39 protein-coding genes, 2 tRNA genes and 5 pseudogenes are annotated in these 51038 nt (G+C 74.0%); 27 read left to right on the top strand and 19 right to left on the bottom strand.

What is annotated here, in order from left to right:
- From ABD946_RS23805 to ABD946_RS23795, 3 genes and pseudogenes are all read left to right on the top strand, one after another.
- A pseudogene (locus ABD946_RS23805) lies at positions 1–217 on the top strand (hypothetical protein); the annotation flags it as partial.
- Positions 218–684: 467 nt separating this feature from the next.
- A complete protein-coding gene (locus ABD946_RS23800; protein ID WP_345286796.1) occupies positions 685–2001 on the top strand; it encodes a carbohydrate binding domain-containing protein in 1317 nt (438 codons plus the stop codon).
- Between the two features lie 104 nt (positions 2002–2105).
- Positions 2106–2795: a hypothetical protein gene (locus ABD946_RS23795; RefSeq protein ID WP_345286794.1), complete on the top strand. Its 690-nt coding sequence runs from the start codon at positions 2106–2108 to the stop codon at positions 2793–2795.
- Between the two features lie 36 nt (positions 2796–2831).
- On the opposite strand, the gene ABD946_RS23790 is transcribed toward ABD946_RS23795, so the two are convergent.
- From ABD946_RS23790 to ABD946_RS23780, 3 genes are all read right to left on the bottom strand, one after another.
- Positions 2832–3209, bottom strand: a complete 378-nt coding sequence (locus tag ABD946_RS23790; RefSeq protein WP_345286792.1) for a toxin Doc — start codon at positions 3207–3209, stop codon at positions 2832–2834.
- A complete protein-coding gene (locus ABD946_RS23785) occupies positions 3206–3463 on the bottom strand; it encodes a hypothetical protein (protein WP_345286790.1) in 258 nt (85 codons plus the stop codon). Before ABD946_RS23785 ends, ABD946_RS23790 begins: the two co-directional genes overlap by 4 nt.
- Positions 3464–3537: 74 nt before the next feature.
- Complete coding sequence (locus tag ABD946_RS23780; RefSeq protein WP_345286788.1) at positions 3538–5157, bottom strand: ABC-F family ATP-binding cassette domain-containing protein; 1620 nt, start codon at positions 5155–5157, stop codon at positions 3538–3540.
- Between the two features lie 280 nt (positions 5158–5437).
- On the opposite strand from ABD946_RS23780, the gene ABD946_RS23775 reads away from it, so the two are divergent.
- Entirely contained in the window at positions 5438–7075 is a 1638-nt protein-coding gene (locus ABD946_RS23775) for an ABC-F family ATP-binding cassette domain-containing protein (protein ID WP_345286786.1), read from the top strand.
- Between the two features lie 155 nt (positions 7076–7230).
- Here the strand turns inward: ABD946_RS23775 and ABD946_RS23770 are convergent, their stop codons facing one another.
- Positions 7231–8934 carry an FAD-dependent oxidoreductase gene (locus tag ABD946_RS23770; RefSeq protein ID WP_345286784.1) on the bottom strand — a complete coding sequence of 568 codons (1704 nt, stop codon included), beginning with the start codon at positions 8932–8934 and terminating at the stop codon, positions 7231–7233.
- A gap of 84 nt (positions 8935–9018) precedes the next feature.
- On the opposite strand from ABD946_RS23770, the gene ABD946_RS23765 reads away from it, so the two are divergent.
- The 4 genes from ABD946_RS23765 to ABD946_RS23750 all read left to right on the top strand — a co-directional run bounded on the left by ABD946_RS23765 (position 9019) and on the right by ABD946_RS23750 (position 13232).
- Positions 9019–9624: a helix-turn-helix domain-containing protein gene (locus tag ABD946_RS23765; RefSeq protein WP_345286782.1), complete on the top strand. Its 606-nt coding sequence runs from the start codon at positions 9019–9021 to the stop codon at positions 9622–9624.
- 66 nt (positions 9625–9690) lie between these two features.
- A complete protein-coding gene (locus ABD946_RS23760) occupies positions 9691–10362 on the top strand; it encodes a nitroreductase family protein (protein WP_345286780.1) in 672 nt (223 codons plus the stop codon).
- Between the two features lie 85 nt (positions 10363–10447).
- A complete protein-coding gene (locus ABD946_RS23755; protein WP_345286778.1) occupies positions 10448–11041 on the top strand; it encodes a GNAT family N-acetyltransferase in 594 nt (197 codons plus the stop codon).
- Positions 11042–11249: 208 nt separating this feature from the next.
- Positions 11250–13232 carry a TerD family protein gene (locus ABD946_RS23750; protein ID WP_345286776.1) on the top strand — a complete coding sequence of 661 codons (1983 nt, stop codon included), beginning with the start codon at positions 11250–11252 and terminating at the stop codon, positions 13230–13232.
- A gap of 50 nt (positions 13233–13282) precedes the next feature.
- Here ABD946_RS23750 and ABD946_RS23745 read toward each other — a convergent pair whose 3' ends face one another.
- From ABD946_RS23745 to ABD946_RS23735, 3 genes are all read right to left on the bottom strand, one after another.
- Positions 13283–13774 (bottom strand): peptidylprolyl isomerase, encoded by a 492-nt coding sequence (locus ABD946_RS23745; RefSeq protein ID WP_345286742.1) that lies wholly within the window; start codon positions 13772–13774, stop codon positions 13283–13285.
- Between the two features lie 60 nt (positions 13775–13834).
- Complete coding sequence (locus ABD946_RS23740; RefSeq protein WP_345286744.1) at positions 13835–14329, bottom strand: flavoprotein; 495 nt, start codon at positions 14327–14329, stop codon at positions 13835–13837.
- A gap of 84 nt (positions 14330–14413) precedes the next feature.
- Positions 14414–15370: an aldo/keto reductase gene (locus ABD946_RS23735; RefSeq protein WP_345286746.1), complete on the bottom strand. Its 957-nt coding sequence runs from the start codon at positions 15368–15370 to the stop codon at positions 14414–14416.
- Positions 15371–15531: 161 nt separating this feature from the next.
- Here ABD946_RS23735 and ABD946_RS23730 point away from each other — a divergent pair.
- Both ABD946_RS23730 and ABD946_RS23725 read left to right on the top strand, forming a co-directional pair.
- A tRNA-Ala gene (locus ABD946_RS23730) sits at positions 15532–15604 on the top strand.
- A gap of 24 nt (positions 15605–15628) precedes the next feature.
- Positions 15629–16984 (top strand): SDR family oxidoreductase, encoded by a 1356-nt coding sequence (locus tag ABD946_RS23725; RefSeq protein WP_345286748.1) that lies wholly within the window; start codon positions 15629–15631, stop codon positions 16982–16984.
- A 16-nt stretch (positions 16985–17000) separates the two neighbouring features.
- Here ABD946_RS23725 and ABD946_RS23720 read toward each other — a convergent pair whose 3' ends face one another.
- Complete coding sequence (locus ABD946_RS23720) at positions 17001–18011, bottom strand: hypothetical protein (RefSeq protein WP_345286750.1); 1011 nt, start codon at positions 18009–18011, stop codon at positions 17001–17003.
- The gene (locus tag ABD946_RS23715; RefSeq protein WP_345286752.1) at positions 18008–18658 is read right to left on the bottom strand and encodes a LysE family translocator; all 651 of its coding nucleotides are present in this window, start codon (positions 18656–18658) and stop codon (positions 18008–18010) included. Before ABD946_RS23715 ends, ABD946_RS23720 begins: the two co-directional genes overlap by 4 nt.
- Positions 18659–18793: 135 nt before the next feature.
- Between ABD946_RS23715 and ABD946_RS23710 the strand changes: the two genes are divergently transcribed.
- From ABD946_RS23710 to ABD946_RS23675, 8 genes and pseudogenes are all read left to right on the top strand, one after another.
- On the top strand, positions 18794–21091 hold the full coding sequence (locus tag ABD946_RS23710; protein ID WP_345286774.1) for a hypothetical protein: 2298 nt from the start codon (positions 18794–18796) through the stop codon (positions 21089–21091).
- Positions 21088–21975 carry a hypothetical protein gene (locus tag ABD946_RS23705; protein WP_345286772.1) on the top strand — a complete coding sequence of 296 codons (888 nt, stop codon included), beginning with the start codon at positions 21088–21090 and terminating at the stop codon, positions 21973–21975. The genes ABD946_RS23710 and ABD946_RS23705 overlap by 4 nt, the downstream gene beginning before the upstream one ends.
- Positions 21976–22385: 410 nt before the next feature.
- Positions 22386–22730 (top strand): annotated as a pseudogene (locus ABD946_RS23700) (Rossmann-fold NAD(P)-binding domain-containing protein); the annotation flags it as partial.
- 97 nt (positions 22731–22827) lie between these two features.
- Positions 22828–23181 carry a Rossmann-fold NAD(P)-binding domain-containing protein gene (locus ABD946_RS23695; RefSeq protein ID WP_345286800.1) on the top strand — a complete coding sequence of 118 codons (354 nt, stop codon included), beginning with the start codon at positions 22828–22830 and terminating at the stop codon, positions 23179–23181.
- A gap of 256 nt (positions 23182–23437) precedes the next feature.
- Positions 23438–24013, top strand: coding sequence for a GAF domain-containing protein (locus ABD946_RS23690; protein ID WP_345286770.1), 576 nt, complete (start codon positions 23438–23440; stop codon positions 24011–24013).
- Complete coding sequence (locus ABD946_RS23685; protein ID WP_345286768.1) at positions 23977–24222, top strand: PAS domain-containing protein; 246 nt, start codon at positions 23977–23979, stop codon at positions 24220–24222. The genes ABD946_RS23690 and ABD946_RS23685 overlap by 37 nt, the downstream gene beginning before the upstream one ends.
- 785 nt (positions 24223–25007) lie before the next feature.
- Positions 25008–25154, top strand: a pseudogene (locus ABD946_RS23680) (SpoIIE family protein phosphatase); the annotation flags it as partial.
- A gap of 70 nt (positions 25155–25224) precedes the next feature.
- Complete coding sequence (locus ABD946_RS23675; protein ID WP_345286798.1) at positions 25225–25614, top strand: SpoIIE family protein phosphatase; 390 nt, start codon at positions 25225–25227, stop codon at positions 25612–25614.
- A gap of 1 nt (position 25615) precedes the next feature.
- On the opposite strand, the pseudogene snpA (ABD946_RS23670) reads toward ABD946_RS23675, so the two are convergent.
- A pseudogene (gene snpA, locus ABD946_RS23670) lies at positions 25616–26230 on the bottom strand (snapalysin); the annotation flags it as partial.
- A gap of 203 nt (positions 26231–26433) precedes the next feature.
- Between snpA (ABD946_RS23670) and ABD946_RS23665 the strand changes: the two are divergent.
- Entirely contained in the window at positions 26434–27402 is a 969-nt protein-coding gene (locus ABD946_RS23665) for a LysR family transcriptional regulator (RefSeq protein WP_345286762.1), read from the top strand.
- Positions 27403–27409: 7 nt separating this feature from the next.
- Here ABD946_RS23665 and ABD946_RS23660 read toward each other — a convergent pair whose 3' ends face one another.
- Positions 27410–28240 (bottom strand): ATP-grasp domain-containing protein, encoded by an 831-nt coding sequence (locus tag ABD946_RS23660; RefSeq protein WP_345286764.1) that lies wholly within the window; start codon positions 28238–28240, stop codon positions 27410–27412.
- A 115-nt stretch (positions 28241–28355) separates the two neighbouring features.
- Between ABD946_RS23660 and ABD946_RS23655 the strand changes: the two genes are divergently transcribed.
- Positions 28356–28916 (top strand): NUDIX domain-containing protein, encoded by a 561-nt coding sequence (locus ABD946_RS23655; protein ID WP_345286766.1) that lies wholly within the window; start codon positions 28356–28358, stop codon positions 28914–28916.
- A 157-nt stretch (positions 28917–29073) separates the two neighbouring features.
- Here the strand turns inward: ABD946_RS23655 and ABD946_RS23650 are convergent, their stop codons facing one another.
- Entirely contained in the window at positions 29074–29634 is a 561-nt protein-coding gene (locus tag ABD946_RS23650) for an NUDIX domain-containing protein (protein ID WP_345286766.1), read from the bottom strand.
- A gap of 115 nt (positions 29635–29749) precedes the next feature.
- On the opposite strand from ABD946_RS23650, the gene ABD946_RS23645 reads away from it, so the two are divergent.
- Entirely contained in the window at positions 29750–30580 is an 831-nt protein-coding gene (locus tag ABD946_RS23645) for an ATP-grasp domain-containing protein (protein ID WP_345286764.1), read from the top strand.
- Positions 30581–30587: 7 nt separating this feature from the next.
- On the opposite strand, the gene ABD946_RS23640 is transcribed toward ABD946_RS23645, so the two are convergent.
- On the bottom strand, positions 30588–31556 hold the full coding sequence (locus tag ABD946_RS23640; RefSeq protein ID WP_345286762.1) for a LysR family transcriptional regulator: 969 nt from the start codon (positions 31554–31556) through the stop codon (positions 30588–30590).
- 201 nt (positions 31557–31757) lie between these two features.
- Between ABD946_RS23640 and snpA (ABD946_RS23635) the strand changes: the two genes are divergently transcribed.
- Positions 31758–32405 (top strand): snapalysin, encoded by a 648-nt coding sequence (gene snpA / locus ABD946_RS23635; protein ID WP_345286760.1) that lies wholly within the window; start codon positions 31758–31760, stop codon positions 32403–32405.
- A gap of 66 nt (positions 32406–32471) precedes the next feature.
- Here the strand turns inward: snpA (ABD946_RS23635) and ABD946_RS23630 are convergent, their stop codons facing one another.
- The 3 genes from ABD946_RS23630 to ABD946_RS23620 all read right to left on the bottom strand — a co-directional run bounded on the left by ABD946_RS23630 (position 32472) and on the right by ABD946_RS23620 (position 39162).
- Positions 32472–34538, bottom strand: coding sequence for a GAF domain-containing SpoIIE family protein phosphatase (locus tag ABD946_RS23630; RefSeq protein WP_345286758.1), 2067 nt, complete (start codon positions 34536–34538; stop codon positions 32472–32474).
- Positions 34539–34793: 255 nt separating this feature from the next.
- Positions 34794–35615 (bottom strand): SDR family NAD(P)-dependent oxidoreductase, encoded by an 822-nt coding sequence (locus tag ABD946_RS23625; protein ID WP_345286756.1) that lies wholly within the window; start codon positions 35613–35615, stop codon positions 34794–34796.
- 166 nt (positions 35616–35781) lie between these two features.
- The gene (locus tag ABD946_RS23620) at positions 35782–39162 is read right to left on the bottom strand and encodes a hypothetical protein (RefSeq protein ID WP_345286754.1); all 3381 of its coding nucleotides are present in this window, start codon (positions 39160–39162) and stop codon (positions 35782–35784) included.
- A gap of 135 nt (positions 39163–39297) precedes the next feature.
- Between ABD946_RS23620 and ABD946_RS23615 the strand changes: the two genes are divergently transcribed.
- The gene (locus tag ABD946_RS23615) at positions 39298–39948 is read left to right on the top strand and encodes a LysE family translocator (RefSeq protein WP_345286752.1); all 651 of its coding nucleotides are present in this window, start codon (positions 39298–39300) and stop codon (positions 39946–39948) included.
- Complete coding sequence (locus ABD946_RS23610) at positions 39945–40955, top strand: hypothetical protein (RefSeq protein ID WP_345286750.1); 1011 nt, start codon at positions 39945–39947, stop codon at positions 40953–40955. Before ABD946_RS23615 ends, ABD946_RS23610 begins: the two co-directional genes overlap by 4 nt.
- 16 nt (positions 40956–40971) lie before the next feature.
- On the opposite strand, the gene ABD946_RS23605 is transcribed toward ABD946_RS23610, so the two are convergent.
- Together ABD946_RS23605 and ABD946_RS23600 are read right to left on the bottom strand one after the other, a co-directional pair.
- Complete coding sequence (locus tag ABD946_RS23605; protein WP_345286748.1) at positions 40972–42327, bottom strand: SDR family oxidoreductase; 1356 nt, start codon at positions 42325–42327, stop codon at positions 40972–40974.
- 24 nt (positions 42328–42351) lie between these two features.
- Positions 42352–42424: transfer RNA gene (locus ABD946_RS23600), tRNA-Ala, on the bottom strand.
- A gap of 161 nt (positions 42425–42585) precedes the next feature.
- On the opposite strand from ABD946_RS23600, the gene ABD946_RS23595 reads away from it, so the two are divergent.
- The 3 genes from ABD946_RS23595 (at position 42586) to ABD946_RS23585 (ending at position 44673) form a co-directional block, all read left to right on the top strand.
- Positions 42586–43542, top strand: a complete 957-nt coding sequence (locus ABD946_RS23595; protein WP_345286746.1) for an aldo/keto reductase — start codon at positions 42586–42588, stop codon at positions 43540–43542.
- An 84-nt stretch (positions 43543–43626) separates the two neighbouring features.
- Positions 43627–44121: a flavoprotein gene (locus ABD946_RS23590; protein ID WP_345286744.1), complete on the top strand. Its 495-nt coding sequence runs from the start codon at positions 43627–43629 to the stop codon at positions 44119–44121.
- Between the two features lie 60 nt (positions 44122–44181).
- Entirely contained in the window at positions 44182–44673 is a 492-nt protein-coding gene (locus ABD946_RS23585) for a peptidylprolyl isomerase (protein WP_345286742.1), read from the top strand.
- A gap of 50 nt (positions 44674–44723) precedes the next feature.
- Here the strand turns inward: ABD946_RS23585 and ABD946_RS23580 are convergent.
- Positions 44724–46736: pseudogene (locus ABD946_RS23580) on the bottom strand (TerD family protein).
- Between the last annotated feature and the right edge of the window lie 4302 nt (positions 46737–51038).

The raw sequence follows: 51038 nt of genomic DNA, 5'->3' as shown, positions 1-51038 counted from the left end.
CCGCTCAAGGAGTCCACCCCACTCATGCTCCTGCCTCGCACAGCCCTCACCCTCCTCGCGGTCACCGCCGCCGTCCTCCCCCGCCGCTCCGGCGGCCGAGGCCGCCGCGGGAGCCCACTACCTCGACTGCTCCGCGCCCACCAACGGTACCGGCACGGCCGCCAGCCCCTGGAACAACCTGGCCGCCGCCAACGCCCCACCTCTTCGGGCCCGGTGACCAGCTCCTGCTCAGGCGCGGCGCGACCTGCCTGGGCACCCTCAAGCCCCAGGGCTCCGGCACCGCCGGCTCCCCCGTCACCCTGTCCGGCTACGGCACCTCCACCTCCCGTCCCGTGGTCCAGGGCGACCCGGCCTCCACCGAGAAGGCCGCCGTCCACCTCTACAACGTCGAGCAGTGGGAGCTGCGCGAGCTGGAGATCACCTTCCCCGACCCCGCCGCCACCAAGCGCGAACGCAACGGCCTGCTGGTGGAGATCGCCGACCTCCCCGACGGCGTCGGCACCCACTACCTCGCCGACGACCTCTACGTCCACGACGTCAACGGCGACGCCACCAAGTGGTCCAACGGCATCCAGTTCCGGGTCTCGGGCCTGGCCACCCCCACCAACTTCGACGACGTCCCTCGTCCAGAACACCCGCATCCACAAGGTCGACCGCGAAGGCCTCACCAACCGCTCCACCTGGATGTGCCGCCCCTCCTACGGCACCGGCGACGGCTGCGGAACCACCGTCAACTGGCGCCCCTCCACCCGGATCGTCTTCCGCGGCAACACCATCAGCGACACCGGCGGCGACGGCATCGTGGTCCGCGCCGCCGACCACGCGCTGGTCGAGCACAACACCGCCTACGACATCGCCATGCGCCCGATGGGATCCAACGCCGGCATCTGGACCATCAACTCCGACGCCACCACCGTCCAGTTCAACGAGGTGCACCACGTCCGCCGCCTCGCCGACAACAACGACGGGATGGCCTTCGACTCCGACTACGGCAACAACGACGCCCTCTTCCAGTACAACTACAGCCACCACAACGAGGGCGGCTTCATGCTGTTCTGCGGTGCCTGCGGTGCGGGCTCCAGCTCCACCGGCACCGTGGTCCGCCACAACCTGAGCGTGGACGACCGCAGCCGCTGGCTGTACGCGGTGGGCGAGAAGAACGCCCGCATGTACCAGAACACCGCCTACCTGCCCGCCGGTTCCACCGCCGCGATCATCCAGGACGGCTCGGGCTCCACCGTCACCCGGCTGACCAACAACGTCTTCCAGAACCTCGGCACCGGCGGCTTCACCAACTACACCGCCGCCGACTACACCTGGCAGGCCAACACCCTGCACGGCAACCACCCGGCCAACGAGCCCGCCGACCCGGAGAAGTCCACCGCCGACCCGCTCTTCGCCAACCCCGGCGGCGCCGCCCCCGAGGACTACCGGCTGTCCGCCAACTCCCCTGCTCTGCGCACCGGTTCGCCGATCGTCGGCAACGGCGGGCGGGACTACTTCGGCAGCGCCGTCCCCGCCGTCTGCCGCCCGGACCGGGGCTTCGCCCAGCTCTCCGCCTTCGACGACGCCGCCTGCACCCCGCCCACGCCGGTGAACGCCGTCCGCAACCCCGGCTTCGAGGACGCCACCCTCTCACCCTGGACCTCCTACGGCGGCGTCACCCTGGACACCGCCAACGCCCACTCGGGCGCACGCGCCGCCAAGGTCGGACCGGCCCAGGCCGCCGCGGAACAGGTCGTCACCCTCGCCCCGAACACCACCTACCGCCTCTCCGGCTGGGGCAAGGTCTCCGCCGCGGGCACCGAACTCTCCCTCGGCGTCAAGCAGTACGACACCGCCGGCTCCACCACGCGCGCCGCCTTCACCGGCACCACGTACACCCAGGGCACCACCACCTTCACCACCGGTCCGTCCGCCACCAGCGCCCGGATCTACTGCTACGCCCGCAGCGGCACCGGCTACGGCTGGTGCGACGACGTCACGGTCCTGCCGGCCTGAACCCCGCAGGCCTGAACCCGTGGGCCCGAACCACGCCGGCTCCGCCGGACGCGCGCCCCCCGAGCTCCCTTCCCCGCGGCACGGCACCGCTCTAACGTCGTGTCATGAAGACGGGAAGCATCGACCGTTCGGACCCCGAGGTGATCGACCTGGTGCTCGGGGAGGGTGACGGGTCGCTCCGGCACGCCGCCCGGGGATCCCTCCGGGCGGCGTGCGCCGTGCCGCTGCTGTTCGGGCTCGGCGCACTCCTCGCGTTCCCGGTCTCCGCGGTGATGCTGTTCGCGGGTACGGGGTGGGGGCCGGTGCTGGTCACCACCGGGATCGCCGGCGGGCTGGCGGTCGTCGTCATGACGGCGCTGTACCTGTACACGGTCCTCTTCCTGGAGGTGCACCGGCTCCGGCTCTCCCCCGCCCCCGCCCCGACCGCCTTCACCGTGGTCCGCGGCGTCCGCGCCGTCCGCAGGGCCCGGCCGCAGCCGCTCACCGGCCTGCGGCACGTCCGGATCGACCACACGATCGTCGAACCGTACGACGGGGACCCGTCCCCCGGGACCGTCACGAGGATCCTGACCGTCCTGCTGGAGCACGGCCGGATCGCACCCGTACACCTGCCCTGGGGCACGGACACCGCTGCCCTGCACCGGGAGTTGCAGGAGGTCCTGGCTCCCGCCGTCCCGGTGGACCTGTTCGTCCGGCGGCTCCGGCGGAAGCCGCTTCCGCCGGAGGACCACCATGCCGGGATCCCCTTCGGCGCGCTCGGGCACGGCGGCTCCACCGGTGGCGGCGGCAGCTGACGCGGTGTCACGGCCGGCCCCCGGGTGCGGGCCGGGTCAGATCCGCCAGGACCTGATCCGGTCGGCGGCGGCGAAGATGTCGGCACGGGATTCGGCGACGTCGCGGGCCAGTTCGACCAGGGCGCCGTAGGGCGGGTCGATGCCCTCCTCGGCGGCGTGCATGTAGGCCGCGGTGGTCATGCAGGCGTAGAGGTTGTTGCGCACCGGCAGCGGGCGCAGCTGCACGATGGTGTGCATCAGCGCGGCCGCCCGCCAGGCCGGGTCGGGGTCGTGGCCGAGCTGGGCGGTGTTGACCCGGTGGCGGGCCACCGCGGCCTGGAGCGCCGAGTAGTCACTCACCGTCAGGTCCTCGGGGTAGGCCTGCTCCTGGACGTCGAGCAGCCACCGGATGTCCACGAGCAGCACGGTCCTCACGCCACCGGGCTCCCCGCCACCGAACTGCCGGTCTCCGCACTGCCGGTCTCCGGCGCGTCCTCGGGGAAGGCCGCGTCGAACTCCTCGACGTGCTCGTTCCAGAACGCCACCGCGCGGTTCACGAAGATCCGGCGCTGCTGCTCCCGCACGCTCAGGTCGTGCACGTAGGCCTTCACGCTCTTTCCGTCGGCCGCCGCCGCCTCGCGGATGGCGGCGAGTTCGTGCTCCGTGTACTCGATGTTGAGCGCAGGCATGGCCCCGATGGTACCGAAGGGGTACCGGCGGCCGACAGGCCTCCGGTACCCCTTCCTCGCCGGGCGGCCGCCCGTCAGGCCGGGTCGACCGCGCGCAGCCCCCGTTCGTCCAGCTCCAGCCAGCGGGTGACGCCGATCCCGCGCAGGAACGGCACGTCGTGACTGGCGACCACGAGCGCCCCCTGGTACCCCGAGAGCGCCTGGGTGAGCTGACGCACGCTCGCCAGGTCGAGGTTGTTGGTCGGCTCGTCGAGCAGCAGCAGCTGCGGCGGCGGGTCGGCCAGCAGCAGCGCGGCCAGGGTGGCCCGGAAGCGCTCGCCGCCCGACAGCGTCCCGGCCGGCTGCTCCGCCCGGGCGCCGCGGAACCGGAACCTGGCCAGCCGGGCCCGGACCGCGCTGTCCCCCGCCCCGGGGGCGAAGGCCTTGACGTTGCCGACCACCGAGAGCGCGTCGTCCAGCAGGTCGAGCCGCTGCGGCAGGTGACGGACCGGCACCGGCGTGTCCAGCAGGCCCTCCACGAACGGGACCTCCCCCGCGATCGTGCGCAGCAGGGTGGACTTGCCGGCCCCGTTGGGGCCGAGCAGCGCGATCCGCTCGGGCCCGCGCAGCTCCAGCGAGACCGGCACGGCCGGCCCCCGGACCAGGCGCACCCGGTCCAGGCTGAGCACCGTCCGCCCGGCCGGGACGGCCGTGCGGGGCAGGTCGATCCGGATCTCGGCGTCGTCCCGGACGGCCTCCTCGGCCACCGTCAGCCGCTCCTTGGCCTCCGCCAGCCGCTCCTCGTGCAGGCCGGTGACCTTGCCCGCGGTCACCTCGGCCTTGCGCTTGAGCGCCCCTCGAATGATCTTCGGGTCGTTCCGCTCGAAGCTCTTCTTCCGCCCGTAGCTGGCGCTGCGGTCCAGCTTGGTCCGGGCCTCGACCAGGTCCCGCTTCTGCCGCTGCACATCGGCCTCGGCCACCCGCACCAGCCGCTCGGCGGTCTCCTGCTGGGCGGCCACCGTCCGCTCGTAGTCGGCGAAGTTGCCGCCGTACCAGGTGACGGAGCCGTCCCGCAGGTCGGCGATCTGGTCGACGTGCTGGAGCAGCTCCCGGTCGTGGCTGACCACCACCAGCACCCCGTGCCAGCGCTCCACCGCCTGGTACAGCAGTGAACGGGCGCGCCGGTCCAGGTTGTTGGTGGGTTCGTCGAGCAGCAGCACGTCCGGGCGGCGCAGCAGCAGCGCGGCCAGGTTCAGCAGCACCGCCTCGCCGCCGGAGAGCCCCTCGACGGTGCGGTCCAGGTCGAGCCGGCCGAGGCCGAGCCCGGCGAGGGTCGCCAGCGCGCGCTCCTCGACGTCCCAGTCGTCGCCGACGGTGGTGAAGTGGCGCTCCTCGACGGAGCCCGCCTCGATCGCGTGCAGCGCCTCGCGGGCCTCCCGGATGCCCAGGACCTGGTCCACCCGCTGGGTGGTGTCCAGGGTCAAGTCCTGTGGCAGGTAGCCGAGTTCGCCGCCGATGCGGACACTTCCGGAGGTCGGGGCGAGCTCGCCCGCGAGCAGCTTCAGCAGGGTGGACTTGCCGGCCCCGTTGAGGCCGATCAGCCCGGTGCGGCCAGGGCCGACCACGAGCTGGAAGTCGTGCAGCACGCTGCGGCCGTCGGGCCACTCGAAGGAGAGGTCGGTGCAGCGGATGGAAACGGTGGTGGGTTGCGCCATGGTTGGCCTCCCGGATGGTCGCCGTGGTGGATGGGCACACGGGAGACACCGATACGGGCACACGGCAGCGAGGGCAGGGCACTCCGCTGAGGTCGCGCACGCGCACCGCCGGAGGTGACGTCATCACGGCGGGAACGGTGTCTCAGGACCTCAGTAGTGCAACGGCCTTCTCCAGTCTTGGGATTGCTTGCGAGCCGGGGACCACCGTAGGAGCCGCCCGGCGGGGCCCGCAACGGATTATTCGGAAGGTGCCCGCAGGGCCCGTAAAATCGGCCGCATCATGAGTGCCACTCTCGTAGTCAAGGACCTGAGCGCCGGCCACGGCGACCGCATCCTCTTCTCCGGCCTGGACCTGGTCGTCGCCCCCGGCGACGTGATCGGGCTGGTCGGGGTCAACGGTGCGGGCAAGTCGACCCTGCTCAAGCTGCTGGCCGGGCTGACCGCCCCGGAGGGCGGCTCGCTCAAGCTGAGCCCGCCCACCGCCAACGTCGGCCACCTGCCGCAGGAGCCGGAGCGCCGCGAGGGCGAGTCGGTCCGCGGGTTCCTGGCCCGCCGCACCGGTGTGGCCGCCGCCCAGGCCGCGCTGGACGAGGCCACCGAGGGCCTGGTCGAGGGCCGCCCCGGCGCCGACGACGACTACGCCACCAGCCTGGACCGCTGGCTGGACCTCGGCGGCGCCGACCTGGAGGAGCGGGCCGAGGAGGTGGCCGACTCGCTCGGCCTCAAGATCAGCCTCGACCTGCCGATGACCGCCCTCTCCGGCGGCCAGGCCGCCCGGGCCGGGCTGGCCTCGCTGCTGCTCTCCCGCTACGACGTCTTCCTGCTCGACGAGCCCACCAACGACCTGGACCTGGACGGCCTGGAGCGGCTGGAGACCTTCGTCAAGGGCCTGCGCGCCGGCACCGTGCTGATCAGCCACGACCGCGAGTTCCTCACCCGCACCGTCACCCGGGTGCTGGAGCTGGACCTCGCCCAGCAGCAGGTCAACCACTTCGGCGGCGGCTACGAGTCCTACCTGGAGGAGCGGGCGGTGGCCCGTCGGCACGCCCGCGAGGAGTACGAGGAGTACTCCGACACCAGGGCCGGGCTGGAGGCCCGGGCCCGGATGCAGCGCGGCTGGATGGAGAACGGCGTCCGCAACGCCCGTCGCAAGTCGAGCGACAACGACAAGATCGGGCGCGCGATGCGCACCGAGTCCACCGAGAAGCAGGCCGCCAAGGCCCGCCAGACGCAGCGGATGATCGACCGCCTGGAGGTGGTCGAGGAGCCCCGCAAGGAGTGGGAGCTGCGGATGGAGATCGCCTCCGCCCCGCGCTCCGGCTCGGTGGTGGCCACCCTGCGCGGCGCCAAGGCCGTGCGCGGCGACTTCGCCTTCGGCCCGGTCGACCTCCAGATCGACTGGGCGGACCGGGTCGCCATCACCGGCGCCAACGGCGCGGGCAAGTCTACCCTGCTGGCGGCCCTGCTCGGTCGGCTCGAACTCACCGACGGCAGCGCGGTGTTGGGATCCGGCGTCCTGGTCGGCGAGGTGGACCAGGCGCGCGGGCTGTTCTTCGGCGGCGAGCCGCTGCTCGACGCCTTCCAGGCGGCGGTCCCGGACGCCAACCCCGAGGAGGTCCGCACCCTGCTGGCCAAGTTCGGCCTCAAGGCGGCCCACGTCCTGCGCCCCGCCGACACCCTCTCCCCCGGCGAACGCACCCGCGCGGCCCTGGCCCTCCTCCAGGGCCGCGGCGTCAACCTCCTGGTGCTGGACGAGCCCACCAACCACCTCGACCTGCCCGCCATCGAGCAGTTGGAGTCGGCCCTCGCCTCCTACACGGGCACGCTCCTGCTGGTCACCCACGACCGCCGCATGCTCGACGCCGTCACCGTCAACCGCCGCCTCCAGGTCGCCGACGGCCGCGTCGTGGAACTCTGAGGCCCGGGCTGCGCCCCGCAGGGGCGCGGGGCTCTGTTGATGTGCGGCTCCGCCGCGTGGGCGCGCAGGGGAACGGCGCACCTGCAACTGGCTGACGGTGGTTCAGTTGCAGGTGGGCCGCCTTCCGATTCGCGCAGTTCCCCGCGCCCCCGGCATTACCGATTGCGGCGGACCCTGAGCAGGTTGTCGGTCCGGGTGCCCGGGGTGCCGTCGGGGGCCGGGAAGTCCCGGGGCTCCAGCTGGCTGCGCTCCACCGTCCAGTCCCCGTCCGGCAGTCGAAGGGCCGCGAGCACCTCGTCCGTGGTCGGGAAGACCATCCCCGGGTGCCGGTCCTGCGCCCAGGACGGGTGCTCGTAGTGCCCGACGACCAGCAGAACGCCGCCGACGGCCACCGCGGCCGCCGCGGACCGCAGGATCGCGTCGCGGTCCAGCTCCACGTCGACCGGCGAGTGCAGGAAGTGCGCCGAGACCAGCTCGTACTCGCCCTCCGGGAACGAGACCCCGAAGTCGTGCCGCTGCCAGTCGATCCGCGCCGCGACCTCCGGCCCGGCCGCCGCCGCGTGCTCCGCGGCCCGCTCCAGCGCCACCTTCGAGACGTCGGTCGCCGTCACCGTCCACCCGCGCTCGGCCAGCCAGAGCGCGTCCGCACCCTCGCCGCAGCCCAGGTCCAGTGCCCGGCCGGGGGTCAGCTCCGCCGCCTCCCGGACCAGCGTCGGGTTCGGGTTCCCGCTCCAGATCCGCTCGCTCTCGCCGTAGCGGCCGTCCCAGAACTCCTCCACCGCCCCGCCGCCCTGCCCGTGCTGCTGCCCGTGCCCGTGCTGGTGACCGTGTCCGTGTCCGTGCTCGCCCATGCTGCGCTCTCCCTCTCGTCCCGCTCGGTACGCCGCGACCGCGCGGCGCGTCTCCTCGGCCGTCAGGTCGGCGTTGATCGCCGCCCCGGCCCGTACGCCGGCCGCCGCGGCGGCCACCACCTGGTCCATCAGCCCCGTCACGTTCCCCGCCAGCCAGACCCCGGGCACGGCGCTCGCGCCCACCGGGTCCGCCGCGAAGTGGGTGCCGAAGACGTGACCGTCCCGCTCCTGCTCCACCGCCTCCAGGCCGAGCGACTCCAGCAGCCCGCCACCGCGGGCGGCCAGCCGGGTGGTGACCGTCATCGCGCGGCACGGCACCACGTGCCCGTCCGCCAGGCGGAGCCCGGACATCCGCCCGTCCGCCCCGCTGACCACCTCGGTCACCTCTCCCTCGACCACCACCACGCCCCGCGCCGCCAGCTGCTCGCGCTGCTCCGCGTCGAGCTCGGGCCCGGTGTGCCGGAAGAAGGTGATCCGCTCGCTCCACTGACGCCACATCAGCGCCTGGTGCACCGCGAACGGACCGGTCGAGAGCACCCCGATCTCCTCGTCCCGGACCTCCCAGCCGTGGCAGTACGGGCAGTGCAGCACGCCCCGCCCCCACTGCGCGGCCAGCCCGGGCAGCTCCGGCAGCCCGTCGGCGAGGCCGGTGGTCACCAGCAGCCGGGCCGCCGCCACCTCCCCGCCGTCCGCCAGCCGGACCACGAAGCCGTCCGCCCGGCGCTCCGCCGCCACCGCCGTGCCCTGCCGGACCAGGCCGCCGTAGCCGCGCAGCTCCTCCCGGCCGGCCGCCACCAGCTCGCCGGGCGGCGTGCCCTCGCGGCCGAGGTAGCCGTGCACCCCGTCCGCCGGGGCGTTCCTCGGGCGGCCCTCGTCGATCACCAGGACCGAGCGCCGGGCCCGGGCCAGCGTCACCGCCCCGCTCAGGCCGGCCGCACCGCCGCCGACCACCACCACGTCGTACCGTTCCGTCCCCGGCTCCGTCTCCGACCTCGTCCCGTGTGCCATCTCCGGCCTCCCTTCCACGTCCCCGAGCCTGCACCCGGCCCCGTCCGATTGACAAAGAACCTTGCCGAAGCAGCAAATGGACGGATGGACTTCGAACCCGTGCTGACCGCCGTCGGCCCCCGCCTGCGGGCGCTGCGCCAGGCCCGCGACCTCACCCTGAGCCAGCTCTGCGATACCACCGGCATCTCGGTGAGCACCCTCTCCCGGCTGGAGTCCGGCCAGCGCAAGCCCACCCTGGAGCTGCTGCTCCCGCTGGCCCAGGCGTACGGGGTGCCGCTGGACGAGCTGGTCGGCGCCCCCGCCACCGGCGACCCGCGGATCCACGCCCGCCCGTTCACCCGGCACGGCCGCACCTTCATCCCGCTGACCAGGAACCTCGGCGGGATGCACGCCTACAAGATGGTCATCCCGCCCGACCGCACGCCCTCGCCCGCGGGGACCCCGGTCGAACAGGGCACCCACGAGGGCTACGAGTGGCTCTACGTGCTCTCCGGCCGCCTCCGGCTGCACCTCGGCGAGCACGACCTCGTCCTCAAGGCCGGCGAGGCCGCCGAGTTCGACACCCGCACCCCGCACGCCTTCGCCAACGCGGGCGACCAGCCGGTGGAGTTCCTCAGCCTGTTCGGCTCCCAGGGCGAGCGGATGCACGTCCGGGCCCGCCCAGCCCAGGGCGCCGGCCGCACCGACTGAACCGCTCCGGAACCACTGTGGTCCAGACCTTCCCCCGACACCCCGTCATGTGCTGTGCTGTGCGCCATGGTTGACAGCACCGAAGCGGCCACCCACCCCACCGTGCCGCTCCACCCCATGACCGTGCCCGCCCACGAGGCGGCCGCCCGCACCCAGGCCTTCCACGAGGTGATGGACCAGCGCCGCACCGTCCGCGACTACTCGACCCGGCCGATCCCCGAGGAGGTGATCGACTGGGCGATCCGGACCGCCTCCACCGCGCCCAGCGGCGCGCACGTCCAGCCCTGGCGCTTCGTCGTGATCACCGACCCCGAGCGCAAGCGGCGCCTGCGCGAGGCCGCCGAGGCCGAGGAGCGCGAGTTCTACGACCACCGCGCCTCCGAGGAGTGGCTCGCCGCGCTGGCCCCGATCGGCACCGACTGGCACAAGCCCTTCCTCGAGGACGCCCCGGCCGTGATCGTGGTCTTCGAGGTCCACAAGGGCCCGGACTCGCCCCGGCCCTACTACACCAAGGAGTCGGTCGGCATCGCGGTCGGCTTCCTGCTCGCCTCCCTCCACCAGGCCGGACTCGCCACCCTGACCCACACCCCGAGCCCGATGAAGTTCCTCAACGAGGTCTGCGACCGCCCCCAGGAGGAACGCGCCGCGTACGTCATCCCGGTCGGCTACCCGGCCGAGGGCGCGCGGGTGCCCGACCTCCACCGCAAGCCACTCGACGAGGTCCTGGTCCGACTCTGACAGTCCGTCCGGAATACCGGCACGGGAGTCCGTTGAGCGAGAAACCCCCTGGTCGGGGGCGGTAAAGGGAAGGCATAATCCGCGCATGAGCGAGACCACCCCCGAAGCCGCCCCCTCACCAGCCCCCCTCACCACCGGCCGCCCGCCGGAGCTGATCGCCCTCCCCGACGGCGTCCACCTGCGCCGCCGCACCCTCGCGGACTCGGACCGTCTCAACGAGGCCACCGTGGCCAACCTCGACCACCTGAGCCCCTGGATGGAGTGGGCGGTCTCCGCCCCCACCCCCGAGCACACCCGCGAGCTCGCCCTGGCCGGCATCACCGCCTGGGAGGACGGCACCGACTTCATGTACCTGGCCGGCCTCGACGAGGACCCGGGCAGCGTGGTCGGCGCCTTCGGCCTGCACGGCCGGATCGGCCCCGGCGCCCTGGAGATCGGCTACTGGGTCTCCGCCGCCCACACCGGCCGCCGCATCGCCACCAACGCCGCCGCCGCCCTCACCGAGGCCGCCCTCACCCTCCCGGGCATCACCCGCGTCGAGATCCGCTGCGACGAGGCCAACCACCTCAGCGCCGCCATCCCCCGCCGCCTCGGCTACCACCTCGACCGCACGGTGGACTACACCCCCACCGCCCCCGCCGAGACCGGCCGCAAGCTCATCTGGACCAAGGAATCCTGACCCCCCGCCAGGTGGGGGCGGCACCCCGCTCCCACCTGCGACGGATGGCGCACGCACGGATCCCGTCGATCCCCTCTTCACGGAAGCCGCACAAGAGTAGGCTCCAGCTGCCGATCAGTCACATGCCGTCGGCGCATCCCACTCTTCTCAGGCCACTCCCATGTCCAGAGGTGGCTCGGCTCCCCGGGGGGACCCAACCGTGCACGACATGCTCAAAGGCGCCAACGTCAGCCTGAGCGCCCTGACGACCGAACTCGACTCGTTCATCGTGAGTCTCGGTTGGAGCAGCCCCACCGGCGAGGGCGACGCCGACGTCTCCGTGCTGCTCCTCACGCCGGACGGCAAGGTCCGGGGCAACGGCGACTTCTTCTTCTACAACAATCCGGCGGCCGCGGACGGCAGCGTCCAGCTCCTCGGCCAGCACCTGACGGAGCGCGGCACCGAGGACCGCATCCAGCTCGACCTCTCCGTCCTGCCCGACGCCGTCGACCGGATCGTGATCGCGGCGAGCCGTCACCAGCGGGCCGCCTTCGGTCAGTTGGAGGACCTTCGCCTCGGGCTCGCCGACGCCTCCGGCGAGCAGCTGCTGGCCTTCGCGATCGACGACGCCGACACCGAGAGCGCCTTCGTCTTCGGCGAGATCTACCGCCGGGCCGGCGAGTGGAAGTTCCGCGCCATCGGCCAGGGCTACGACACCGGACTGGCCGGACTGGCCACCGACTTCGGCATCGACATCGAGGAGGACGACAGCGCCGCCGAGGAGCTGCCGCCGGCTCCGCTGGACGAGCCTGCGGCCACCCCTGCGGAGGAGCTGCCGCCCGCCGCCACCGCCACCGCCACCGCCACCGCCACCGAGGCACCGTCCGGCCCGGCCCCGGCCGCCAAGCGGCTGCGGACCGCCCGCAAGAAGGTGACGCTGCCCAAGGAGCCCAAGAAGTCCCTCGCCGAGAACGACTCCTGGCACGCGGCCCGTCTCTTCCCCGCGACCTCGCTCAAGAACGACCACGAGCGCGAGGTCCGGGCCACCTCCGTCCTGCTCTCCGTGATGGCCCAGGTGCCCGAGTTCGGCCGCCGCCTCACCGCGGCCTTCGGCGCTCCGTCCGGGCGGATGGAGACCTTCACCGAGGTCCAACTCCCGCACGGGGAGACCCCGAAGCGCCCCGACGGCGTGATCCGGGTCGAGCGCGCCGGGAAGCTGTGGACGGCCCTGGTCGAGTGCAAGACCAACGGCAATCCCCTGAAGCCCGAGCAGGTCCAGGACTACATGGACATCGCCGCCCGCCGGGGCTACGAAGCCGTCATCACGATCTCCAACGACGTCGCCCTGGAGGGCCGTCCGCTGGTCACCGTGAAGATAGACGGCCGCCGCAAGCACAAGGTCGGTCTCTGGCACCTCTCCTGGGCCGAGGTCACCCACCAGGCGAAGATGCTGATCCGCCACGAGGGCGTCAAGGACCAGGCGCACGCCTGGCTGCTCCAGGAGCTGCTGCACTACCTCCAGCACGAGAACTCGGGCTGCCACGGCTTCCAGAACATGGGCCCGGCCTGGGTGCCGGTGCGCAAGGAGATCGAGGCCGACCTCCTGACCCCCGGCGACCCGCGGGCCGTCCAGGTGGTCGAGAGCTGGGAGCGCCTCACCCGGCAGGTCTGCCTCGAACTCGGCGGCGAACTCGGTGTCCGCGTCCTCCCGGTGGTCAAGCGGGCCCGTCGCGGCGAGGACGCGCTCAGCCGTCTCACCGCCTCCGCCGACCGGCTGGCCGCCGAGGGGCGCCTGCAGGCCGAGATCCGGATCGACGAGGCCCCGGGGAACCTGACGATCGTCGCGGACCTGCGTGCCGGGAAGCTCCGCACCTCGGTCGAGATCCCCGCCCCCGACCAGGGCTACCCGCTCAGCCTCGCCAAGCGCTTGGTCAAGCAGCTCGCCGACGCCCCGGCCGACCTGCACGTCGAGACGCTCACCGACGGCGCGTCCCCCGGCCCGCGCGGCACCCTGGAGCGCCTGCGCCCCGAGCCCGGCGACCTCCTCCCGAAGGACGGCTCCCGTCCCACGGGCTTCCGCCTCTCCCTCGTGAAGAGCGTCGGCAACACCCGTGGCAACGCCGAGTCCGGCTTCATCCGCAGCGTGGACACCGCGGTCGAGAGGTTCCACTCCACCGTCGTCGCGGCCCTGGACTCCCGTCCGGGCCGGTGACGATCCCCGTCCCGGGGCCGTGCGGCCCCGGGACGTGGGTGTCATCGGGCTCAGACGGTGCCGGAGTCCTTGATGACGATCTTCTTGGAGGTGCGGCCGGACTGGCTGCCGAAGCCCTCGATCGCCTTGACGACGTCCATGCCCTCGACGACCTCGCCGAAGACGACGTGCTTGCCGTCGAGCCAGTCGGTCACGATGGTGGTGACGAAGAACTGCGAGCCGTTGGTGTTGCGGCCGGCGTTGGCCATCGAGAGCAGGCCCGGGCGGTCGTGCTTCTTGGTGAAGTTCTCGTCCGCGAACTTCTCGCCGTAGATGCTCTTGCCGCCGGTGCCGTCGCCCCGGGTGAAGTCGCCGCCCTGGAGCATGAAGGCCGGGATGACCCGGTGGAAGGTGGACTCCTTGTAGCCGAAGCCGTGCTGACCGGTCGCCAGCTCGCGGAAGTTCTTCGCGGTCTGCGGGACGACGTCGTCGTACAGCTTGAAGACGATGCGGCCAAGGTCCTCGCCGTCGGCGGTGACGTCGAAGTAGACGTTCTCGCTCATTGCTCTGCTCCTCGTGATGTGGATGTTGTTCCCCCGAGAGCATATGAGAGAACCGGCCCGTTACGGGCCACCGACCGCATCCAGGGCCTCGGACCATGGCAGGTCGCCACCGGAGGTGAGGATGCGGGCGCCGGCGGTGCGGAGGGTGGCGAGGCTGCGCGGGTACTGCGGGTGGGCGGCGAGGGCGTCGTTCACGCAGGGCAGGACGGTGACCGGGACGCCCTTGCCGAGGGCCTCGGCGGTGTAGCCGACGACCCAGGAGGAAGTGAGGCCGAGGGCGAGGGAGTTGAGCGAGTTGAAGCTGGCCGGGCCGAACAGGATGGCGTCGGGCGGGGGCAGCAGGTCGGGTTCGCCCGGGCGGCGGTAGCGGCTCTTGACCAGGTGTCCGGTGAGCTCGGTGAGGGCCGGGATCTCGGGCCGGAGCCAGTCGGCGGCGGTCGGGGTCAGACCGAGGCAGACGTCCCAGCCGCGGGCCTGGGCCTGCTCGATGACGGTGCGTACGCCGAGCACGGGGAAGGCGGCGGTGCCGAAGAGGTAGAGGACGCGTGGAGGCATCCGCCCATGCAAGCGTGCGGGGTGGAGCGGGGCAAGCCCGGCCGCCGCGAGGGCGGCCGGGCCTGAGGGCGGGTCAGCGGCCGGTCAGTACCGCGAGCCGACCGGCGCCGGGAGGGCGTCGAGCTCGGCGAGGTCCTCGGCGGTGAGCGCGAGGTCCGCGGAACCGGCGTTGTCGGCCAGGTACTTGGGCGTCTTGGTGCCGGGGATCGGGATGACCAGGCTGCCCTGCGCGACCACCCAGGCGAGGGCGACCTGGGCCGGGGTGGCGTCGTGCCGGGCGGCGATCCGGCGGACGGTCTCCACCAGTGCCTGGTTGGCGGCCAGCGCGTCGGCCTGGAAGCGCGGGAGGGTGGAGCGCCAGTCGTCGGCCGGGAGGTCGGCGGTGGAGCCGAAGCGGCCGGCCAGGAAGCCGCGGCCGAGCGGGGAGAAGGGCAGGAAGGCGATGCCGTTGGCCTCGGTGTACGGGAGCACCTCGGCCAGCGCGTCCCTGGTCCAGAGCGAGAGCTCGGACTGCACGGAGGTGACCGGGTGGACGGCCTGGGCGCGCTGGATCTGCTCCACCGTCACCTCGGACAGCCCGAGCCGCCGCACCTTGCCGGCCGCGACCTGCTCGGCCATCGCGCCCCAGGTCTCCTCGACCGGGACGGCCGGGTCGACCCTGTGCAGTTGGTAGAGGTCGACGTACTCGGTGCCGAGGCGGCGCAGGCTCTCGTCGATGGAGGCGCGGACGTGCTCGGGCCGCCCGTCGGTGCCGACCCGGGCCCCGCCGAGGCCGGTCACCAGGCCGACCTTGGTGGCCAGCACGGCCCGCTCGCGGTACTCCCCGGCCAGGCCCTTGCCCACCAACTCCTCGTTGTCGAACGGCCCGTAGACGTCCGCCGTGTCGATCAGGGTCACGCCCAGGTCCAGCGCCTCGCGCAGGACCCGCACCGAGGTCACGTCGTCCCGTCCGTTCGGGTCGTACGCCCAGGTCATGCCCATGCACCCGAGTCCGATCACGCCGACCTCGGGGCCCCCGGCTCCCAGCGTGGTGTTGCGCATGCTTGTCCTCTCCTTCGGTCACGGCTGATCGTGCGTCGCCTACCCTGCCCCTCGAAGTGCACTCCGGGTCAAGACCGCCTCGCCGGATCCGTCAGTTCGCACACTCACCAGGCATATTCGCGTGCACCCAGCCGCCCCCACCAGCTAGCATGCGCGGACCGCGGGGCGTAGCGCAGAGGCAGTCGCGCCTTCATGGCATGAAGGAGGAGGTCGGTTCGAATCCGGCCGCCTCGCGGGTTCCAGGAGGGGTACGGGGCTGTGCAGCAGGACGAGTTGACGGAGCAGGAGCTGGCCGCCTTCGAGCGGACCCTCGGCCGCCTGCGCGGGCTACCGGTGGACCACCCGGCGCGGCTGCGGGCCGAGCGGAACAGCGACTCCTTCCTCCGCGAGAGCCGCAAGCTCCGCCGCCGGGCCCGGACCGCCGCCGACGCCGTCCTGACCGCCAGCACCGCGACCGGCGGCCTGACCCGCCGTGAGGACGCCCCGCTGCCCGAGCGCACCGGCTCCCCCGCCGGGCGGCTGCACCGGGCGCGGCACTGCTACATCTGCAAGGGCACCTACCGGCAGCTGGACGGCTTCTACCACCTGCTCTGCCCGGACTGCGCGGCCGACAACACCGCCTTCCGCTCCCTGGCCACCGACTTGCGGGGCCGCCGCGCGCTGCTCACCGGGGGCCGGGTGAAGATCGGCTTCCAGCTGGCCCTGATGCTGCTGCGGGACGGCGCCGAACTGACCGTCACCAGCCGCTTCCCGCACGACACCCTGCGCCGCTTCCGGGCCGCCGAGGGCAGTGCGGACTGGCTGGACCGGCTCTCGGTGGTCGGCATCGACCTGCGTGACCCGCGCCAGGTGCTGGGCCTGTGCGAGGAGCTCCGCCGGGACGGGCGGCCGCTGGACATCCTGGTGAACAACGCCGCGCAGACCCTGCGCCGCCCGCCGGAGGCGTACGCGCTGCTGGCCGCCGGGGAGGCCGAGGCACTGCCGCCCGGGGCACCGGTCCGGCAGGCCCCCGGCTTCCGGCCGATGCCCGCGCTGACCGCCGCCTGGCCGGCCGCCGAACTGACCGCCGGTGAACGCACGGGCGTGGTGCTGCCCGAGGCGGACGAGGCCGGGCTGCTGCCGGACACCGCGCCCGCCAACTCCTGGTCGGCCCGGCTCGGCGAGCTCGACCCGGCCGAGGTGCTGGAGACCCAGCTGGTCAACTCGCTGGCCCCGGCCCTGCTCTGCGACCGCCTGCTGCCCCTGCTGCTGGCCTCGCCGCACCCGCACCGCTACGTGGTCAACGTCACCGCCGTGGAGGGCCGCTTCGCGGTCCGCAACAAGACCGGGGGCCATCCGCACACCAACATGGCCAAGGCCGCGCTCAACATGCTCACCCGCACCAGCGCGGCCGAACTCGCCGGGCAGGGCGTGCACATGTGCGCGGTGGACACCGGCTGGATCACCGACGAGAACCCGGCCCCGAAGAAGGCCCGGATGGCCGGCCACGGCTTCCGCACCCCACTGGACGTGGTGGACGGCGCGGCCCGGGTCTACCACCCGATCGTCCGGGGCGAGGCCGGGGAGCCGTACTCCGGGGTCTTCCTGAAGGACTACCAGGAAGCCGCCTGGTAGCCCTCCGGACGCTCCGTCACGCCGCCCCGAAGAGCCATCCCAGCAGACCACCACGCCTCGACGCGGCCGTCGCGGGCTCCTGAACCGGAACGGGCGGAACGGGCGGAACGGGCGGAACGGGCGGGGTCGCCACCACGGCCTCCCCCGGCCGGGCCGCTCCGGCGGTGGCCAGCAGGGCGCCCACCGTGCCGCGGTACACCGGCAGCAGCCGCGCCGCCGCGGCCCACGCCTCCGGCCGGTCCCCCAAGTGCCGCTCCACCAGCGGACGGAGCTCCCCCTCGGCCGGAGCCAGCTCGATCGGGAAGAGCCACCGTCCGGCACCGAGGACCCGCAGCGTGGTGTGCGCGGGCCCCTGACGCTCCACCAGCTCCGCGCAGGTGATGGTCACCCCGGTCTCGCGCAGCCGCCGCTCGTACACCGAGTGGGTGCCGAAGGCGGTCCGGAGCTCCGCCGGGCACTCGAACTGCTCGGCCAGCGCCCACCGGGCGCGACCGGGCAGCGGCTCGGCCGCGTGCGCTGCCACCACCAACGGCCAGTCGGCCCGCCGGAGTTCACCGGCCGCGACCCGAGCGCCGTTCAACGTCCGGGAGCCCCGGGCCGCCCGCAGTCGGGCGATCAGCTCCTCGGCCGGGCGCGGCACCGGCTCGCGCTCGAGGAACCGACCCCGCCTGGGGAGCACCGGCAGCGGTGCGGTGCGGCCCGGACCGAACGGCAGTCCGTCCCGGACGTCCGCCACCACCCCCGGCGACAGCCGCTGGCACTCGCGGAGCATGCGGTTGAGCTCGGGCGAGTCCTCCCGGAGCATCCACCACCGGGCAGCCCCCCACGGCAGCAGGTGGGAGGTGGTCGCCAGCCGCCAATCCACCTGGCCCTGCTCGCCGTCCGGGTCCGTCGGCTCGCCGAGCCCGACCCCGAGGAACGCGCCGACCTCCACACGGACTTCGGCCGGCGCCAGGGTCAGCAGGTAACGCAGCTCCTCGACGACGCGCGGGTCGATCCGTGCCTGGTCGCCCCCGGCGCCCGTCACGGCGCGGCCACCACGGCCCGGGAGCGGTCGGCGGCGAGCCGGACCGCGAACGCGGCCAGGGCGGTGCCCATGGCGTAGCGGTGCACGCGCTGCCAGGTCGGGCGGCGGGTCAGGAAGGCGGCGACCGAACCGGCGGTGACGACGAAGGCGGCGTCGCTGGCCAGGCAGACCACGATCTGGGTGAGGCCGAGGGCGAAGCTCTGCACGGCCACCCCGCCCCGCTCCGGGTCGATGAACTGCGGCAGCAGCGAGACGTAGAGGATGGCGATCTTGGGGTTGAGCAGACAGGTGACGAAGCCCATGGTGAACAGCTTGCGCGGCCGGTCCGGGGTCAACTCCCGGGTGGCGAAGGGGGAGTGGCCGCCGGGGCGGAGCATCTGCCAGGCCAGCCAGAGCAGGTAGCCGGCGCCGAGCAGCTTGAGGGTCAGGTAGATGCCGGGCACCAGGGCGAAGACGGTGGCGATCCCGGCCACCGCCGCCGCCAGGTAGACCAGGAAGCCGAGCCCGACGCCCGCCAGCGAGACCAGTCCGGCCCGGCGGCCCTGGAGCACCGAACGGGACACCAGGTAGACCAGATTGGGGCCGGGCGTCAGTGCCATCCCCAGTGCCACCAGGGCGATCCCCGCCAATGCCGTGCCGCTGACCATGCTCGTCTCCAGGTGCTCCGGTCCCTCCCGGCCCCGACCGGGCCGGTTGACCGGTCATGATGGCACCCGCCCCCACCCGTCGGCCCCTGGTTTTCCGTTGGTCCGGGGGCGGCCGCACGCGGCAGAATCGGCGCCATGTCCCGCATAGCCGACCAGCTGCTCCGCGCCGTCGACCCGCTCCCCGCCCCGCAGGTGGACCCGTACGTGGCCCGCTTCGCCCGCGGCCTGGCGGAACGCCCGCTCACCGAACTGATCGACCGGCTGGACTCGCGCGGGCCCTACGAGCGTCGCCTCGCGGCCCTGGCCGCCCTGGCCACCCGCCGGGGCGACTGGCTGGCCGGGCGGCTGGGCGACCGGGACGAGGGGGTGCGCCGGTACGCCTTCCGCGCGGTCCGGCAGGGCCTGGTGCCGGACGCCGCGATCGAGAGCGCCTACCCGGTCGCCGCCTCCGTGGAGCGCGGCCGGTTGGCCGAAGCGGTGCTGGCCGGACGGCGGACGGAGCTGGCCGACCGCATGGTGGACCGGGTGCGCGCGCAGTGGGGAGAGGACGAGGCGGCCCGGCTGCTGCCCGCCTGCTCCCCCGCGACGGTCGCCCGGCTGCTGCCGGAGCTGGCCCACGCGGGCAATGGCCCGGCTCGGCTGGCCCGCCGTCACCCCACCCTGTTCCTCGACCGTGCCGAGCGCGAACTCGCGGGCCGCACCCAGCAGTTGCGTGACGCCTGGTGGCAGTGGCGGGCGGACGCGGTGGCCGCCGTGCTGCCCGTCGACCCGGCCCGGGTGCTCGCCCTGCTGGAGCGGTACGGCCCGGGCGCGCTGCCCCGGCAGGTGGCCGGGCAGCTCGGTCTGCTGGTCGCACTGGACGCCGAGCGGGTGGTCCGCTGGCTGCTCGACCCGGCCCGGGCCGCACGGCCCCTGGTGCACCAGCCGTCCCGCTCGCTGGTGCGGCGTCTGGTCCTGGCCGATCCCCCTTCGCTCGGCGAGCTCGGCCGCCGCTGGTACGAGCAGCCCCAGCTGTTCCTCTCCCTGCTGCGCGCGCTGCCTCCGAGCCGCCGGGGCGCCTTCTTCGAGACCGCCACCAAGGGCCTGGAGCTCACCCGCTTCACCGAGCTCGACCTGCTGCCGCGCGAGCGCCGCCACGCCTGGGCGCGCGCCGAGGCCGACCGGCGGGAGGCGGCCGGGCAGAGCCGGCTCGGCGTGCTGGCCATGCGCGCCCGGCTGCCCGTCGCCGAGGTGGGCGCCGAACTGCTGGCCGCCACCCGCCGCCCGGCCGCGGAGGAGCGCGCCCAGGCCTGGCCGCTGCTGATCGCCAACGCGGGCGGTTCCGGCGACCCGGCGGACCTGGCCCGGCTGCTGCCGCTGCTCGACCGGCTGCGCAACGAGCAGGACCCGGTGCGCTCCGCCGCGCTCGGCGCACTGGCCCAACTGCACCCCCGCCTCTTCGCCCCGGCCGACGTGACCGCACTGAGCCGGCTGGTCACCACTCGCTCACGGCCCGGGACTGCTCCCAGCAGACCAGGACCTGCCCTGCGGAGACTGGCCGTCGGCGTGCTCAGGGAGAACGCCACCGAGGCCGGATCGCCCCTGCTGGAGTGGTCGCTGACCACCCTTCAGCAGCTCGCCGGGCACTTCGGCGGCGCCGACCTCCGGCCCGCTGGAGCACACCCTGCCGCCGGGCCAGGAGCTCCAGGTCCTCGCCGCGCTGCGCACCCTGGCTGCTGGCCGAGGCCCCCGGCACCGCACCACCGCCTGCTGTTCGCCCTGACCGGCTCGCTCGGCCGCCGGGCGCACCGGATGCCCGAGCTCCAGGCCCTGCTGGCCGACGCGCTGGAGCACTCCGACTACGCCGCCTTTCCGCACCGCCGTGCGGTACTGGCTGGACGACCGGGCCACCCGGGACGGCCGGGTGGAGCACGTGCTCCGGCTCGACCCCTCGGCCGCCGTACTGCCGCCGGTGCTGGCGGTGCTGACCACCGTCGGACCGACCTGCTCGACCCGCTGCTGCCGCCGTCCCCGCCGTACGGGCGCTTCCTTCCCCGCGCACCCGGCGCCGCTGGCCGCCGCTGGAGCGGGCCGGGCGCTGGTCGCCCGTCAGCAGGAGGCGCCGCCCGGCTCGCGGCCGGCACGGTGGCCGACCCACCCAGCCGGTCCACCAGCGGGCCTCGGCACTGGCCGCGGCCCGGGGCGTCCCGGTGCACGGCCCGCTGCTGGCCCTCGCGCACCTGGACTCCGCCGAGGTGGTGCTCGCCGAGGCCGCGCTCGCCGCGCTGCCCTGGACCGACGATCCGGCCGGGGCGCCTCACCCCGCTGCCTCGCCCAGGGTGGACGGCGACCGGGCCCGGGTCGCGATGTACTCCGCCGCCCGGGCCGCCCGCCACGTCCGGCCCGAGGAGCTCGGAACGCCGGCTCGACCCGCTGACCACCGAGGCAAGGTGACCACCCGCAAGGAGGCCGTCCGGCTGGCCGCCGCCCACCTGCCCCGCCGGGTCCCGGGCGATCGCCCTGCTCCGCACCGCCGCCCTGACGCCCGTCAGCACCCGGACGCGCTGGCCGCCGCCATCGCGGGCCGCGACCGGGCTGACGGAAGCGTCCGGAGGTCTGGCCAGCTGCTCGAACAGGCCGCCGGGTGCCCCGCCCAGGCGCAGCAGGCCCTGGTCCGGGTGGGCCCCTGGAGCTCGCCGCGGCGCACCGCGCCCTGTACCGCCGCGCTGAATCGGCCGGTCTGGCCGCAGCACCGAACCGGAGGTCGCCACCGCCGGGCTGGAGAGCCTCCCGCGCTGGGCCGCCGGTTCGCCCCCGAACTGGCCGGGCTGCTCCCGGACCTGGTGGCCGACCCGGACCTGCGGACCACCTGGCGTGCCGCCGTCCGGGCCACCGTCGCGCTGGCCTGGAACGGGCAGCCGCACCCGCTGGGCGCGGGGCCCGCGCCGGGCAGCGTGCTGCACCGCACCGTCACCGCGTTGCTCACCGCCGACCGGGAGGGCCTGGGCCGCACCGGGTGGCGCGCCGGGCGTTCCCGGGGGCCGCGGACGCTGCGGCGGACCGCGACCTCCCGGCCGGCAGCGCCTGCGGGAGCTGGTCACCCTCCGCTCCCCCAGCCGACCGGCCCTGGCAGCGGGGAGACCGTGACCGCGCTGGCCGACCTGCTCCGGCAGGAGCCCCCGCTACGGGTCGGGCTGCTGCTCGCCCTGGTGGACCTCAGGACGGACCGGCGGTGCTCGCAGGGAGCTTGGCCGATCTGGAGGAGGCTGCGCGGGGCGGCCGGCCCCTGGCCCTGCGCTGCGCGGACGCGCTCTCCCGGGAGCGGCGCACGGCGCTGATGCCGGAGGACCCGTCGGCGGTGGCGGCCGTGGTCCGGCAGCTGGCCGCGCGGGGGCGCCACCGCTCCGGCCTCCAGGCGCTCGGCCTCACCACCCTCTTCGGCCGGCGCCACGGCTGGCCCGGCGAGTGGCGGGACCTGCTCCGGACACTGCGCGGCCATCCGGCCGCGGACGTCCGGGACGGGGCGCTCTGGACCTCTTCACCGCGACGGAGTGACGCGGGCGGGCGCGTCGCGGAACCGGTTTCGCATCGGGGGGCGCTTTCCGGCTCGGCGGTGGGCGCCCCCCGCGCGCTTCCGCTCGCCTCCGTCGGGGCGGACGGAACCGGAGCGCCCCGGCCCCGGATCTGGGAGCGTGGCCGTCACACAGACGCGAGGGGGAGCCCATGGCACGGCGTTGGCTGATCACGGATGTTCGTACTGGCCTCGGCCTGGCACTGGCCGAGGCGGGTCGCGGCGGCCGGCGACACCGTCCTGGCCACCGCCCGCAAGCCGGCCACCCTGGAGGAGCTGAGGGAGCGCACCCGGACCGGCTGCTCACCACCGCCCCTGGACGTCCGCGACCAGGCCCAGGTGACGGAGGCCGTGGCGCTGGCCGAGGACCGCTCGCGGGATCGACGTCCTGGTCAACAACGCCGGCTACGGCTCTTCGGCGCGGTCGAGGAGGTCGGCGACCAGGAGCTCCGCGACCAGCTGGAGACCCTGGTGGTCGGGCCCTGGCGGCTGGTCCGCGAGGTGCTCCCCGGGATGCGCGAGCGCGGCTCCGGACACATCGTCAACGTCTCCTCGCTGGCCGGACGGATGGGCATCCCCGGGCTGGGGCGTACGTCACCGCAAGTACGCGCTGGAGGGCATGAGCCAGGTGCTCGCCGCCGAGGTCGCCGGCTTCGGCATCCGGGTCACCGCCGTCGAGCCCGGCGGCTTCGCCACCCACTACGGCGCCTCGGTGAACGAGACCGCCCACCGGATCGACGCCTACCGGGAGACGGTGGACCCGATGCTCGCCGCCATGCGGCAGATGGAGGACCTGCCGGAGATCGGCCGGCCCCGGCCGACTTCGCCACCCGGTCCTGCGGATCGTCGCCGGCCGAGCAGACCCCCGTCCGGATCCCGATCGGCTCGGACGCCTACGCCTACCTCTCCCACGTCGAAGAGGCCGCCCGCACCGAAACTCACCGCGGCGGCGGCCCTCACCACCCTCACCTGACCCCCACCGCGCTCGGACCGCCCGGAGGGCGGTCAGGGGCGCGGGGGAACTGCGCGAATCGGAAGAAGCAGACCCGTGTGCCGGGTACGGAGATCCACTTGCAAGTGAGCCCCCGTACCCGGCACACGGGACTTGTCCTCCCGCAGCGCGCAGTTCCCCGCGCCCCCGGGGTGACCACCACCCGTTGCCCGGGGTGAGCGCCTCCGCTCAGGCTCCCTGGTTTGACACCCCCCTGGGGGCGGCGTACAGAAAGAGCATGCGCCAGGGTCTGGCCGACGAGGCCGTGCTCGCCGAGGCGCTGCGGCGGGCGGTCCGCGCGACCTCGGCGTACGGGAGCGTGCTCTACCTGCCCTCGGCCGACCGCCGGGGGCTGGTGCTGAGTGCGGTGGCGGGCGTGCCGGTGGAGCTGCTGAGCGGCTTCCGGCACCTGTCGGTGGCGGCGCCGCTGCCCGCCTCGGAGGCGTTCCGGACCGGGCGGACGGTGATGCTCACCGACCCGGAGGAGACCATGCGGCGCTACCCCCGGGTGGCGCTCGGCCTGCCGCACCTGCAGGCCTTCGCCTGCACCCCGGTCAGCGCCGACGGTCACCCCCTCGGCGTGCTGGCGGTGGTCTGGCCCGCCGGGTACCACCCCTCCGCCGGGTGCCCGCCGGCAGCTCAGGGCGGCGGCCAACCGGCTGGCGGCGGCGATCGCCGCCGATCCGCCGGGCCCGCCGGAGACGCCGTTGACCGTCACCGCCGAGGGGGCCCCGCACCCGGCCCGCGGCTGCGGTGGAGCGGCTGCGCGACGGGGTGGTGGGGCTCGATCCGGACGCCCGGGTCAGCTATCTGAACCGCGGCGCCGAGCTGCTGCTGGACACACGCCGGGAGGAGCTGATCGGCCGTCAGCCCTGGTCGGTCCTGACGTGGTTGGCCGAGCCGGCCTACGAGGACCGCTACCGGGCCGCGATGCTGGCCCAGCAGCCGACCGCCTTCCTGGCGCTGCGTCCGCCCGGGCACTGGCTGGCCTTCTCGCTCTACCCGCGGACCCGTCCGGCCTGACGGTCCGGATCACCCCGGCCGGCCCGCCGGGCTCCCCCGCGTCCGCCACCACCGCTCCCCCGGCGGCCGCACCCGCACCCACCCCGGCCAGCCTCGGCGCCACCTACCACCTGCTCCAGCTGGCCAGCGCGCTCACCGAGGCCGTGACGGTCAAGGAGTCTGCGACTGCGTGATCGACCAGATCCTGCCCGGGTTCGGCGGCCAGGAGCTGGCGCTCTACCTCGCCCGCGGCGGCCGGATGCACCTGATCGCGCAGTCGGGGTACCCGGACGGCTTCCTGGACCCCTTCGAGGGCATCCCGGTGCGGGCCCGGGTGCCGGGTGCTGAGGTGTTCAGCAGCGGGGCGCCGGTGTTCTTCGAGTCGGCCCACGAGCTGCAGGCGGCCTACCCGGGCCTGACCCAGGACGAGATGGGGGCCTGGGCCCTTCCTGCCGCTGGTCGCCTCGGGGCTTCCGGTGGGCAGCTGCATCCTGGGCTTCGAGCGGCCCAAGGTGTCGGCAGCGAGGAGCGCGCGGTGCTGACGGCACTGGGCGGGCTGATCGCCCAGGCCCTGGACCGGGCGCGGCTGTACGACGCCGAGTTCGCGCTGGCCCGGGGCCTGCAGCAGGCGCTGCTGCCGCACCGGCTGCCGCGGGTCGCGGGCCTGGCGGTGGCGGCGCGCTACCTGCCGGGCACCCGGGGGATGGAGATCGGCGGGGACTGGTACGACGCGATCGCGGGCGGCGGCTGCGTCACGCTGGTGATCGGGGACGTCGAGGGGCACAGCGTCGGGGGCCGCCGCGACGATGGGCCAACTCCGGAGCGCGGTGCGGGCGTTCGTCGGCACCGACGCCTCGCCCGGCGAGGTGCTGACCAGGACCAACCGGCTGCTGCTGGACCTCGACCCAGGCCTGCTCGCCAGCTGTCTGCTGCTGCGGCTCGACCCGGCCACCGGCCGGGCCAGGGCGGTGCGGGCCGGCCACGTCCCGCCGCTGCTGCGGCAACCCGGACGGCCGCACCGAGCTGCTGGAGCTGCCCGGCGGCCCGCTGCTCGGGGTCGATCCCGGGGCCGAGTACCCGTGCACGGAGCTGGAGTTGGCGCCGGGGGCGGTGCTCGCGCTGTTCACCGACGGTCTGGTGGAGCGGGCCCGGGCGCGCCGATCGACCAGGGCCTGGACCGCCTGCGCAGCGCCCTGGCCCACCGGCCGGCCGCCGACCTCGACCGACTCGCCGACCAACTGCTGCGCGAGGCCCGGCACTCCGCCCACCGGGCGGACGACGTGGCGCTGCTGCTGGCCTCCCGGAGCTGAGCGCGGGCATGCCGAGGGCCCGGCCTCACCGCACGGAGGCCGGGCCCTCGGACGTCAACTACCAGCTCACCGCGAGCGGCCTTCGCGGCCTGCTGGGCGTTGAACGCGGCCAGGCCGTTGGCCCAGAGCTGGTTCACACGGCTCTTCTCGGCGGGAGCGTTCGGGTAGGGGTTGGTGCAGGAGGTGCCGGGGCCGCCACCGGACATCAGCTCGCTGCACGGGCCGGAGTAGTGGTCCGGGAGGCCGAGCACGTGGCCGGTCTCGTGGGCGGTGACGCGGGTGGAGTTGTACTGCTGGTTCTGGCGGTAGTCCAGGAAGATGTAGCCGCTGCCGTGGCCGTTGGTGGAGGCGTAGGAGCCGCGGGAGTCGTTGCCCTCGTAGTACTTGAAGTCCCGCGTGCCGGTGACGGCGCGCAGCTGGACCTTGGTGACCGAGCTGTTCCAGATCGAGGTGGAGTTGGCGATCTGGTTCTTGAAGGTCGGCGCGGAGGTGGCGTTGTAGGTCACGGTGACCGCGGCCAGGTACGGGTTGGGCCGCCTGCCGGGCCAGCGCCGAGGTCATCACGGCCTCGTAGAAGGCCTTGACGTCGGCCTGCTCGGCCGCCGAACCGGCGTACTGGGCGACGGAGGGCTGCGCGGGTGCGGCCACTGCGACCGGGGCGGCCAGGCCGGTGAGGCGAGGGCGGCGGCCGCGGCGAGCGAGAGCATGGAGCGCTGCATGCGGGGGACTCCAGTTTCCTGGGGGCCAAGTCACCTGTGGGGCAGCCGACTTGGCGTGGGGGATTGCGCTGTGCCCAAGAGCTTCGGCCACCGGCCCGGGGCTGCGGATGATGGCAGCCGGAGATAACACCGGGCTATCACCCGGCTTGACAGCAAGTGTCATGTCCCTGGCGTGCAGGTCAGCGACCGCCTATGCTCCCGCTGTGGAGCTCGAAGTCAGGCACCTCCGTGTGCTGTGCGCCGTCGCCGACACCGGCAGCGTGCGCAAGGCCGCGCTGCAACTCGGTACCACCCAGCCCTCCGTCACCACCCAGCTGCACCGGATCGAACGGGCCATCGGCGGGCGGCTGTTCACCCGTGAGCGGACCGGCAGCAGGCTCACCCCGCTCGGTCACTCGGTGATCTCCCGGGCCCGCGGGATCGTCGCCGACATGGCCGACCTGGTCGCCGCGGCCCGGCAGGAGGCCGACGGCCCGGCCCAGTCCAGGCTGCGGATCGGCAGCGTCGGCAGCCGGGCCGCGGCCGGCTGGCTGCGCCGGGTGCACCAGCGGCTGCCGGACACCGAGACCACCATCCGGATCGACGTGTCCGCCAACGCCCTGCTCCAACTGGTCGGCGCCGAGCAGCTGGACCTGGCCTTCGTGCACGAGAGCGAGGGCTTCCCGCTCCGGCTGCCCGAGGGCACCGGGCACCGCGTCCTGGTCGCCCGCGAGCCGCAGTTCGTCGCACTGGCCCTGACCCACCCGGCGGCCTCCTCCCCCGTGGTGCACCTCCAGGACCTGGCCGCCGACGCCTGGATGGTCGACCCGACCGCCGACCACGAGTACGCCGCGCTGCGCCGCGTCCTGTCCGAGGCCGGGCTCAACCCCCGGGTGGTGCAGGTGCGGGACAACGCCACCGCCGCCGAACTGGTCGCCTCCGGCGAGGCCGTCCGCCCCTGCCAACCCACCTCGGTACCCGGCCCCGGCACCGTCATCCGCCCGGTCCACGGCGACCCGTTCAGCGTCCGGCTGCTGCTGGTCTGGCGGTCCAGGGCGCTCAGCGGCTGCGCGCTGGACGGCCTGTACGGCGACCTGCGCTCGGCCTACCTGGAGCTGGCCAGGACCAACCCCTCCTACCTGGCCTGGCTGCTGAACAACGACAGCTCGCTGCCGTACCTGCTCCGCCACTGAACGGGCGTCAGGACTCCAGCAGGCTGCGCATCGAGGCGGCCATCGCGGTGGTGAAGGAGGCCCGGGCGGCGGCGTCCAGCAGGTCCAGCGAGAGGAAGGGGTTGAGGTCCTCCAACTCGACCAGCAGCAGCCCGCCTTCGGGCGTGCGGCAGGCGTCCACCCGCTGGATGCCGTGGTCCAGCGCGTTCCACTCCACGAAGCGGCGGGCGAAGGCCAGGTCGGAGGGCGAGGGGTCGTAGCGCTCCAGGCGCCAGCGGGCGGCCGGGTCCGGGGCGTACAGCGCGTACTGGAACTCCCGGCCGACGTAGTAGAAGGAGACCTCGTAGCGGAAGTCGATCCGGGGCTGGAGCAGCACCGTGCCGTCCAGCTCCAGGGCGCCCAGCTCCTCCGGGCGGTGCAGCGCTATCCCGATCGAGTCGGCGCCCAGCAGCGGCTTGCTCAGGTACACGGCCGCGTCCGGGAGCCGGCCGAGCCCGTCCCGCGAGGCCACCGTGGGGATGACCGGGTAGCCGGCGGCGGAGAGGTCGAGCAGGTACTGCTTGCCGGCCATGTCGCCCCGGCCGTGCAGGGGGTTGAAGACCTTCACCCCCTCGGCCAGCGCGCGCTCCCGGAACGCCTCGTACGCCTCGCGGTACCCGAGCACCGGTCCGCTGTTGCGCACCACGGTCAGGTCGAAGCGGCCCATCAGGGCGGCGGCGTCCAGCGGATGGCAGAGCACCGCCTCGAACCCGCCGCCGGACTCGGCGCGCAGCGCGGCGGAGAGCGCGATGTCCTCGTCGCAGTAGCGGCGGCCCTTCGCCTGGTAGGTCAGGTCGGTGACGTAGAGGACGGTGGGCATCGGGTGCTCCTTCCGGGTGACTCCGGCCCACCCTACGCGGGTGCGGCACGGGCGGACCTGACCGCGTGTCACCGATGCTTCACATCCACCGCCCGGGCGGGACTAAGATCCTTGAATGACGGACACTTCGGACAGAACAGCCGAGCAGGCCGCCCGCTACCCGCGCCTGTACGCGCCCCAGCGCTGGGCCTGGGGCGGCATCGACGCCCAGTTCGCGGCGGAGCTCCCGCCGGACGGGCTGATCACCAACATCCACCTGGTGGGATTCTCCGGCGACCAGGTGGTGCTCTGCCGGGACGCGCGGGGCCACTGGTTCCTCCCCGGCGGCACCCGGGAGGCGGCCGAGAGCATCGAGACCTGCCTGGCCCGCGAGCTGCGCGAGGAGGCCGGCGCCCGGCTGCTGGGCGAGCCGGTCTGGATCGGCGCCCACCGCTGCGTCACCGACCACCCCGAGCCCTACCGCCCCTGGCAGCCGCACCCCGAGAAGGCCTGGCTCTGGGGCTGGGCCGAGGTCACGGTCGACTCCGAGCCCGGCAACCCCGAGGACGGCGAGCAGGTGGTCGAGGTCCGCGCGATGGACCCGGCCGAGGCCCAGCGCCTGCTCACCCACCACCGCGACCCCTGGTGGCACGACCTGATCGCCCTCGCCGTCGACTCCCGCGCCGGCACCGCCTGACGCTCCCCCGGCGCCGTCACGGTCGCCCGCCCGATGGCGGCCGTGCCCGGATGCCGAGGCACGGTGGCCGCATACCCGTCGCAATCCTCCGGGGTGCTGGCCCGGCCTCGGCGGCCGCCGCCTGCAGGGGCGACGTGACGTGGGCGCGCGGGGAGCGTCAGGCGGTGCCGGCGCGGGAGTCGACGGCGAGGGCGATCAGGTCGTGCCACCAGGGGTCGCGGTGGTGGGTGAGCAGGCGCTGGGCCTCGGCCGGGTCCATCGCGCGGACCTCGACCACCTGCTCGCCGTCCTCGGGGTTGCCGGGCTCGGAGTCGACCGTGACCTCGGCCCAGCCCCAGAGCCAGGCCTTCTCGGGGTGCGGCTGCCAGGGGCGGTAGGGCTCGGGGTGGTCGGTGACGCAGCGGTGGGCGCCGATCCAGACCGGCTCGCCCAGCAGCCGGGCGCCGGCCTCCTCGCGCAGCTCGCGGGCCAGGCAGGTCTCGATGCTCTCGGCCGCCTCCCGGGTGCCGCCGGGGAGGAACCAGTGGCCCCGCGCGTCCCGGCAGAGCACCACCTGGTCGCCGGAGAATCCCACCAGGTGGATGTTGGTGATCAGCCCGTCCGGCGGGAGCTCCGCCGCGAACTGGGCGTCGATGCCGCCCCAGGCCCAGCGCTGGGGCGCGTACAGGCGCGGGTAGCGGGCGGCCTGCTCGGCTGTTCTGTCCGAAGTGTCCGTCATTCAAGGATCTTAGTCCCGCCCGGGCGGTGGATGTGAAGCATCGGTGACACGCGGTCAGGTCCGCCCGTGCCGCACCCGCGTAGGGTGGGCCGGAGTCACCCGGAAGGAGCACCCGATGCCCACCGTCCTCTACGTCACCGACCTGACCTACCAGGCGAAGGGCCGCCGCTACTGCGACGAGGACATCGCGCTCTCCGCCGCGCTGCGCGCCGAGTCCGGCGGCGGGTTCGAGGCGGTGCTCTGCCATCCGCTGGACGCCGCCGCCCTGATGGGCCGCTTCGACCTGACCGTGGTGCGCAACAGCGGACCGGTGCTCGGGTACCGCGAGGCGTACGAGGCGTTCCGGGAGCGCGCGCTGGCCGAGGGGGTGAAGGTCTTCAACCCCCTGCACGGCCGGGGCGACATGGCCGGCAAGCAGTACCTGCTCGACCTCTCCGCCGCCGGCTACCCGGTCATCCCCACGGTGGCCTCGCGGGACGGGCTCGGCCGGCTCCCGGACGCGGCCGTGTACCTGAGCAAGCCGCTGCTGGGCGCCGACTCGATCGGGATAGCGCTGCACCGCCCGGAGGAGCTGGGCGCCCTGGAGCTGGACGGCACGGTGCTGCTCCAGCCCCGGATCGACTTCCGCTACGAGGTCTCCTTCTACTACGTCGGCCGGGAGTTCCAGTACGCGCTGTACGCCCCGGACCCGGCCGCCCGCTGGCGCCTGGAGCGCTACGACCCCTCGCCCTCCGACCTGGCCTTCGCCCGCCGCTTCGTGGAGTGGAACGCGCTGGACCACGGCATCCAGCGGGTGGACGCCTGCCGCACGCCCGAAGGCGGGCTGCTGCTGGTCGAGTTGGAGGACCTCAACCCCTTCCTCTCGCTGGACCTGCTGGACGCCGCCGCCCGGGCCTCCTTCACCACCGCGATGGCCGCCTCGATGCGCAGCCTGCTGGAGTCCTGACGCCCGTTCAGTGGCGGAGCAGGTACGGCAGCGAGCTGTCGTTGTTCAGCAGCCAGGCCAGGTAGGAGGGGTTGGTCCTGGCCAGCTCCAGGTAGGCCGAGCGCAGGTCGCCGTACAGGCCGTCCAGCGCGCAGCCGCTGAGCGCCCTGGACCGCCAGACCAGCAGCAGCCGGACGCTGAACGGGTCGCCGTGGACCGGGCGGATGACGGTGCCGGGGCCGGGTACCGAGGTGGGTTGGCAGGGGCGGACGGCCTCGCCGGAGGCGACCAGTTCGGCGGCGGTGGCGTTGTCCCGCACCTGCACCACCCGGGGGTTGAGCCCGGCCTCGGACAGGACGCGGCGCAGCGCGGCGTACTCGTGGTCGGCGGTCGGGTCGACCATCCAGGCGTCGGCGGCCAGGTCCTGGAGGTGCACCACGGGGGAGGAGGCCGCCGGGTGGGTCAGGGCCAGTGCGACGAACTGCGGCTCGCGGGCGACCAGGACGCGGTGCCCGGTGCCCTCGGGCAGCCGGAGCGGGAAGCCCTCGCTCTCGTGCACGAAGGCCAGGTCCAGCTGCTCGGCGCCGACCAGTTGGAGCAGGGCGTTGGCGGACACGTCGATCCGGATGGTGGTCTCGGTGTCCGGCAGCCGCTGGTGCACCCGGCGCAGCCAGCCGGCCGCGGCCCGGCTGCCGACGCTGCCGATCCGCAGCCTGGACTGGGCCGGGCCGTCGGCCTCCTGCCGGGCCGCGGCGACCAGGTCGGCCATGTCGGCGACGATCCCGCGGGCCCGGGAGATCACCGAGTGACCGAGCGGGGTGAGCCTGCTGCCGGTCCGCTCACGGGTGAACAGCCGCCCGCCGATGGCCCGTTCGATCCGGTGCAGCTGGGTGGTGACGGAGGGCTGGGTGGTACCGAGTTGCAGCGCGGCCTTGCGCACGCTGCCGGTGTCGGCGACGGCGCACAGCACACGGAGGTGCCTGACTTCGAGCTCCACAGCGGGAGCATAGGCGGTCGCTGACCTGCACGCCAGGGACATGACACTTGCTGTCAAGCCGGGTGATAGCCCGGTGTTATCTCCGGCTGCCATCATCCGCAGCCCCGGGCCGGTGGCCGAAGCTCTTGGGCACAGCGCAATCCCCCACGCCAAGTCGGCTGCCCCACAGGTGACTTGGCCCCAGGAACTGGAGTCCCCCGCATGCAGCGCTCCATGCTCTCGCTCGCCGCGGCCGCCGCCCTCGCCCTCACCGGCCTGGCCGCCCCGGTCGCAGTGGCCGCACCCGCGCAGCCCTCCGTCGCCCAGTACGCCGGTTCGGCGGCCGAGCAGGCCGACGTCAAGGCCTTCTACGAGGCCGTGATGACCTCGGCGCTGGCCCGGCAGGCGGCCAACCCGTACCTGGCCGCGGTCACCGTGACCTACAACGCCACCTCCGCGCCGACCTTCAAGAACCAGATCGCCAACTCCACCTCGATCTGGAACAGCTCGGTCACCAAGGTCCAGCTGCGCGCCGTCACCGGCACCGCGGACTTCAAGTACTACGAGGGCAACGACTCCCGCGGCTCCTACGCCTCCACCAACGGCCACGGCAGCGGCTACATCTTCCTGGACTACCGCCAGAACCAGCAGTACAACTCCACCCGCGTCACCGCCCACGAGACCGGCCACGTGCTCGGCCTCCCGGACCACTACTCCGGCCCGTGCAGCGAGCTGATGTCCGGTGGCGGCCCCGGCACCTCCTGCACCAACCCCTACCCGAACGCCGCCGAGAAGAGCCGGGTGAACCAGCTCTGGGCCAACGGCCTGGCCGCGTTCAACGCCCAGCAGGCCGCGAAGGCCGCTCGGTGAGCTGGTAGTTGACGTCCGAGGGCCCGGCCTCCGTGCGGTGAGGCCGGGCCCTCGGCATGCCCGCGCTCAGCTCCGGGAGGCCAGCAGCAGCGCCACGTCGTCCGCCCGGTGGGCGGAGTGCCGGGCCTCGCGCAGCAGTTGGTCGGCGAGTCGGTCGAGGTCGGCGGCCGGCCGGTGGGCCAGGGCGCTGCGCAGGCGGTCCAGGCCCTGGTCGATCGGCGCGCCCGGCCGCTCCACCAGACCGTCGGTGAACAGCGCGAGCACCGCCCCCGGCGCCAACTCCAGCTCCGTGCACGGGTACTCGGCCCCGGGATCGACCCCGAGCAGCGGGCCGCCGGGCAGCTCCAGCAGCTCGGTGCGGCCGTCCGGGTGCCGCAGCAGCGGCGGGACGTGGCCGGCCCGCACCGCCCTGGCCCGGCCGGTGGCCGGGTCGAGCCGCAGCAGCAGACAGCTGGCGAGCAGGCCTGGGTCGAGGTCCAGCAGCAGCCGGTTGGTCCTGGTCAGCACCTCGCCGGGCGAGGCGTCGGTGCCGACGAACGCCCGCACCGCGCTCCGGAGTTGGCCCATCGTCGCGGCGGCCCCGACGCTGTGCCCCTCGACGTCCCCGATCACCAGCGTGACGCAGCCGCCGCCCGCGATCGCGTCGTACCAGTCCCCGCCGATCTCCATCCCCCGGGTGCCCGGCAGGTAGCGCGCCGCCACCGCCAGGCCCGCGACCCGCGGCAGCCGGTGCGGCAGCAGCGCCTGCTGCAGGCCCCGGGCCAGCGCGAACTCGGCGTCGTACAGCCGCGCCCGGTCCAGGGCCTGGGCGATCAGCCCGCCCAGTGCCGTCAGCACCGCGCGCTCCTCGCTGCCGAACACCTTGGGCCGCTCGAAGCCCAGGATGCAGCTGCCCACCGGAAGCCCCGAGGCGACCAGCGGCAGGAAGGCCCAGGCCCCCATCTCGTCCTGGGTCAGGCCCGGGTAGGCCGCCTGCAGCTCGTGGGCCGACTCGAAGAACACCGGCGCCCCGCTGCTGAACACCTCAGCACCCGGCACCCGGGCCCGCACCGGGATGCCCTCGAAGGGGTCCAGGAAGCCGTCCGGGTACCCCGACTGCGCGATCAGGTGCATCCGGCCGCCGCGGGCGAGGTAGAGCGCCAGCTCCTGGCCGCCGAACCCGGGCAGGATCTGGTCGATCACGCAGTCGCAGACCTCCTTGACCGTCACGGCCTCGGTGAGCGCGCTGGCCAGCTGGAGCAGGTGGTAGGTGGCGCCGAGGCTGGCCGGGGTGGGTGCGGGTGCGGCCGCCGGGGGAGCGGTGGTGGCGGACGCGGGGGAGCCCGGCGGGCCGGCCGGGGTGATCCGGACCGTCAGGCCGGACGGGTCCGGGTAGAGCGAGAAGGCCAGCCAGTGCCCGGGCGGACGCAGCGCCAGGAAGGCGGTCGGCTGCTGGGCCAGCATCGCGGCCCGGTAGCGGTCCTCGTAGGCCGGCTCGGCCAACCACGTCAGGACCGACCAGGGCTGACGGCCGATCAGCTCCTCCCGGCCGGTGTCCAGCAGCAGCTCGGCGCCGCGGTTCAGATAGCTGACCCGGGCGTCCGGATCGAGCCCCACCACCCCGTCGCGCAGCCGCTCCACCGCAGCCGCGGCCGGGTGCGGGGCCCCCTCGGCGGTGACGGTCAACGGCGTCTCCGGCGGGCCCGGCGGATCGGCGGCGATCGCCGCCGCCAGCCGGTTGGCCGCCGCCCTGAGCTGCCGGCGGGCACCCGGCGGAGGGGTGTACCCGGCGGGCCAGACCACCGCCAGCACGCCGAGGGGGTGACCGTCGGCGCTGACCGGGGTGCAGGCGAAGGCCTGCAGGTGCGGCAGGCCGAGCGCCACCCGGGGGTAGCGCCGCATGGTCTCCTCCGGGTCGGTGAGCATCACCGTCCGCCCGGTCCGGAACGCCTCCGAGGCGGGCAGCGGCGCCGCCACCGACAGGTGCCGGAAGCCGCTCAGCAGCTCCACCGGCACGCCCGCCACCGCACTCAGCACCAGCCCCCGGCGGTCGGCCGAGGGCAGGTAGAGCACGCTCCCGTACGCCGAGGTCGCGCGGACCGCCCGCCGCAGCGCCTCGGCGAGCACGGCCTCGTCGGCCAGACCCTGGCGCATGCTCTTTCTGTACGCCGCCCCCAGGGGGGTGTCAAACCAGGGAGCCTGAGCGGAGGCGCTCACCCCGGGCAACGGGTGGTGGTCACCCCGGGGGCGCGGGGAACTGCGCGCTGCGGGAGGACAAGTCCCGTGTGCCGGGTACGGGGGCTCACTTGCAAGTGGATCTCCGTACCCGGCACACGGGTCTGCTTCTTCCGATTCGCGCAGTTCCCCGCGCCCCTGACCGCCCTCCGGGCGGTCCGAGCGCGGTGGGGGTCAGGTGAGGGTGGTGAGGGCCGCCGCCGCGGTGAGTTCGGTGCGGGCGGCCTCTTCGACGTGGGAGAGGTAGGCGTAGGCGTCCGAGCCGATCGGGATCCGGACGGGGGTCTGCTCGGCGGCGACGATCCGCAGGACCAGGGTGGCGAAGTCGGCCGGGCGGCCGATCTCCGGCAGGTCCTCCATCTGCCGCATGGCGGCGAGCATCGGGTCCACCGTCTCCCGGTAGGCGTCGATCCGGTGGGCGGTCTCGTTCACCGAGGCGCCGTAGTGGGTGGCGAAGCCGCCGGGCTCGACGGCGGTGACCCGGATGCCGAAGCCGGCGACCTCGGCGGCGAGCACCTGGCTCATGCCCTCCAGCGCGTACTTGCCGGTGACGTACGCCCCCAGCCCGGGGATGCCCATCCGTCCGGCCAGCGAGGAGACGTTGACGATGTGTCCGGAGCCGCGCTCGCGCATCCCGGGGAGCACCTCGCGGACCAGCCGCCAGGGCCCGACCACCAGGGTCTCCAGCTGGTCGCGGAGCTCCTGGTCGCCGACCTCCTCGACCGCGCCGAAGAGCCCGTAGCCGGCGTTGTTGACCAGGACGTCGATCCCGCCGAGCCGGTCCTCGGCCAGCGCCACGGCCTCCGTCACCTGGGCCTGGTCGCGGACGTCCAGGGCGGTGGTGAGCAGCCGGTCCGGGTGGCGCTCCCTCAGCTCCTCCAGGGTGGCCGGCTTGCGGGCGGTGGCCAGGACGGTGTCGCCGGCCGCCGCGACCGCCTCGGCCAGTGCCAGGCCGAGGCCAGACGAACATCCGGTGATCAGCCAACGCCGTGCCATGGGCTCCCCCTCGCGTCTGTGGTGACGGCCACGCTCCCAGATCCGGGGCCGGGGCGCTCCGGTTCCGTCCGCCCCGACGGAGGCGAGCGGAAGCGCGCGGGGGGCGCCCACCGCCGAGCCGGAAAGCGCCCCCGATGCGAACGGTTCCGCGCGCGCCCGGCCCGCGTCACTCCGTCGCGGTGAAGAGGTCCAGCGCCCCGTCCCGGACGTCCGCGGCCGGATGGCCGCGCAGTGTCCGGAGCAGGTCCCGCCACTCGCCGGGCCAGCCGTGGCGCCGGCCGAAGAGGGTGGTGAGGCCGAGCGCCTGGAGGCCGGAGCGGTGGCCGCCCCGCGCGGCCAGCTGCCGGACCACGGCCGCCACCGCCGACGGGTCCTCCGGCATCAGCGCCGTGCGCCGCTCCCGGGAGAGCGCGTCCGCGCAGCGCAGGGCCAGGGCCGGCCGCCCCGCGCAGGCCTCCTCCAGATCGGCCAAGCTCCCTGCGAGCACCGCCGGTCCGTCCCTGAGGTCCACCAGGGCGAGCAGCAGCCCGACCCGTAGCGGGGGCTCCTGCCGGAGCAGGTCGGCCAGCGCGGTCACGGTCTCCCGCTGCCAGGGCCGGTCCGGCTGGGGGAGCGAGGTGACCAGCTCCCGCAGGCGCTGCCGGGCCGGGAGGTCGCGGTCCGCCGCAGCGTCCGCGGCCCCGGGAACGCCCGGCGCGCCACCCGGTGCGGCCCGGCCCTCCCGGTCGGCGGTGAGCAACGCGGTGACGGTGCGGTGCAGCACGCTGCCCGGCGCGGCCCCGCCCAGCGGGTGCGGCTGCCCGTTCCAGGCCAGCGCGACGGTGGCCCGGACGGCGGCACGCCAGGTGGTCCGCAGGTCCGGGTCGGCCACCAGGTCCGGGAGCAGCCCGGCCAGTTCGGGGGCGAACCCGGCCCAGCGCGGGAGGCTCTCCAGCCCGGCGGTGGCGACCTCCGGTTCGGTGCTGCGGCAGACCCGGCCGATCAGCGCGGCGTACCGGGCGCGGTGCGCCGCGGCGAGCTGCCAGGGGCCCACCCGGACCAGGGCCTGCTGCGCCTGGGCGGGGCCCCCGGCGGCCTGTTCGAGCAGCTCCCAGACCTCCGGACGCTCCGTCAGCCCGGTCGCGGCCCCGATGGCGGCGGCCAGCGCGTCCGGGTGCTGACCGGGCGTCAGGGCGGCGGTGCGGAGCAGGGCGATCGCCCGGGCCGGCGGCAGGTGGGCGGCGGCCAGCCGGACGGCCTCCTTGCGGGTGGTCACCTTGCCCTCGGTGGTCAGCGGGGCGAGCCGGCGTTCGAGCTCCTCGGGCCGGACGTGGCGGGCGGCCCGGGCGGCGGAGTACATCGCGACCCGGGCCCGGTCGCCGTCCACCCGGGCGAGCAGCGGGGTGAGCGCCCCGGCCGGATCGTCGGTCCAGGGCAGCGCGGCGAGCGCGGCCTCGGCGAGCACCACCTCGGCGGAGTCCAGGTGCGCGAGGGCCAGCAGCCGGCCGTGCACCGGGACGCCCCGGGCCGCGGCCAGTGCCGAGGCCCGCTGGTGGACCGGCTGGGTGGTGTCGGCCACCGTGCCGGCCGCGAGCCGGGCGGCGGCCTCCTGCTGACGGGGCGACCAGCGCCCGGCCCGCTCCAGCGGCGGCAGCGGCGCCCGGGTGCCGCGGGGAAGGAAGCGCCCGTACGGCGGGACGGCGGCCAGCAGCGGGTCGAGCAGGTCGGTCCGACGGGTGGTCAGCACCGCCAGCACCGGCGGCAGTACGGCGGCCGAGGGGTCGAGCCGGAGCACGTGCTCCACCCGGCCGTCCCGGGTGGCCCGGTCGTCCAGCCAGTACCGCACGGCGGTGCGGAAGGCGGCGTCGTCGGAGTGCTCCAGCGCGTCGGCCAGCAGGGCCTGGAGCTCGGGCATCCGGTGCGCCCGGCGGCCGAGCGAGCCGGTCAGGGCGAACAGCAGGCGGTGGTGCGGGCCGGGGGCCTCGGCCAGCAGCCAGGGGCGCAGCGCGGCGAGGACCTGGAGCTCCTGGCCCCGGCGCAGGGTGTGCTCCAGCGGGCCGAGGTCGGCGCCGCCGAAGTGCCCGGCGAGCTGCTGAAGGGTGGTCAGCGACCACTCCAGCAGGGGCGATCCGGCCTCGGTGGCGTTCTCCCTGAGCACGCCGACGGCCAGTCTCCGCAGGGCGGTCCTGGTCTGCTGGGAGCAGTCCCGGGCCGTGAGCGCGTCGGTGACCAGCCGGCTCAGTGCGGTCACGTCGGCCGGGGCGAAGAGGCGGGGGTGCAGTTGGGCCAGTGCGCCGAGCGCGGCGGAGCGCACCGGGTCCTGCTCGTTGCGCAGCCGGTCGAGCAGCGGCAGCAGCCGGGCCAGGTCCGCCGGGTCGCCGGAACCGCCCGCGTTGGCGATCAGCAGCGGCCAGGCCTGGGCGCGCTCCTCCGCGGCCGGGCGGCGGGTGGCGGCCAGCAGTTCGGCGCCCACCTCGGCGACGGGCAGCCGGGCGCGCATGGCCAGCACGCCGAGCCGGCTCTGCCCGGCCGCCTCCCGCCGGTCGGCCTCGGCGCGCGCCCAGGCGTGGCGGCGCTCGCGCGGCAGCAGGTCGAGCTCGGTGAAGCGGGTGAGCTCCAGGCCCTTGGTGGCGGTCTCGAAGAAGGCGCCCCGGCGGCTCGGAGGCAGCGCGCGCAGCAGGGAGAGGAACAGCTGGGGCTGCTCGTACCAGCGGCGGCCGAGCTCGCCGAGCGAAGGGGGATCGGCCAGGACCAGACGCCGCACCAGCGAGCGGGACGGCTGGTGCACCAGGGGCCGTGCGGCCCGGGCCGGGTCGAGCAGCCAGCGGACCACCCGCTCGGCGTCCAGTGCGACCAGCAGACCGAGCTGCCCGGCCACCTGCCGGGGCAGCGCGCCCGGGCCGTACCGCTCCAGCAGGGCGAGCACCCGGGCCGGGTCGACGGGCAGCACGGCGGCCACCGCGTCCGCCCGCCACTGCCACCAGGCGTCACGCAACTGCTGGGTGCGGCCCGCGAGTTCGCGCTCGGCACGGTCGAGGAACAGGGTGGGGTGACGGCGGGCCAGCCGAGCCGGGCCATTGCCCGCGTGGGCCAGCTCCGGCAGCAGCCGGGCGACCGTCGCGGGGGAGCAGGCGGGCAGCAGCCGGGCCGCCTCGTCCTCTCCCCACTGCGCGCGCACCCGGTCCACCATGCGGTCGGCCAGCTCCGTCCGCCGTCCGGCCAGCACCGCTTCGGCCAACCGGCCGCGCTCCACGGAGGCGGCGACCGGGTAGGCGCTCTCGATCGCGGCGTCCGGCACCAGGCCCTGCCGGACCGCGCGGAAGGCGTACCGGCGCACCCCCTCGTCCCGGTCGCCCAGCCGCCCGGCCAGCCAGTCGCCCCGGCGGGTGGCCAGGGCGGCCAGGGCCGCGAGGCGACGCTCGTAGGGCCCGCGCGAGTCCAGCCGGTCGATCAGTTCGGTGAGCGGGCGTTCCGCCAGGCCGCGGGCGAAGCGGGCCACGTACGGGTCCACCTGCGGGGCGGGGAGCGGGTCGACGGCGCGGAGCAGCTGGTCGGCTATGCGGGACATGGCGCCGATTCTGCCGCGTGCGGCCGCCCCCGGACCAACGGAAAACCAGGGGCCGACGGGTGGGGGCGGGTGCCATCATGACCGGTCAACCGGCCCGGTCGGGGCCGGGAGGGACCGGAGCACCTGGAGACGAGCATGGTCAGCGGCACGGCATTGGCGGGGATCGCCCTGGTGGCACTGGGGATGGCACTGACGCCCGGCCCCAATCTGGTCTACCTGGTGTCCCGTTCGGTGCTCCAGGGCCGCCGGGCCGGACTGGTCTCGCTGGCGGGCGTCGGGCTCGGCTTCCTGGTCTACCTGGCGGCGGCGGTGGCCGGGATCGCCACCGTCTTCGCCCTGGTGCCCGGCATCTACCTGACCCTCAAGCTGCTCGGCGCCGGCTACCTGCTCTGGCTGGCCTGGCAGATGCTCCGCCCCGGCGGCCACTCCCCCTTCGCCACCCGGGAGTTGACCCCGGACCGGCCGCGCAAGCTGTTCACCATGGGCTTCGTCACCTGTCTGCTCAACCCCAAGATCGCCATCCTCTACGTCTCGCTGCTGCCGCAGTTCATCGACCCGGAGCGGGGCGGGGTGGCCGTGCAGAGCTTCGCCCTCGGCCTCACCCAGATCGTGGTCTGCCTGGCCAGCGACGCCGCCTTCGTCGTCACCGCCGGTTCGGTCGCCGCCTTCCTGACCCGCCGCCCGACCTGGCAGCGCGTGCACCGCTACGCCATGGGCACCGCCCTGGCCGCGTTCGCGGTCCGGCTCGCCGCCGACCGCTCCCGGGCCGTGGTGGCCGCGCCGTGACGGGCGCCGGGGGCGACCAGGCACGGATCGACCCGCGCGTCGTCGAGGAGCTGCGTTACCTGCTGACCCTGGCGCCGGCCGAAGTCCGTGTGGAGGTCGGCGCGTTCCTCGGGGTCGGGCTCGGCGAGCCGACGGACCCGGACGGCGAGCAGGGCCAGGTGGATTGGCGGCTGGCGACCACCTCCCACCTGCTGCCGTGGGGGGCTGCCCGGTGGTGGATGCTCCGGGAGGACTCGCCCGAGCTCAACCGCATGCTCCGCGAGTGCCAGCGGCTGTCGCCGGGGGTGGTGGCGGACGTCCGGGACGGACTGCCGTTCGGTCCGGGCCGCACCGCACCGCTGCCGGTGCTCCCCAGGCGGGGTCGGTTCCTCGAGCGCGAGCCGGTGCCGCGCCCGGCCGAGGAGCTGATCGCCCGACTGCGGGCGGCCCGGGGCTCCCGGACGTTGAACGGCGCTCGGGTCGCGGCCGGTGAACTCCGGCGGGCCGACTGGCCGTTGGTGGTGGCAGCGCACGCGGCCGAGCCGCTGCCCGGTCGCGCCCGGTGGGCGCTGGCCGAGCAGTTCGAGTGCCCGGCGGAGCTCCGGACCGCCTTCGGCACCCACTCGGTGTACGAGCGGCGGCTGCGCGAGACCGGGGTGACCATCACCTGCGCGGAGCTGGTGGAGCGTCAGGGGCCCGCGCACACCACGCTGCGGGTCCTCGGTGCCGGACGGTGGCTCTTCCCGATCGAGCTGGCTCCGGCCGAGGGGGAGCTCCGTCCGCTGGTGGAGCGGCACTTGGGGGACCGGCCGGAGGCGTGGGCCGCGGCGGCGCGGCTGCTGCCGGTGTACCGCGGCACGGTGGGCGCCCTGCTGGCCACCGCCGGAGCGGCCCGGCCGGGGGAGGCCGTGGTGGCGACCCCGCCCGTTCCGCCCGTTCCGCCCGTTCCGCCCGTTCCGGTTCAGGAGCCCGCGACGGCCGCGTCGAGGCGTGGTGGTCTGCTGGGATGGCTCTTCGGGGCGGCGTGACGGAGCGTCCGGAGGGCTACCAGGCGGCTTCCTGGTAGTCCTTCAGGAAGACCCCGGAGTACGGCTCCCCGGCCTCGCCCCGGACGATCGGGTGGTAGACCCGGGCCGCGCCGTCCACCACGTCCAGTGGGGTGCGGAAGCCGTGGCCGGCCATCCGGGCCTTCTTCGGGGCCGGGTTCTCGTCGGTGATCCAGCCGGTGTCCACCGCGCACATGTGCACGCCCTGCCCGGCGAGTTCGGCCGCGCTGGTGCGGGTGAGCATGTTGAGCGCGGCCTTGGCCATGTTGGTGTGCGGATGGCCCCCGGTCTTGTTGCGGACCGCGAAGCGGCCCTCCACGGCGGTGACGTTGACCACGTAGCGGTGCGGGTGCGGCGAGGCCAGCAGCAGGGGCAGCAGGCGGTCGCAGAGCAGGGCCGGGGCCAGCGAGTTGACCAGCTGGGTCTCCAGCACCTCGGCCGGGTCGAGCTCGCCGAGCCGGGCCGACCAGGAGTTGGCGGGCGCGGTGTCCGGCAGCAGCCCGGCCTCGTCCGCCTCGGGCAGCACCACGCCCGTGCGTTCACCGGCGGTCAGTTCGGCGGCCGGCCAGGCGGCGGTCAGCGCGGGCATCGGCCGGAAGCCGGGGGCCTGCCGGACCGGTGCCCCGGGCGGCAGTGCCTCGGCCTCCCCGGCGGCCAGCAGCGCGTACGCCTCCGGCGGGCGGCGCAGGGTCTGCGCGGCGTTGTTCACCAGGATGTCCAGCGGCCGCCCGTCCCGGCGGAGCTCCTCGCACAGGCCCAGCACCTGGCGCGGGTCACGCAGGTCGATGCCGACCACCGAGAGCCGGTCCAGCCAGTCCGCACTGCCCTCGGCGGCCCGGAAGCGGCGCAGGGTGTCGTGCGGGAAGCGGCTGGTGACGGTCAGTTCGGCGCCGTCCCGCAGCAGCATCAGGGCCAGCTGGAAGCCGATCTTCACCCGGCCCCCGGTGAGCAGCGCGCGGCGGCCCCGCAAGTCGGTGGCCAGGGAGCGGAAGGCGGTGTTGTCGGCCGCGCAGTCCGGGCAGAGCAGGTGGTAGAAGCCGTCCAGCTGCCGGTAGGTGCCCTTGCAGATGTAGCAGTGCCGCGCCCGGTGCAGCCGCCCGGCGGGGGAGCCGGTGCGCTCGGGCAGCGGGGCGTCCTCACGGCGGGTCAGGCCGCCGGTCGCGGTGCTGGCGGTCAGGACGGCGTCGGCGGCGGTCCGGGCCCGGCGGCGGAGCTTGCGGCTCTCGCGGAGGAAGGAGTCGCTGTTCCGCTCGGCCCGCAGCCGCGCCGGGTGGTCCACCGGTAGCCCGCGCAGGCGGCCGAGGGTCCGCTCGAAGGCGGCCAGCTCCTGCTCCGTCAACTCGTCCTGCTGCACAGCCCCGTACCCCTCCTGGAACCCGCGAGGCGGCCGGATTCGAACCGACCTCCTCCTTCATGCCATGAAGGCGCGACTGCCTCTGCGCTACGCCCCGCGGTCCGCGCATGCTAGCTGGTGGGGGCGGCTGGGTGCACGCGAATATGCCTGGTGAGTGTGCGAACTGACGGATCCGGCGAGGCGGTCTTGACCCGGAGTGCACTTCGAGGGGCAGGGTAGGCGACGCACGATCAGCCGTGACCGAAGGAGAGGACAAGCATGCGCAACACCACGCTGGGAGCCGGGGGCCCCGAGGTCGGCGTGATCGGACTCGGGTGCATGGGCATGACCTGGGCGTACGACCCGAACGGACGGGACGACGTGACCTCGGTGCGGGTCCTGCGCGAGGCGCTGGACCTGGGCGTGACCCTGATCGACACGGCGGACGTCTACGGGCCGTTCGACAACGAGGAGTTGGTGGGCAAGGGCCTGGCCGGGGAGTACCGCGAGCGGGCCGTGCTGGCCACCAAGGTCGGCCTGGTGACCGGCCTCGGCGGGGCCCGGGTCGGCACCGACGGGCGGCCCGAGCACGTCCGCGCCTCCATCGACGAGAGCCTGCGCCGCCTCGGCACCGAGTACGTCGACCTCTACCAACTGCACAGGGTCGACCCGGCCGTCCCGGTCGAGGAGACCTGGGGCGCGATGGCCGAGCAGGTCGCGGCCGGCAAGGTGCGGCGGCTCGGGCTGTCCGAGGTGACGGTGGAGCAGATCCAGCGCGCCCAGGCCGTCCACCCGGTCACCTCCGTGCAGTCCGAGCTCTCGCTCTGGACCAGGGACGCGCTGGCCGAGGTGCTCCCGTACACCGAGGCCAACGGCATCGCCTTCCTGCCCTTCTCCCCGCTCGGCCGCGGCTTCCTGGCCGGCCGCTTCGGCTCCACCGCCGACCTCCCGGCCGACGACTGGCGCTCCACCCTCCCGCGCTTCCAGGCCGACGCGCTGGCCGCCAACCAGGCACTGGTGGAGACCGTCCGCCGGATCGCCGCCCGGCACGACGCCACCCCGGCCCAGGTCGCCCTCGCCTGGGTGGTCGCGCAGGGCAGCCTGGTCATCCCGATCCCCGGCACCAAGACGCCCAAGTACCTGGCCGACAACGCCGGTTCCGCGGACCTCGCGCTCACCGCCGAGGACCTCGCCGAGCTCGACGCCCTCCCGGCGCCGGTCGGCTCGCGGTACTGACCGGCCGCTGACCCGCCCTCAGGCCCGGCCGCCCTCGCGGCGGCCGGGCTTGCCCCGCTCCACCCCGCACGCTTGCATGGGCGGATGCCTCCACGCGTCCTCTACCTCTTCGGCACCGCCGCCTTCCCCGTGCTCGGCGTACGCACCGTCATCGAGCAGGCCCAGGCCCGCGGCTGGGACGTCTGCCTCGGTCTGACCCCGACCGCCGCCGACTGGCTCCGGCCCGAGATCCCGGCCCTCACCGAGCTCACCGGACACCTGGTCAAGAGCCGCTACCGCCGCCCGGGCGAACCCGACCTGCTGCCCCCGCCCGACGCCATCCTGTTCGGCCCGGCCAGCTTCAACTCGCTCAACTCCCTCGCCCTCGGCCTCACTTCCTCCTGGGTCGTCGGCTACACCGCCGAGGCCCTCGGCAAGGGCGTCCCGGTCACCGTCCTGCCCTGCGTGAACGACGCCCTCGCCGCCCACCCGCAGTACCCGCGCAGCCTCGCCACCCTCCGCACCGCCGGCGCCCGCATCCTCACCTCCGGTGGCGACCTGCCATGGTCCGAGGCCCTGGATGCGGTCGGTGGCCCGTAACGGGCCGGTTCTCTCATATGCTCTCGGGGGAACAACATCCACATCACGAGGAGCAGAGCAATGAGCGAGAACGTCTACTTCGACGTCACCGCCGACGGCGAGGACCTTGGCCGCATCGTCTTCAAGCTGTACGACGACGTCGTCCCGCAGACCGCGAAGAACTTCCGCGAGCTGGCGACCGGTCAGCACGGCTTCGGCTACAAGGAGTCCACCTTCCACCGGGTCATCCCGGCCTTCATGCTCCAGGGCGGCGACTTCACCCGGGGCGACGGCACCGGCGGCAAGAGCATCTACGGCGAGAAGTTCGCGGACGAGAACTTCACCAAGAAGCACGACCGCCCGGGCCTGCTCTCGATGGCCAACGCCGGCCGCAACACCAACGGCTCGCAGTTCTTCGTCACCACCATCGTGACCGACTGGCTCGACGGCAAGCACGTCGTCTTCGGCGAGGTCGTCGAGGGCATGGACGTCGTCAAGGCGATCGAGGGCTTCGGCAGCCAGTCCGGCCGCACCTCCAAGAAGATCGTCATCAAGGACTCCGGCACCGTCTGAGCCCGATGACACCCACGTCCCGGGGCCGCACGGCCCCGGGACGGGGATCGTCACCGGCCCGGACGGGAGTCCAGGGCCGCGACGACGGTGGAGTGGAACCTCTCGACCGCGGTGTCCACGCTGCGGATGAAGCCGGACTCGGCGTTGCCACGGGTGTTGCCGACGCTCTTCACGAGGGAGAGGCGGAAGCCCGTGGGACGGGAGCCGTCCTTCGGGAGGAGGTCGCCGGGCTCGGGGCGCAGGCGCTCCAGGGTGCCGCGCGGGCCGGGGGACGCGCCGTCGGTGAGCGTCTCGACGTGCAGGTCGGCCGGGGCGTCGGCGAGCTGCTTGACCAAGCGCTTGGCGAGGCTGAGCGGGTAGCCCTGGTCGGGGGCGGGGATCTCGACCGAGGTGCGGAGCTTCCCGGCACGCAGGTCCGCGACGATCGTCAGGTTCCCCGGGGCCTCGTCGATCCGGATCTCGGCCTGCAGGCGCCCCTCGGCGGCCAGCCGGTCGGCGGAGGCGGTGAGACGGCTGAGCGCGTCCTCGCCGCGACGGGCCCGCTTGACCACCGGGAGGACGCGGACACCGAGTTCGCCGCCGAGTTCGAGGCAGACCTGCCGGGTGAGGCGCTCCCAGCTCTCGACCACCTGGACGGCCCGCGGGTCGCCGGGGGTCAGGAGGTCGGCCTCGATCTCCTTGCGCACCGGCACCCAGGCCGGGCCCATGTTCTGGAAGCCGTGGCAGCCCGAGTTCTCGTGCTGGAGGTAGTGCAGCAGCTCCTGGAGCAGCCAGGCGTGCGCCTGGTCCTTGACGCCCTCGTGGCGGATCAGCATCTTCGCCTGGTGGGTGACCTCGGCCCAGGAGAGGTGCCAGAGACCGACCTTGTGCTTGCGGCGGCCGTCTATCTTCACGGTGACCAGCGGACGGCCCTCCAGGGCGACGTCGTTGGAGATCGTGATGACGGCTTCGTAGCCCCGGCGGGCGGCGATGTCCATGTAGTCCTGGACCTGCTCGGGCTTCAGGGATTGCCGTTGGTCTTGCACTCGACCAGGGCCGTCCACAGCTTCCCGGCGCGCTCGACCCGGATCACGCCGTCGGGGCGCTTCGGGGTCTCCCCGTGCGGGAGTTGGACCTCGGTGAAGGTCTCCATCCGCCCGGACGGAGCGCCGAAGGCCGCGGTGAGGCGGCGGCCGAACTCGGGCACCTGGCATCACGGAGAGGCAGGACGGAGGTGGCCCGACCTCGCGCTCGTGGTCGTCTTGAGCGAGGTCGCGGGGAAGAGACGGGCCGCGTGCCAGGAGTCGTTCTCGGCGAGGGCACTTCTTGGGCTCCTTGGGCAGCGTCACCTTCTTGGGCGGTCCGCAGCCGCTTGGCGGCCGGGGCCGGGCCGGACGGTGCCTCGGTGGCGGTGCGGTGGCGGTGGCGGTGGCGGCGGGCGGCAGCTCCTCCGCAGGGGTGCCGCAGGCTCGTCGAAAATAACAGTATAACGAAACAAAGAGAAACCAAACCAGCGCGAGCCGGCGCAGCTCGTCGGCAGCGCGTGTCGTCTCCTCGATGTCGATGCCGAAGTCGGTCGGGAGACTCCATGCGGTGGCCGAGGGTCCGGCCAGTCGGTGTCGTAGCCCTGTGTGCCGATGGCGCGGAACTGCCACTCGCCGGCCCGGCGGTAGATCTCGCCGAAGACGAGAGCGCTCTCGGTTGTCGCGTCGTCGATCGCGTAAGAGCCAGCAAGCAGCTGCTCGCCGGAGGTCCGTCGGCGAGCCCGAGGCGAAGGTCTCCACACGACCGAAGCGGCCCGCTGTGACGGCTCGCGCGCGATCACGATCGGAGTCGTCGGCGGCGTCGGGCAGACGGAGATTTGGATATGTCGAGCTGTGAGTGCGGTCGTCTCGTCGGTGCGGCGCTACGTCAGGTGGCTGGCACGCAGGGGTTCTGGACGCTGTAACGTCCGCGCTCGCCGGATTGTTGTAGAAGAAGAAGTCGCCGTGCCCCGGACTTGCGTCCGCGTGAGGAGCAGCACTGGGGTGTGAGAGGCGTCGTGCGTCGCCCTCGCCGTGGGCTGCTGCCGAACCGAGACTCACGATGAACGAGTCGTGAGTTCGCGGGTCGTCAGGGGCCGCTCAGGCTGACGATATGGCGCCTTGAGCATGTCGTGCACGGTTGGTCCCCCCGGGGAGCCGAGCCACCTCTGGACGTGGGACTAGTGGCCTGAGCATAAGCATGGGATGCGCCGACGGCAGTGTGTACATGATCGGCAGCTGGATAGCTGGAGCCTACTCTTGTGCGTGCATCTTCCGTGAGGAGGGGACGTCGACCGGGATCCGTCGCGTGCGCATCCGTCGCAGGTGGGAGCGGGTGGTAGCCGCGACCTGGCGTTGGGGTCAGCGAGTTCTTGGTCCAGATGAATGCTTGCGGCCACGTCGTGCGGCGGGGGCGGTGGGGGTGTAGTGCCACCGTGCGGTCGACGCGCTGGTAGCCGAGGACGGCGGGGGATGCGGCGCTGAGGTGCTGGTTTGGCGCCTCGTCGCAGCGGCACTCTCGACGCGGGTGTGATGCCGCGAGGTGTTTCCCGGAGGGTGAGTGGCGGCCTGCTGGTGGAGCGCGGGCGGCGGCGTTGGTGGCGATGCGAGCGGTCCGTAGGTGTGGGCGCGGAGACCCAGTAGCGATAACCTCAGGGCGCCGTGATGTGTCGCGATCCGGCACGGTTGGCGGGTGCCGAAGGCGCCGACCCGCACGCTTGCCTGCACAGGTAGGTGGTCCTCGGCGAGCGCCAGGTACCATGAAGTCGGTGCCGTCCTCCCAGCCAGCGGTGATGCCTGGCCGAGGGCGAGCTCGCGAGAGTGACTCGGGGTGACGGACGACATGTCCTAGCCCACTCATCAGGGGCTCAGGTGTGGTCGAGGTTGGCAACGGTGTGGCACTCGTTGAGACGTGTCCGAGTCCGCGAGGGTGCGGCGGCGCAGTGTAGGACGCCGTCGCGGAGGGCGATCATGCTCGGCGGGCGGCCGGTGGTGAGGAGCTGGTTTGCAGGGGCGGACTTCGGGGTGGTCTCGCTCATCGCGCGGTATTATGACCTTCCTTTACCGCCCCCGACCAGTGGGTTTCTCGACTCAACTGCACTCCCGTGCCGGTATTCCGGTGACGGACGAGTCAGAGTTCGACCAGGACCGTCGTCGAGCTGGACTTGGTGGAGGTCGGTGCACCCCGCGCGCCCTCGGCCGGTAGCCGACGCGGACTGACGTATCGACGGCGCGTTCCTCCTGGGTGGCAGGTCGCAGACCTCGTTAGAGGAACTTCATCGGCTCTCGGGGTGTGGGTACAGGGTGGCGCTAGTCCGGCTGGTGGAGGGCAGCGAGCAGGAAGCCGCCGCGATGCGACCCGACTCCTTGGTGTAGTAGTGGCCGGGGCGAGTCCGGAGCCCTTGTAGACCTCGAAGACCACAGATCACGGCCGGGCGTCCTCGGGGAACCCCAGGCGCAGGGCTTGTGTGCACATGTCGGTGCCGATCGGGCGGACAGCGCGCGTCGAGCCACATCCTCGGAAGGCGCGGTGGTCGGTAGAACTCGCGCTCACTGCAGGCGCTCGGCGCCTCGCGCAGGCGCCGCGTTGCGCGACTAACTCGTGCGTGGGTCGGTAGATCACGTGGAGCGAAGCGCCAGGGCTGGACCGTGCTGCGCCGCTGGCGACGCGAGTGGACGTGCGGCTCTCGGATCGCCCAGTCCCGATCACGGCTCCTCGGGCTCGCCGGGTCGAGTAGTGAACGCGGACCGGTGCGGTCGTCTGTGTGGTTCCATCACCTCGTGAGAAGTGCGCTGGGTGCGGGCGGCCGCCTCGTGGGCGCGGCACGTCATGGGGTGGAGGCGCCGTTGTGTGCTGTCGGGTGAGCCGCGTCGGTGCGTAGTCAACCATGCGGCGCGCACAGCAGAAAAGGGCGTAAAAGGGCTATACAGTGCACAGACTGGGTGTCGGAGGAAGCGTCTGGACCACAGTGGTTTCCGGAGCGGTTCAGTCGTGCGGCGCGCCCTGGGCTGGGCGGGCCCGGACGCTTGCATCCGCGCTCGCCCTGGGAGCCGAAACAAACAGGCTGCAAGGAACTCCACCGGCTGGTCGCCCGCGTTGGCGATAGGCGTGCGCGGCGTGCGGGTGTCCCTGAACTCGTGCGGCTCTGCGTGCGCCTTGAGGACGACGTCGGTGCATCGCGTCGAGGTGCCAGGCCTGGTCAGGCGGCCGATGGAGGCAACGTGTAGAGCCACTCGTACGCCCCGTGGGTGCCGCTGTTCGGCACCGGGGTCCCGCGGGCGAGGGCGTGCGGTCCGCGATCCGGGATGACCATCGTGATAGGCGTGCATCCGCGCCGAGGTCCTGGCAGGCGGATTGAAGGGCGGCCGTGCCGGGTGTGAAGCGGCGGGCGTGGATGCTACGCGAGCGTCGCCGGTGGCGGGAGGCGCGCGACCAGCTTCGGTCCAGCAGGCACCCGTACGCCTGGCCAGCGGAGCCAGGCAGCTCCACAGGGTGGGCTGGAACGCTGGCCGCGACTCCAGCCGCGGGAGAGGCGCTCAGGCAACACAGAGCCACCGAGATGCGGTGGTATCGCAGAGCTGGCCCAGGTGTGAGGTGCGCGGGCCTGCGCAGCGCCCGCAGTGCGGGGCGACGGCGGTCAGCACAGGTTCGAGCTCCATCCGCTCACCATTTGCGGCTTCAGGACAAGGTTCTTTGTCATATCGGACGGGGCCGGTGCAGGCTCTCGGGGACTGTGGAAGGAGGCCGGATGATGGCAACACGGGACGGAGGGCGGGTGGTCGGAGACGAAGCCAGACGGCACGGTACCGACGTGGTGGTGGTCGGCCCCTGCGGTCGGCGGCAGGCTGAGCGGGGACGCTGGCCCGGGCGCCGGCGCTCGTCTGGTGCATCGACGCGAGGGCCGCCGCGAGGAACGCCCCGGCGGACGGGGTGCACACGGCTACCTCGGCCGCAGAGGGCACGCCGCCCAGCGAGCTGGTGGCGGCGGCCGGAGGAGCTGCGCGGCTACGCGGCCTGGTCCGGCAGGGGCACGGCGTGTGGCGGTCGGTAGCGCGGGCGGAGCTTCGTGCGTCCGGCTGGCGGACGGCGGGGAGCGGTGGCGGCGGCGCCGTGCTGCTGTGACCACCGGCCCTCGCCGACGGATGCTGCCGGAGCTGCCCGTCGCTCGGCCGCGCCGTGGGGGCGGGGAAAAACGGGCGTGCTGCACTGGGGCCCGTACTGCACGACGCTGGAGGAGGTCGCCGACGAGGAGATCGAGGCGGTGCGCTCCGACCGGTCCCGTCGCGGTGCCCCAGGACGCTGACAGTGTGCGTCAGTGGAGCGAGCGGATCACTCTTCTTCCGGCACACCGGGCCCAGGAGCTCGACGCGGAGCAGCGCGAGCAGCTGGCGGCGCGTACGTAGCCCGGTGCGTGTCGAGGGAGAGAGGTGAGTGACCGGAGGTGAGTCGGCGTGACGTTGCGGGACGGGCGGATGTCCGGCCTCCTGCCTGGCGGACAGGGCACGTGGTGCCGTGTACCGTCGCGTGATGTGACGCGGTCACCACCGCTGGTCCGCCGCGCCCGTGTGCGCGGGCGCTAGCGGAGTCGCTCGCCTGGAGGCGGTAGGAGCAGGAGCGGGACGGTCACTGTCTCGGCACGCACCGTTCGCGTGTCGGCCGAGCCCGGTGGCGCGAGCGCCGTGCGCCGGGGTCTGGCTGGCGGGGACGTGACGGAGAGCTGGATGGACCAGTCAGGTGCCGCCGCGGCGGCCGGCGTACGGGCCGGGGCGGCTGATGTCACAGACGACCGACCTGCACGGCCGGCCGATGGAGACGCGCCGCGCGTTTCGCGTGCGTACCGAGCGGGACGAGAGGCGAGAGCGTCAGCATGGGCGAGCACGGACCACGAGACACGGTGTCGACCAGCACGGCACGGGCCCGCAGCTAAACACGGCAGGGCGGCGGGGCGGTGGAGAGTTCTGGACGGCCGCTACGGCGAGAGCGAGCGGATCTGGAGCGGAACCCGACACCGCACGCTGGTCCGGAGGCGGCGGCGGAGCTGACTCCCCGGCGGGCAGCGTACCTGGGACATGCGGCGAGGGTCCGCGACGCGCTCTGGCTGGCCGAGCGCGGGTTGGACGTGACGGCGACCGACGTCTCGAAGGATGGCGCTGGAGCGGGCCGCGAGCACGCGGCGGCGGCGCCGGGGCCGGAGGTGCGCGTCGCACGGATCGACTGGCAGCGGCAGCGACCTCAGAGGGTCTCGTTCCGGAGGGCGAGTACGAGCTGGTCTCGGACGCACTTCCTGCACTCGCCGTGTGGCGCGACGTGGAGCTGCGACCAGCGACGCGATCCCTGCGTCACGCGGCAGGCCGCGGCGTGGC

It is taken from the genome of Kitasatospora albolonga, assembly GCF_039535905.1.
Classification (GTDB): Bacteria; Actinomycetota; Actinomycetes; order Streptomycetales; family Streptomycetaceae; genus Kitasatospora; species Kitasatospora albolonga.
The sequence above is the reverse complement of the archived record's forward strand: the minus strand, read 5'-3'. Positions and strand labels throughout refer to the sequence as shown.

What these genes read in the sequence shown, in the direction of transcription:
- ABD946_RS23690 (WP_345286770.1), top strand. Translation starts at nt 23,438, where the DNA reads ATGCGCCAGGGTCTGGCCGACGAGGCCGTGCTCGCCGAGGCGCTGCGG.
- ABD946_RS23770 (WP_345286784.1), bottom strand. Translation starts at nt 8,934, where the DNA reads ATGGCACACGGGACGAGGTCGGAGACGGAGCCGGGGACGGAACGGTAC.
- ABD946_RS23795 (WP_345286794.1), top strand. Translation starts at nt 2,106, where the DNA reads ATGAAGACGGGAAGCATCGACCGTTCGGACCCCGAGGTGATCGACCTG.
- ABD946_RS23785 (WP_345286790.1), bottom strand. Translation starts at nt 3,463, where the DNA reads ATGCCTGCGCTCAACATCGAGTACACGGAGCACGAACTCGCCGCCATC.
- ABD946_RS23780 (WP_345286788.1), bottom strand. Translation starts at nt 5,157, where the DNA reads ATGGCGCAACCCACCACCGTTTCCATCCGCTGCACCGACCTCTCCTTC.
- ABD946_RS23650 (WP_345286766.1), bottom strand. Translation starts at nt 29,634, where the DNA reads ATGACGGACACTTCGGACAGAACAGCCGAGCAGGCCGCCCGCTACCCG.
- ABD946_RS23800 (WP_345286796.1), top strand. Translation starts at nt 685, where the DNA reads ATGTGCCGCCCCTCCTACGGCACCGGCGACGGCTGCGGAACCACCGTC.
- ABD946_RS23655 (WP_345286766.1), top strand. Translation starts at nt 28,356, where the DNA reads ATGACGGACACTTCGGACAGAACAGCCGAGCAGGCCGCCCGCTACCCG.
- ABD946_RS23590 (WP_345286744.1), top strand. Translation starts at nt 43,627, where the DNA reads ATGCCTCCACGCGTCCTCTACCTCTTCGGCACCGCCGCCTTCCCCGTG.
- ABD946_RS23760 (WP_345286780.1), top strand. Translation starts at nt 9,691, where the DNA reads ATGGTTGACAGCACCGAAGCGGCCACCCACCCCACCGTGCCGCTCCAC.
- ABD946_RS23715 (WP_345286752.1), bottom strand. Translation starts at nt 18,658, where the DNA reads ATGGTCAGCGGCACGGCATTGGCGGGGATCGCCCTGGTGGCACTGGGG.
- ABD946_RS23775 (WP_345286786.1), top strand. Translation starts at nt 5,438, where the DNA reads ATGAGTGCCACTCTCGTAGTCAAGGACCTGAGCGCCGGCCACGGCGAC.
- ABD946_RS23735 (WP_345286746.1), bottom strand. Translation starts at nt 15,370, where the DNA reads ATGCGCAACACCACGCTGGGAGCCGGGGGCCCCGAGGTCGGCGTGATC.
- snpA (WP_345286760.1), top strand. Translation starts at nt 31,758, where the DNA reads ATGCAGCGCTCCATGCTCTCGCTCGCCGCGGCCGCCGCCCTCGCCCTC.
- ABD946_RS23755 (WP_345286778.1), top strand. Translation starts at nt 10,448, where the DNA reads ATGAGCGAGACCACCCCCGAAGCCGCCCCCTCACCAGCCCCCCTCACC.
- ABD946_RS23660 (WP_345286764.1), bottom strand. Translation starts at nt 28,240, where the DNA reads ATGCCCACCGTCCTCTACGTCACCGACCTGACCTACCAGGCGAAGGGC.
- ABD946_RS23630 (WP_345286758.1), bottom strand. Translation starts at nt 34,538, where the DNA reads ATGCGCCAGGGTCTGGCCGACGAGGCCGTGCTCGCCGAGGCGCTGCGG.
- ABD946_RS23765 (WP_345286782.1), top strand. Translation starts at nt 9,019, where the DNA reads ATGGACTTCGAACCCGTGCTGACCGCCGTCGGCCCCCGCCTGCGGGCG.
- ABD946_RS23585 (WP_345286742.1), top strand. Translation starts at nt 44,182, where the DNA reads ATGAGCGAGAACGTCTACTTCGACGTCACCGCCGACGGCGAGGACCTT.
- ABD946_RS23740 (WP_345286744.1), bottom strand. Translation starts at nt 14,329, where the DNA reads ATGCCTCCACGCGTCCTCTACCTCTTCGGCACCGCCGCCTTCCCCGTG.
- ABD946_RS23645 (WP_345286764.1), top strand. Translation starts at nt 29,750, where the DNA reads ATGCCCACCGTCCTCTACGTCACCGACCTGACCTACCAGGCGAAGGGC.
- ABD946_RS23595 (WP_345286746.1), top strand. Translation starts at nt 42,586, where the DNA reads ATGCGCAACACCACGCTGGGAGCCGGGGGCCCCGAGGTCGGCGTGATC.
- ABD946_RS23625 (WP_345286756.1), bottom strand. Translation starts at nt 35,615, where the DNA reads ATGGCACGGCGTTGGCTGATCACCGGATGTTCGTCTGGCCTCGGCCTG.
- ABD946_RS23745 (WP_345286742.1), bottom strand. Translation starts at nt 13,774, where the DNA reads ATGAGCGAGAACGTCTACTTCGACGTCACCGCCGACGGCGAGGACCTT.
- ABD946_RS23615 (WP_345286752.1), top strand. Translation starts at nt 39,298, where the DNA reads ATGGTCAGCGGCACGGCATTGGCGGGGATCGCCCTGGTGGCACTGGGG.
- ABD946_RS23620 (WP_345286754.1), bottom strand. Translation starts at nt 39,162, where the DNA reads ATGTCCCGCATAGCCGACCAGCTGCTCCGCGCCGTCGACCCGCTCCCC.
- ABD946_RS23750 (WP_345286776.1), top strand. Translation starts at nt 11,250, where the DNA reads ATGCTCAAAGGCGCCAACGTCAGCCTGAGCGCCCTGACGACCGAACTC.
- ABD946_RS23710 (WP_345286774.1), top strand. Translation starts at nt 18,794, where the DNA reads ATGTCCCGCATAGCCGACCAGCTGCTCCGCGCCGTCGACCCGCTCCCC.
- ABD946_RS23695 (WP_345286800.1), top strand. Translation starts at nt 22,828, where the DNA reads ATGAGCCAGGTGCTCGCCGCCGAGGTCGCCGGCTTCGGCATCCGGGTC.